This is a genomic window from Flavobacterium silvisoli (assembly GCF_004329815.1).
In the GTDB taxonomy this organism is placed as follows: Bacteria; Bacteroidota; Bacteroidia; order Flavobacteriales; family Flavobacteriaceae; genus Flavobacterium; species Flavobacterium silvisoli.
Window position 1 is genome coordinate 57,672 of record NZ_SJPE01000005.1, and the last position, 57,671, is coordinate 115,342.

Consider the following 57,671-nt stretch of genomic DNA (forward strand, 5'->3'; position numbering starts at 1 on the left):
GCAGTAGCCCAACAGTATTTTAATCTGAAAACTTATATGTTTCAAAATTCGTTCAGTAACTTATCGCTTGGGATTTGTACCGGTGCCCTGGTTTCATTATTTATTCGAACAAAAAAATAAAGTTGCACGGTTATTGTGTAATCTCAAAAAAACATTTTATCATGAAAAAAATAATCAAACTAAGCTGTTTTATTGCACTAACTGTTCTTTTAAATTCTTGTGTGAGTACCAAATCTACTCTGAAAAATGTAGACGATAACGCTCCGATTCCAACGTTGACCAAAGACAATACTTTTTTACTGACCGAATACAGCAAGGATAAAAAATACGGGTATGATCCTGATTATCCTATCAATGTTTTTTATAAAAACACCAAAGACGAAAATCTAAATGCCGAACGCTTCTTAAATGCTTTAGCCGGACCCAAAGGCGAAAAAATAACGTTTACCAAATTAGAAAGTTGTTGTCCTTTTCCCACTAAGAGAAGCGAAATGGGTGCCGGCTTTTTAGATGTATACGAATTGACCTGGCCGGGGCAATCAACTCCGGTAAAGCTTTACCTAAACATTTATGAAAGAGGATATTTATTAGTGCCCCTAGGCCTTTCCGTTAAAAGATAACTTAACACAATAGCTCTCAGAAAGTAAGCAAATTATTCATAACTTAGCGGTTTTTAAATCCTAAATATTATGAATATTAATGCTATTCCACAAATCAAAAATACGGATAGTGGAAATTTCTTTGTTCTTGCCGGTCCTTGTGCCATAGAAGGCGAAGAAATGGCAATGCGAATTGCTGAAAAATTGGTCAGTGTAACTGACAAACTACAAATTCCTTATGTTTTCAAAGGTTCATTCAAAAAAGCAAACCGTTCCAGAATAGACAGTTTTTCCGGAATAGGCGATGAAAAGGCCCTTAAAATTCTCCGAAAAGTTTCCGAAACATTTCACGTTCCCACTGTAACCGACATTCATGCTCATGAAGATGCAGCCATGGCCGCCGAATATGTTGATATGCTGCAAATACCGGCTTTTTTGGTTCGCCAAACGGATTTGGTGGTAGCGGCAGCTAACACAGGCAAAGTAGTCAATCTTAAAAAAGGACAATTCATGAGTCCGGAAAGCATGAAACACGCGGTACAAAAAGTATTGGACTGCAACAACCAAAACGTTATGGTAACCGACAGAGGCACTATGTTTGGATATCAGGATATGATTGTAGATTTTCGCGGAATTCCTACCATGCAAAACTACGCTACCACCGTACTTGATGTAACGCATTCATTACAACAACCCAATCAAACCGCAGGAGTAACCGGCGGAAGACCCGATATGATTGAAACTATCGCCAAAGCGGGAATTGCTGTAGGTGTTGACGGTATTTTTATAGAAACGCATTTTGATCCGGCTCATGCCAAAAGTGATGGCGCCAATATGCTACACCTTGATTATTTTGAAGGACTTATGACCCGTTTAGTTGCTATACGAAAAACCATTAATCAATTTTAATATTCTTGTTTTGAAAACATATAAATTTCTTTTACTCTCTACTTTTTGGGGCCTTACCCAATTAGCTTCGGCACAAGAACAAATGACTACCTCGGATAAGTATACGGCACATAACAAAGGTAAATTTTATGTGTTTTGGGGTGGAAATCGGGAAAGTTTTACCAAATCTGATATTCATTTTACAGGTGATGATTATGATTTCACTTTATACGATGTAGTGGCACATGACAAACCCAAAGGTTGGCAAATGGATTATGTAAATCCTGCCAGAATGACCATCCCGCAGACCAACCTTAGAATAGGATATTTTATAAATGACCACTACAACATTTCAATTGGCTTAGACCACATGAAATATGTGATGTATCAGGATAGAGCTGTAGATTACAGCGGTTACTATCCAAATCAGGGAAGTTACGGAGAGCAATTGCCAAATAACCAACTATTGCTTACTGAAGCATTTCTTAAATTTGAACATACCGACGGATTGAACTACATCAATACAGAGTTTTGCCGGGTAGATGATATTTCAAAATTATTCACAATTACCAATACGGATAAATTCCAGGTGAACATCACTGAAGGAATCGGAACAGGTATTTTGCTTCCTAAAACCAACTCTACACTTTTAGGCAAAGAAAGACATGATGATTTCCACATTTCGGGTTATGGTGTTTCGGCAAAATTAGGTTTGAACTTAACCTTCTTCAAACACTTTTTTATGCAAGCAGAATTAAAAGGAGGCTACATTAACATGCCGGATATCAGAACCACCAACGATCCGGCGGACAGAGCTTCTCAACACTTTTTATTCCTCCAAAGAATCATTGCTTTCGGAGGAGTTTTCAAGGTATAATTTTCACTGAGCTATTGACCAAAACCAATTATTATGAAAAGAATTACATTATTGCTATTACTTTTATTCTTGTCTGCCAGCAGCTATTCTCAAATGGCTGTAGAAGGATTTGAATCGACTACAGGACCTGATGCTTTACCATCAACGAACTGGACATTGGGAACAGGAAACTGGGCTGTTTTTGACAATGGAGTCGGAACAGGACAACGATGGGGGATTAACAATACTGTAATTACCCCTCCTATAGTTTACCAAGGAAGTAATGCGGCTTATGTAAATCGTGAAAATATTGGTTTAGGGAATACTTCTGAAGATTTTTTGGCAACTCCGCTAGTTACCATACCAACCAATGGTCAGTTGCACTTTTATACCCGCTCATTTACTAGTGGTAATCAAGGAACTATTTATCAAATCAGGGTAGCACCTGCTTCAGCCACTCAAACAAATCCGGCTGGCTATACCACAATTCAACAGTGGACAGAAGCGCAACTTACAGCTGTGTTTAACATTTATGAAGAAAAAGTAGTAAACCTTTCAGCTTACGCCAACCAACAGGTTTATGTTTCTTTTGTAATGGTATATACCCAACCTACAACTGCTTTAAGTGGCGATCGCTGGTTGGTAGATGATGTGAGTATAGTACAACAATGTTTAGATCCAACAAATTTAACCGCAACAAATATCACGCTGACCTCCGCTAATTTAAATTGGGCAAATCCCAGTGGAGCCTCTTCATGGGAAATTGAAGTATTACCGGCAACGGATACCCCTTCAGGAGTTGGGGTAATTTACAACGGCTCTTTACCTTATTTTGCTACAACTACTGCATCAGGAGCTCCGCTGACACCGTCAACCTCGTACATTTATTACGTAAGAGCTTTGTGTTCTGCCACTCACAGTGTTTGGATAGGACCATTTCCGTTTAAAACAGCTTCTCCCGGAACCAGTTGTAATACGCCAATACAAATAACGTCTTTACCATATAGCACAACTGACAACACCTCAAATTACACCGATAATCCTGCTATAGAAGGAAGTCCTGGTGCCAGCGGTTGCGGATCGACTAATAATTATTTGGCAGGGAATGACGTCGTGTACGCATATACCGCTACCAGCACAGGAACCATCAATGTTACCATGACTCCTAACTCCACTTATTCAGGAATTTTTGCTTACAATAGCTGTTCCAACATAGGTGTCAGCTGTTTGGGCGGAGTGGCAAATGCCGGATCAACCCCCAGAGTTTTTGATTTGCCCGTAACTGCCGGAACAACGTATTATTTTGTAATCTCTACTTGGGCAAATCCTACTCCTAATACCGTAGCCTACACTTTAGTCATACAAACCGTAAATTGTGCTCCTCCAACTAATTTGAGTGCCACAAATATAGGGCAAAATTCAGCTGATTTATCTTGGTCAAATCCAAGCGGAGCCACGTCTTGGGAAGTAGCAGTCCAGCCTGCGGGAGATCCAATTCCTTCGGGTTCAGGTGTGACGGCATCAACCAATGTAAATTTTCAAGCCGGAGGTTTAACCGCTGCGACTGCCTATCAATATTATGTCAGAGCCGATTGTGGTAACGGGACCTTTAGTGCTTGGTCAGGCCCTTTTCCCTTCAATACCAAAATATGTGATGTAGCTCAACAGTGTAATTACACTTTTATTATGAGAGATTCATTTGGTGACAGTTGGACTGGGGGCACCATGCAAATAAAACAAAACGGGATAGTAGTAGCCACGTTAACCGGCCCCACTACAGCACAAGGAACTACTCCGGTGAGTGTAACCGTTGCTATGTGTACTAATTTATCTTTTGATTTGGTTTGGAGTACGGGTGGCACATTTCCGACTGACATGGGAATTACCGTTGTCAACTCATTTGGCCAAACCTTATTTGTCAAACAACCAAATACGGGAACTACCGGCTTGGGAGGCATACTATACAGCGGTGTGGTTGATTGTTTAACTCCGGCCTGTTTGCCGGCAACAACTTTAACCGTTACAAATATATCAGATACATCAGCTTCTTTGGGATGGACCTCCAACGGACCAGAAACTTCATGGCAGGTAATTGTATTGCCGACAGGTTCAACACCTCCTGCTCCTTCGGAAACAAACTGGGTTCCAGCACCCTCAAATCCGTTCACTTACAACAATCTGACACCGGGAACTACTTATGATTTTTATGTAAGACCCGTGTGTTCTGCCACCAATACGGGAGCTTGGAGTGCTGTTAAAACCTTTACAACGGCATTGTGTCCGCTATCCAATCAGTGTAATTATTCATTTATAATGACCGATTCTTTTGGAGATGGCTGGACAGGAGGTACTATGCAAGTAAAACAAAACGGAATTGTTGTCGCGACCTTAACCGGACCAACAGCTGCCCAAGGCACAACCCCAGTTACAGTAACGGTTCCGTTATGCCACGGAATACCATTTGAATTGTATTGGAGTACCGGAGGAACCTTCCCTGGTGATATGGGAATTTCCATAAAAGAAGCACTTGCTCCACAAACAACAATATATACAAAACCTTCGGGTACGGGAGTTCCTTTGACAACATTATTTACAGGCACTGCCGAATGTTTTCCTGCTACATGTCCTAAACCAATCAACATTGTTTTCAGCGGAATATCACAAACGGGAGCCACCGTTACCTGGACAGAAGCCGGCACTGCAACTCAATGGGAAGTAATCATTTTACCGGGAGGCTCACCGGCTCCGACAGCTACATCTACCGGTGTTTTTACTACCTCAAATCCATTTGTTTTCCCAACACTTTCACTTACTCCGGCAACAACTTATGACGTGTACATCAGAGCTATTTGCTCGGCAACAGATATCAGTTTTTGGTCAAATAAAAAATCTTTCACGACTTTGATAGCCAATGATGAATGTAGTAATGCTACTGTCGTACCTGTAAATTCTACTATCAATTGTGTCGTAACAGCATCAGGTAGTTTGTTGGGAGCCACAGCATCTATTCAGGGAAATACTTGTGCCAATACTGCGGATGATGATGATGTTTGGTTTCAGTTTACTGCTACCAGCACACAACACTCAATTTCTTTATTGAATCTGGTTGGGAGCACTACCGACTTATATCACGTACTATACTCAGGAACCTGCGGCAGTTTAACACAGCTTACCTGTAATGACCCGAACTCAAGTATTGCTAATAACTTAGTAATTGGTCAAACCTATTTCATCAGAGTATATTCCAACTCAACTGTTGGGGGTCAAACTACCACTTTTAATGTTTGTGTAGCTACTATACCTCCTCCTATTAAGACGAGTACAACACAATACACTGCAAAGCAATTGATTGAAGATGTATTTTTGAACTCAAGTTGTGCCAGTGTAACCAACATAACCTCCTCGACAGGAACCAATTTCAGTTCAACAAATGGAATTGGCTATTTTAACAAAAACGGTTCTAACTTTCCTTTTAACGATGGTATTGTTTTAACCACCGGAAATGCGCTGAATGCACCGGGACCTAACAGTACAACTTTGAGTGATGGAGCCAATGGATGGCCTGGTGATGCTCAACTGGAAGCCATTGTTCTGGCAGCTACAGGTAACCCTATGAATTCTAAGAATGCAACTAAACTCGAATTTGATTTTGTTCCATTGGTGAACACTATTAATTTCAACTTTATTTTCGCTTCGGAAGAATACGGAACTTTTCAATGTTCATACTCTGATGCCTTTGCCTTTTTACTTACGGATATTGCCACTGGTATTACCACAAACATTGCTGTAATCCCATCCACAACCACACCTATATCAGTAGTCACCATTCGGGACCAATTGTATAACGGCAGTTGCGGATCAGTAAATCCCCAATATTTTGGAGAATACTATGGAGCAGGTGGATTAAATCCATTAGCCTCTCCTACGAATTTCAATGGTCGTACAGTACCTCTGACTGCCACCGCTAATGTTACTGCAGGAAATCAATATCATATTAAGCTCGTGATTGCTGACAGACTGGATACTTCTTTTGATTCAGCCGTTTTTCTTGAAGGAGGCAGCTTGGATATTGGTAATGTAGATTTGGGAACTGACTTTCTTCAATCGACCAATAATGCGTTGTGCGCGGGTGATATTTACACCATTCAAAGCGGATTAGACCCGAACCAATACACTTTTACCTGGACCAATAATGGCTTCCCCATTCCAAATGAAACAGGTCCTGATTTGGTTATCACCGGTTCAGGAATTTATGGAGTTTCCGCGCAGTTTAACAATACGACTTGTGCAGCTACAGACACTATAACTGTTGAATACTACGATCCCATTGTACCGGGAACACCAAATGATTTAACTGCTTGTGATGCTTCAGGTTTTAGTCAGTTTAATTTAAACCAAAATGATGCTTCGGCGCTTGGAAGTTTAAATCCTGCGCAATATACTTTGACGTATTATGATAGTGAAAACAATGCCGATGCAGCAGCAAATCCACTTCCGGCATCATACACAAATGTTGTAGCCAACATGCAGACGGTATACGTTCGTATCGAAAATAATGGATCACATTGTTTTGAGGTACGACCATTTAAACTGATTGTAAATCCACCTGTAAATCCAATATTTTCTTTTAACACTTCAATCTGCGAGAATGGCATAGCACCTATATTACCAACCATTTCAGATAATGGATTTACCGGATCTTGGGTTCCTGCTACAGTAAGTAATATACAAACCGGAGATTATGTTTTTACCTCAACCGTTGGTGTTTGTGTAGCTCCAGTTACGGTAACAGTGACTGTCAACCCAAATGTATTGCCAACATTTACTGCCCCGGCCTCTATTTGTTCAGGTGATACTTTAAATGCGTTGCCAACAACTTCAAACAATAATTATACTGGAACTTGGGCACCCGCTTTAGACAATACAACTACGACAACTTATACTTTTACACCAACTCTAAATGCTACACAATGTGCTACACCAACAACATTAACCATTACAGTTAACCCTAAAACATTGCCAACATTTAATGCCATAGCTCCTTTATGTATTGGTGAACCGGCACCGGCACTGCCTACAGCTTCAATTGAAGGATTTACCGGAACTTGGTCACCGGCCGTTATCGACAATACTATTTCAAAAACTTACGTCTTTACTCCTGACGCTAATCAATGTGCTAAAACCACCAGTATAGACGTAACTGTTCAAAACGGTTTTGATTTTGACATTACCGCCTCTTGTGTAGCAAATAAATATACCCTAGAAGTGGTTCCGTTGAATAATTCATTCGATATAACCACGGCTAATGTTACTTGGTACAACAGCAATCAACAAACAGTAGAAAATTCAACTACATTCAATGTTACCGACTATCTGGCTTCTACCCCAGCAACAGAAAGCTTACCGATTGATTTTTCAGTTGGAGTAACCACTGTTGACGGTTGCTATAAAACAAAATTAAAATCTCTGGAAACTATATTTTGTGACATTCAAAAAGGAATTTCAATAAATAATATCCCTGATGGTAAAAATGACTATCTTGATTTAACGGGATACAATGTAAAAAAACTGACCATATTTGATAGGTACGGAATGAAAGTGTACGCTAAAGGTAACTATACAAACCAATGGATTGGACAGTCCGACAAAGGAGATGAATTACCCGACGGAACTTACTATTACGTAATTGACTTCAATAACAACCAGTCCTCAAAAACAGGCTGGATTTACATCAACAGAGAACAATAAATTCATTCCAAATTTTATAGAAAGCGTCCCAATTTAAGGGACGCTTTTTTTATTTTGAATTTCTTCAATAAAAAAACATCAAATCATTTGGTTGTTGTAACATATTTTATTTACTTTGTTTTTCAAAGTACTTTAAATATGGAAACGAAAGATTATTTAAAAGACATACAAGACATCAAACAAATGATGGCTCAATCTTCACGATTCTTATCGTTGAGTGGTTTATCGGGAGTATTAGCCGGCGTGTATTGTTTAGTCGGAGCCGGGTTAGCTTACAAAACAATTTACTCTAACGGATATTCTTTTGAAACATACGAACAAACTGTAATACAACCCGAAAAAATCTACAACCTTGTTGGTATTGCTTCGCTTGTAGTACTTTTGTCTTTAAGCACTTGCATTCTATTGAGTTACAAAAAAGCAATTAAAAGCCAGGAAAGTTTTTGGAATTCTACTTCAAAACGATTGGTGATTAACTTTGCCATTCCGTTATTCACCGGTGGTTTTTTCATCTTGTTTCTTTTAGAAAAAGAGTTGTTGATGCTGGTAGCGCCATTAATGCTGATTTTTTACGGATTAGCTTGCGTCAACGCTAGTAAATACACTTTAGGAGATATTCGATATTTAGGAATAAGCATGATTGTTTTGGGATTATTATCCACTTGGTTTTTACAATACGGATTATTATTTTGGTCGATGGGATTTGGCGTTTGTCACATCTTGTACGGAGGTATCATGCATTTCAAATACGAGCGAAATTAACCGGTGAAAAACATCATTCAAAATATCAACAAAGCTTTTGACCATCGCATACGCCTTGGTATCATGTCGATTTTGATGGTGAATGAAAGCGCTGACTTCAACATGCTCAAAGAACTACTTGGCGTGACTGACGGCAACTTAGCCAGTCATACTAAAGCTCTTGAAAACGAAAAGTATATCATGATCGAAAAGCAATTCATCGGTAAAAAGCCCAATACAAAATACATCGCCACAGCTTCGGGTAAAAAAGCATTTCAGGAGCATATTGAAGCACTCGAAAAATTACTATCAAAAAACTAGCGCTATTTTTTTATTTATAAACTTTGAAATTCAAAGTACTTTTAATTTAACATTTACAACTTATGGAAAATCAAGAAAATCAAATTGCGGAAACCAAAATCTTTTTTCAATCAAATACTGCCAAAATGATGATGATAGGATTCCTGACATTAGTTTTATTAATTCCACTTTTCTTTGTTCAGGATTTAATTCGGGAACGTTCGAAACGAAAAACAGAGATGGTGGATGAAGTTGCCAATTTATGGGGTAAAGACATTTTGTTTTATGGCCCTACGCTCAGAATTCCTTTTACTTCTTATGAAAATTACAGCTTTACAGATGTTAAAACCAAAACCACTACTTTTCAAAAAAAAGCTACGACTAATTATGCCTATTTTTTTCCAACTGAACTAAAAAATACTACCGGTGTAAAAAAGAACGAATCGCTCAAACGGGGACTTTTTAATCATGTGGTTTTTACGGCTGATATGAATTTTAAAGGAAACTTTTTTAATCCAGATTTTTCAAAATTAGGCATAGCCGAAGAAAACGTACAGTGGGATAAGGCATCTATTGTAGTAAAAACCACTAACCTGAAAAGCATCAAAAGCGAACTCAGTATTCAGTTAAATAATGAGAAACTGATGTTTGAGCCACAAAACAACGATAACAGTGGTTATAGCACCTTGAGCAGTTCAACTTTTGATTATAAAAAAATATTGGCCAATAATAAAGTCAATTTCAATTTCAGTATCACATACAACGGAAGCAACAGCATCAAATTCATACCTATAGGAAAAACAACCAAAATCAGCATTGACTCAGATTGGGAATCACCAAGTTTTGAAGGTTCATTTGCCGCCAGCGACACCACCAAAAACATCAGTAATAAAGGTTTTCATGCCGATTGGAAAATCCTAGACATCAACCGTACATTCACCCAACAATATGCCGGTGCGTTACCCGATTTAAATGATTATCAGTTTGGCGTAAAATTCATCAAAACCGTTGATGAGTACCAGCAGAATGAACGGGCGTCCAAATACGGATTTTTGGTGATTGGACTTACTTTCCTGATTTTCTTTTTAATTCAGTCTATCAGTAAAATTTCCATCCATATCTTTCAATATTCCATGATAGGTTTAGCATTGATTATGTTTTATACCTTGTTGATTTCAATCACAGAACACAGCAGTTTCAGTTTTGCCTATACAGTAGCCGGAACCTCAGTAGTAGCACTGATATCGCTTTATTCTGTTTCTATATTGAAAAATCGAAAATTCCCTATGTTCATTGGTCTTTCCCTATCGGTGTTATACACTTTCATTTATGTCATCATTCAATTAGAAGATTATGCGCTTTTGGTGGGCAGCATTGGCTTATTTGGGATACTGGCAGCCGTAATGTACTTTTCAAGAAAAATTGATTGGAATAAATAACTAAAATTGTGATTATGAAAACCAAAATTTTGATACTACTCATTGCATTCACCTTTCTGTCCTGCAAGACAAACAACAGTGAAACTGATGGTAAAGCTAAAATGACTTTTGAAAAAGCTAAATGGATTGAAATAAAAGGAGGTGACTATCCTTACCGAGACGAGATGCTTTCTGATTTAATGGAGAGCGGTATTTTAAAAACTTTACATAAACAAGAAGTTTTAGAGTTGTTGGGAGAACCAAACCGTACAGATGAAAACTTCCTGTTCTATACCGTTTCTCAGCAGCGCCTTGCCTTTTGGCCTTTACACACCAAAACACTAGTCATTAAATTTTCAGGAGAAAACACTGTAGAGTGGGTAAAAATTCATGAATAATCAGCAACAGTCTTAATGTCATTATTTGTAAACCAAAATTCAATCGTCCGAAAAATTTGGGGCAAAAGCGATACAGTACTGTTCATTTTTGCGGGTGCAGCAGCTGAATTTGCCCTAAACAAAGCGGTTGACTGGCTCTATTTTACCGGCAAGTTGCCTTCAGATCCTCTGGGCAGGCTTTTTTCAACAGTAAGTTATGCCGGAAAAATAATCTTCTCTTCTGAGGAGGAGGCTAATAAAGTCATCGACAGCATGAAGCAAATTCATAGCTCCGTTGAGCAAAACAGAGGAGCAACCATCCCTGATTGGGCTTATCGCGACGTATTGTACATGTTAATTCACTATTCAATTGCCTCATACGAAATTCTTGAAGCCCCATTGACAAATGAAGAAAAAGAAGAAGTGTACAACGTGTTTTATCGTGTCGGAAATCGAATGGGCTTAAAAGAACTACCCCATACATATGTCAACTGGTTGCCTGTGCGAACATCTCATTTGGAAGAAAATCTGGAAACGAGTAAATATACCTTTCATCTTTTTGAACAATACAAAAAACACCTTGGCTTAATTCGGTTTAAAATGCTGATTGAAGTTCAAAAAACCATAACTCCAAAAAGAGCTAAAGAACTTTTACACTTTAGTAATTTTTCATTACTCAAACCAATCATAGTCATTTACAAAATCAGTATTATTCTAAAATTAGATAAGCTTCTCAAAAGCATGTTGCTTCCGCAGAAATACAAAACTCAAATAAATGCATTAGATCGGTTTATCCCTTAACAAAAAATCCTGCTCTGATAGCAGGATTTTTTTATAGCGTAAAGTTCCAATATTTGGTTTTATCATACCAAAGTTGTCCGTCGGAAACCAGCAAAGGGCAATCAAAATTATTAGTGTATAAACTACCTGTTCCTAATCCTTGGGGCATCAAATTATTTTGCATAAAAGTAAATTGAGCAATCGCATTCAGTCCCACATTGCTTTCCAAAGCAGAAGTAATCCACCAACCGATATGGTATTTTTCAGCAAGAGCAATCCATTCTAAAGTACCACGAAAACCTCCAATAAAACTCGGCTTCAAAATAAGGTATTGGGGTAACACTTTTTGGATTAACTGTTCCTTTTCCTCCAGAGTAAAGACACCTATCAACTCTTCGTCTAAAGCTATAGGAATTGAAGCACTTTTACACAACACTGACATCATGTCAGTATTGTTTTTTTTAATCGGTTGCTCAATACTATGTATTTTAAAACCAGTCAATTGATTTATTTTATATAAAGCTTCATTTAAACCAAAAGCTCCATTAGCATCTACTCGTATCTCGATAGTTTTCTCATCAAAATTTTGCCGAATAAAGCGCAACAAATCCAGTTCTTTATCAAAATCTATAGCCCCGATTTTAAGTTTTATACAGTCAAATCCCTGCTCGATTTTGTCTTCTATTTGCCTCTTCATAAAAGCTTCATCTCCCATCCAAACCAAACCGTTTATCGGAATTGCTTTTTCGCCCGAAGTAAATTTTGAGGGAAATAATTCAAAAGTTGTTTGACTCTTCAGCGACAAAAAAGCCATCTCTACTCCGAACTGAATGGATGGAAATTCGAGTAATTCATCCCAAAGTTTCTGCTCACCCAAATGGATATTTTCGCAGGTCCACTTCAACTTTTCTTCGTAATCCGGCCGGTCATCTGCTGAAAGTCCGCGAAGAATTCCGCACTCGCCTATGCCTTTTTTGCCATCTTGCTCGAGGATAATAAACCAGGTTTCTTTGTCGGTCAAAATCCCACGTGATGTACCCGAAGGCTGTTTAAAATGAAGGACGTATTTTTGGTAAGTTGCTTTCACTTTTATTCAATAATATTCAAAACCCGCTTAAATCTGGAGTTATTCAAACCGTTTTTCTCAAATTCCTGAAAGTCTGCCTTGGTTTGTTGCACCCAACTCACATTGGCCGATATGTTTTGATTTTTGTATTGTTTATAAATTTCTTTAGCCTTAGAGAACTCATTTTTAAAAAGATACGTGTGTGCCAAATTTAATTTAACAGCAAGATTAGCCGCATCTTTTTGCTGTGCAATACTAAAAACCTCCATTGCTTTGTCAAACTGCCGGGTAAGCAAATAAAACCTTCCTAAAAGATTATAATCAGCTGCCACGCCCGAATTATTTTTATCCAAAGTATTTTGAAGTAAATTAATTGCTTCCTGTTTTTTTCCTTTGGTAAAGAGCTGTAAGGCTTCATTTTTGGCAGAAACCACAAGAGCTTTTGTTTCGCCTGTTTTAATCAAAGCCTTTTCAGAAAAACTCTCAACAACCTTAGCCCTCTCTTGCTGAATCAGGCTTTTAAAGTCTTTATAAGAATACGCTTCTGTAATCATATCCAGAAAAACTCCGCAAAACAAATCCTTTTTAGCTACAGAAGACGTAACATCCAAACTTTTACATAAAGAAACCACTTCTTTTTTAGTATCGGTATTCCAACCCGAGCTGAGTTTATAATCAATCCACGGAACTACTTCCAGAACAACCTTCTCGTTCATCACCCAATTGGTACTTTCAAAAACAAACCACAGATTTTTGGTTCTAGCTGCTAAGCATTTAGAATTTGCAGACAAAAGCTTCGCCTCTTTATTTACGGGGTTATCCTGAACAATGCAGGCGTTTTTAAGCACTCCCGACTTCTCATACTCCAAAGCGTCTTTTTCGTTGGTAAAAACGGCGTATTTGCATTTGTCACTGCCGGTAATCGTTGAAAGTAAAAAAATAGCTCCGGCCGAACCCTGACTAATTCCCGTAGGATCAGGAATTGCCTTGAGAACAGAGACCAAACTCGACGATAATTTCTGATTGTCGTCCAACAGCGATATGCGGTAAACAATCTCAGTCGTTCCTTCAGGAAAATCAGCGGTCTTGATGGATTTTCTTTTCCCCGAACTTATCCCCAATGTTTCATTGGTTGACCTGACATTGTCCCAATATCCCTCTTTGCTTTGAGCCGAAACCACAGAGACAAACAATAATAAAGCAGCTAATTTGGTAAATTTCATAATAGTATTTTGAGCGCCCCCAACGATGAAAGCGCTATTAAACATAGATAAATACAGGTGATTAAAGCGAGAGACTCTCTCCGATATCTAGAAGCATCAAATCTTTACCCGCATCAAAGAATTTCTTTTTAGCCTCGTCATGATCAATTACGATAAAGCCGAATGTATCATAATGACAGCCCAGGATCTTATCACATTGAACAAAATCGGCTGCCATGATAGCATCTTCCACATCCATGGTAAAATTATTACCTATCGGAAAAACAGCTAAATCGAGCTTGGTTCGCATCGGAATAAGCTTCATATCAAGAGTTAATGCTGTATCGCCTGAGATATAAATGTTTTTGTGCTCTCCTTCGATTACAAAACCGCCTGGGTTTCCACCATAGGTTCCATCCGCAAAAGAACTCGAATGAGAAGCAGCCACATATTTCAACTTACCAAAATCAAACGACCAGCTTCCACCATGATTCATCGGATGCGACTGAAAGCCTTTATTTCCGTAGTACGTTGCAATTTCCCAATTGGAAACAATAACTGCGTTCGTGTTTTTGGCTATAGCTTCAACGTCAAGCGTATGATCTTGATGGGCATGGGTAATTAGTATGTAATCAGCTTTTATGGTATTGATATCGATGTGTGACGCTTTGGGATTACCCGAAATAAAAGGATCCACAAGCAAGTATTTTCCACCCACTTCGATACCAATACAAGAATGTCCGTAAAATGTAATTTTCATTTGATATTTTTTTAAAGTTAATAATCAATTGAATACCGCTACCTTCCTCCCAGAAAAAGATTTACGATAATATCTGAAAAGAAGTAAAAGATACTCAAAGCCAACAAGACTGATAGTAAAAAAGTACTGATTGCCAGCTTTTTTAATTCGGGATCCAATCGTTTCGGATCAGTGGTAGCAGCCACTCTTTTCAAATGTAAAATCAAAGGAATGTAAGCCACTAAAAACAGATACAAATCGAAATTAAAACGGTCCGGATTTGCAGGATCATTCGTAAAATCAAAAATCACAGCAAATACCAAGACTAAAAGCATAGCAGAAATCACCAAAAAGAAATGGTATTTTCGAGCCCATGCTCCTCCTTTCTTAACAACAATGGTATTTTTTCCTGATTTTCTATCACTCTCTTCATCGCGCATATTATTGAGATTCAACACCCCAACACTCAAAAAACCAATTGCAGTTGCGGGCAACAGCAGCAACCAGTCAATTTCTTTGGAAAACATAAAAAACACTCCGAAAGTACTCACTAAGCCGAAGAAAATAAACACAAACAAATCGCCATAACCGCGGTAACCGTAAGCACCTTTACCCACCGTGTAACGAATGGCGGAAGCAATAGCTAAAATTCCTAAAACAAAGAAAACAAATGAATACAGCAAATAACTGTCTTTGAAGGCAAAATAAATCAGTAACCCTGCAAAAACCAGAGTAATCAGCGATGTAATCATCATAGCTTTTTTCATGGCTTTGGGCGTAATCAATCCACTCTGTATGGTGCGTTTAGGTCCAACCCTGTCTTCATTGTCGGTTCCTTTTACTCCATCGCCGTAATCATTGGCAAAATTGGATAAAATCTGCAACCCCAAAGTTGTCAACAAAGCAAAAACTATAATCTTCCAATTAAACCATCCTTGCGACATCGCATAAAAACTTCCCACGATAATTCCGGATACCGATAACGGTAATGTTCTCACTCTCGCAGCTTCAATCCAGTGTTTCATTTTATTTTAATTTTAGAGTTGATTGATTTACATCCAATTGCTGTCTGAGGTTTCAATTAAATACAACCACCGATTAACATAATCGTTTATTGTGGTGTAATTCCCCAAATAAAAACTGAGGTTACCCGCAGCAGTATGCAAAGTTAGTGAACCTATATTTAAATTTTTATGCCAAAACAATTGTGAAGTGGAAACAGCCTGAATCTTGTGAATTTCAATAATTTTATTTTCGATATCCCAGGCACCACTCTGTTTGACGATGTATTTTTCATTGATAAAAAGCCGATAATTCCTGAACCCAAACCAAAGCAAGACAGCCGTCAGAACGCAATAAAAAACAGCAATTCCGTAAAAATCATACACTCGGCTATCTTGGTATTTCCCAATTAAAAAATAGCCTAAAACCGGTAAAAAAACAGAGAGAAAAGCAGAAAAAACCAGCTTTCTGAAATTAGGAGTAACCATCAATCCCTGAGTTGGCAATTCGTTAAAAAGCAACATCAGGATCTGATTTTTTTCATTCTCATCACAACCCGGAATTTCCATAGCCGTTTTTCTTTGGTCTTTCTCCCCATTCATCGCCTGGCGAATATTCAACTGAAAGATGTTTAATTTCTTTTGAAAATAATTTCTGGAAACACTGACAATCTGAACGCGCTCTGGTCTGACAATAGAATTTTTGATGTTTATTAAACCAAAATTCAATACTAATGTGCCGTTCTGCTTAGTAATTTTAAATCCGAAATAACGAATGACGGTTCGCACCAAATTAAACAACAACACTCCCAACATAAGAAAAGCGACGAACATCATCACTGCATTAAAAGCCAAACCTTTGGCTATAAAGGTTCCCAAAGGACCATTTTCGAGTTCGTCATCACCCAGCACATGGCTGATATTTTCGTAAAGCGTAAAAAAGAAAGCAAAGATTAACCCCAAACTCTTCATGTAGTTTGAAGTTATCCCAATTTTAAATAAACTCCAAAAACTGATTTTTATAAAAGGCTCTTCGGTTGCTGACTGATACTGCTCTGCAAGAGCGCCCTCGGTTTTCGGAACCACTTTTCCGTGAATTAGTTTTTCTTTTAAAGCCAAGGCTAACTCATGGGATATTGCCTTTATCTCTACCTCTTTACTCTCACTGCCCGCCGTTTCAATATCCAGAGAATATACCCGGATAAACTGCTGAATAAAATCCTGATTAACGTTTACCTGCTGTATTTTGTTGAGTTGAATAACGGTTTTAGTCTTGTTAATTACTCCAGTATGTATGATAAACTCATTCTTTTCCTCATCGATATAAAACGTAAAATTGACATACTTGAGGTATGAAATCAAACCCGTAATTCCTATCAGCAAGACAAAGCCAGTCAAAAGATACAAGGAATTGGTGTTGTCCGATTTCAAAACTGCCACTATAAACACCACCCAAAACACCTTGAAAAGATCTTTTAATGTGGCTAGAAACATCATTAAAATCCCAATAGGAGCTTGTTTTTGTGGCGATGTGAAATCGGTAGTCATTAGAGTTGTTTTTGAATTTTACCCATCAACAATTGCTTGATATCCTCGGCCTTATCTTTCTCTATTCCAGGAATTTGAATATCACTTCCTTTTCCTCCTGCCGTGAAAATTTCTACTTTGGCTAAACCAAAAAAACGAGCAACAAACCCTTCATGCAAAGCCACGTGCTGCACTCTGTTGTAAGGTATAATCACAGTGTTCGTGGCTATAATGCCTGTGCGGTAAATTACATCGTGATTTCTGAAAACATACCCTCGCTTACAGAACGATAAACGAGCAAAGATGATTACCAAAACCAGCAATACAATCAAAGCAATTATTAAAAAGAATGTATTTTCCCTGATTTCAGCATCAAAAATAATCCCCAAAGCAGCTCCTGTGGTCAGTAAAACAAAAAACATGGCTATGTTTATCACCATCACCTTCCAATAAGATGGGTGAAGACTACTGAAAGATAAGGTTTCGTATCTTGGTAATTGCGAAAGATCAATCGGTTCGTTGGTAAAATTCCCCATAATTATAACGGATTACGGTAACCATTTTTTATCAAAATTAGGCTTGCGTTTTTCTAAGAAAGCATCTCTTCCTTCTTTGGCTTCCTCAGTCATATAAGCCAATCGCGTGGCTTCTCCAGCAAAAACCTGCTGCCCCACCATGCCGTCATCGGTAAGATTCATGGCGAATTTCAACATCTTAATTGAGGTAGGCGACTTCGCCAGGATTTCCTGCGCCCATTCATAAGCCGTATTTTCTAACTCGTCATGCGGAATTACAGCATTAACCATTCCCATTTCAAAAGCTTCCTGCGCATTGTAATTGCGTCCTAAAAAGAAAATTTCACGAGCTTTCTTTTGCCCTACCATTTTGGCCAAATAAGCCGAACCGTAACCGCCGTCAAAACTCGTCACATCGGCATCGGTTTGTTTGAAAATTGCGTGTTCTTTACTGGCTAAAGTCAGATCACACACCACATGTAAGCTGTGACCTCCGCCAACAGCCCACCCGGGTACCACAGCGATTACGGCTTTGGGCATAAAACGTATCAACCGCTGCACATCTAAAATATTTAATCGATGATACCCGTCATCCCCCACGTATCCTTGATGTCCTCGTGCTTTTTGATCACCGCCGCTACAAAAGGAATACACTCCGTCTTTAGGCGAAGGCCCTTCGGCAGAGAGTAATACTACTCCGATTGAGGTGTCTTCCTGAGCATCGTGAAAGGCCTGAAGCAACTCGGAAGTGGTTTTTGGGCGAAAAGCATTGCGAACTTCCGGCCTGTTGAAAGCAATTCGGGCTACGCCATTGCATTTTTTATAAGTGATATCTTCGAATTCTCTGACTGTTTTCCAATCGATTGTGTTCATAGTAAATGTATGCTTTATAGTTTCTTATAATTTCGTTAAAAAAATAGTGCCGTAGTAGAATTGCATTATTTTAGCGTAAAAATAAATCATTTTTAATCGAAAACTTCAAAACTCAGCGCAATACTTATGAATAAAACAATCTTCAGCCTTGCTTTTTTACTTTTAGGATTAACCGGCTTTAGCCAAAATTATGAATTTCAAACAATTAAAGATATCGAGGCCAATCCCGTAATCTCTCAAGACCAAACCGGAACCTGTTGGAGCTTTTCTACAACCTCGTTTCTTGAAGCTGAAATCATTCGAACATCCGGTAAACACATCGACCTCTCTGAAATGTACAATGTGCGAAATACTTATCCCAAAAAAGCATGGGTTTATGTGATGAGACAGGGCAAAGCCCAATTTGGCGAAGGTGGTTTGGCGCATGATGTCATCAATTCAGCACGCGATTTTGGCGTTGTACCACAAATCGTTTACAGTGGTAAGTTAACTTCAGACGGAATTTACAATCACGCCGAAATGGTTGCTACCCTTGAGAGCATGCTTAAAAATTATGTAGCCAATCCCGAAAAAGAATTATCTCCTCAGTGGAAAGAAAGCGTAAACGCGGTTTTAAATACCTATATGGGGGAAAATCCAACCGAGTTTACCTATGAAGGGAAAAAGTACACTCCGAAGACTTTTTTCGAGTCAACCAAAATCAACGCTAAAGATTACGTAACGATTTCTTCTTTTACTCACGAACCGTTTTACAAGCCTTTTTTATTAGATATTCCGGATAATTTCTCTAACGGACTTTTCTACAATTTACCTTTAGATGAATTTATTCAAAATATTGACAATGCACTAGATAACGGATTTACTTTATCATTAGATTGTGATGTTAGTGAAGACACTTTCGGTAGAAAATCAGGAGTTGCAGTGATTCCTGAAGATGATGCCGATAAGAAAACCATACTGACTCAAATTAAGCCTGAAAAAAAGATTACTCCTGAATACCGTCAGGCCAAATTTGAAAGTTATGCCACAACCGACGATCATTTGATGCACATCGTTGGGAAGGTTAAAGATCAGAAAGGAAATGTTTACTACAAGGTAAAAAATTCATGGGGAACCAACGCGGGCAAAGATGGTTACGTTTACATGAGCGTTCCTTACATACGCCTGAAAGCAATTTCAGTATTGTTACACAAAGATGGTTTAACCAAAAAGACCAAAACGGTCTTAGGATTGTAAGCTCAACAAACCTATACATTTCAATAAACCTGCAGGATGCATTTCTTGCAGGTTTTTTGTTTTAATTATTATATTTAGCCACCTAAAAACCAACCTCATGAGGACTTTTACCCGTCAGGAAAAATTTAAAATCCTGTTCAGTTTTCCGGTAATTATAGCTGCGCTGGGCTATTTTGTTGATATTTATGATTTATTGCTCTTTGGCATAGTGCGCATACCGAGTTTGAACGACATGAATATGGATGCTGACAAAGTAGGTACAATGATCATTAACTACCAAATGATGGGGTTGGTCCTGGGAGGAATTATTTGGGGAATTTATGGCGATAAAAAAGGTCGGCTCTCAGTTTTGTTCGGATCGATACTTGTTTATTCGTTAGCCAATATTGCCTGTGGATTTTTGCCGCAAATACCCTTTGGCGACAAAGCAATAATTTATGCCTGGCTCCGATTCATTGCCGGAGTGGGTTTGGCCGGAGAATTGGGTGCCGGGATTACCCTAGTCTCTGAAACATTACCAAAAGAGTTACGAGCCATAGGCACATCTATAGTCGCCGGATTTGGTGTTTTAGGGGCTGTAGTTGCTCAATTCACCGTAGAATTGGCCGGAAGCTGGACTACCGCATACATCATTGGCGGAGCGCTGGGTTTAGCACTTTTGGTGCTTCGCATCAGTGTAGCAGAGAGCAACATTTTCAAATCGGTTAAAGAAAACGCTACGGTTAAACGCGGGAATTTCTTTTCTTTTTTCACCAATAAAACACTTTTTTTGAAATATATGCGATGCATTCTCATTGGTGTTCCGATTTGGTATTGCATTGGGATTTTGGTATTCATGGCTAACCAATTTGCACCTGAAATGGGTATCACTTCCATCAATCCGGGTAAAGCCATCATGTGGACCTATATTGCAACCTCGGTAAGCGATTTTTCAAGCGGTTGGTTTTCGCATGTTTTAGCATCGAGAAAAAAAGCCATTTTGTATATGCTGCTTTTTACTTTTCTGGGAGTAGCCCTGCTCCTCTTCAGCGGGAAAAAAAGTGAAAACATGTATTATTTTTATTGTGCCTGGATTGGATTCGGAGCCGGTTTTTGGGCCATGTTTGTAACTGTAGCTGCCGAACAGTTTGGCACTAATCTGAGAAGTACCGCCACCACCAGTGTTCCGAATATGGTTCGGGGCTCTGTTCCTGTTATGCTCATTGGTTTTGATTATTTGAAACAAACTCATAGCGTAATCAACTCAGCCGCTATTATTGGAATGATTGCATTCAGCTTGGGCATTTACGCCACATTAACGATTAAGGAAACACACAATAGGGAAATGGATTTTGTAGAATGAGTTCCCGTTACTTGAACACAGTCATATTTTAGATTGGACTTTGCAAATTAAGTGTACTTTTGTGAGCTTTTTTAACATTTATTATCTTATGCATCCCGATATTTTATCTTGGATTGGCTATTTAGCTTCTGTTATCATTGTAATCTCTATGATGATGTCTTCTATCATCAAATTCCGATGGGTTAATTTGACAGGGGCATTCTTGTTTTCTGCTTACGGTTTCTTGATTGATGCCATTCCGGTTGGAGTGCTCAACGGGATTATCGTTTTGGTAGATGCTTATTATTTATGGCTCATTTATTCAAAAAAAGAAACTTTTGAAATTCTGGAAGTTAGTGCTGACAGTGAATACCTAAAACGCTTTTTGCGTTACCACAATGCCCGTATTCAAAGTTATTGTCCGGGTTTTAGCTATGTCCCGGATGAAAGTAAGGTTTGCTTTTTCATATTGAGAAATATGGCTGTAGCGGGATTTTTTCTGGCGCACCGTACCCATCAATCTACGCTTAATGTTGATTTAGATTATGTCTTACCCGAATACAAAGACTTCAAAAACGGAAAGTTTATTTATTTTCAGTTAAAAGACCGGTTTGTTGCAGCAGGATTTACTCACGTGGTTGCTGAGGGAAATAATCAACGGTATTTCAATTATCTCAAAAAACTTGGATTTACCGAAACGGCGACCGGGGTTTATGAAAAAGATTTGACGCTTTAAATCAAAGTATAAAAAGAGTTTTCATCCTATCTTCAGATGACATATTCGAATCTCAATCAGATTATTGATAGGGATTTTTTGTCGCGCATTTACTAAAAAGCTAACTTTACTGCTAGCAAAAAGTTCACTATGTGACATCTGTCATATACTATTCAAAATGAAAGCCATAACTTTGATTTCAAACTCATAACAATTAGTCTTATGAAAAAAAACATGGGATCCTTAGACAAAAAGATTCGGGTGGCTCTTGCTGCTGTTCTGATTCTTTTATATTTCACGGATATGATTACAGGTACTTTTGGAATATTGGCCTTGATAGTTGCCACATTATTTGTGCTCACCAGCTTGGTAAGTTTTTGCCCGTTATACACCTTTTTGGGAATCAAAACTTTAAATAAACACTGATATGAAAGCTCAATTTAATCAAATCATCAACACCGAAAAACCGGTACTCGTTGATTTTTATGCTACATGGTGTGGTCCTTGTAAAATGCTCAGCCCTATTTTAAAACAAGTAAAAGACAGCTTAGGAGAACGCGTTTCCATTATCACCATTGATGTGGATAAAAATACCGAAATTGCCCAATCGTATCAGGTAAGAGGAGTTCCTACCATGATGTTATTTCAAAACGGAAAACAACTTTGGCGTCAGTCGGGAGTGCTTTCAAAAGAAGATATTATTCGAGTCATTATGGAGAAAACCAATTAAGCAGACTGTTACTTGTTTCGTTTATTTAAAAGTCACTATTATTTTTTCCTATCGTATTACTCATCGTATCCTTCAAAACAATGAAATTCTGACACGGGAATTTGGTTTATTAAAAACATTAACTAACTTAGTACTAATGCAAAAACCGCTTTTCTGTAGCGCTATAAATCCAAAACCTTGAATCTGTATTTAAAAAACGTTTTTATTCTTGTAGGCAATATCACTGCATTCTCATCCCGATTTTTTAAAGAAGTTTTTAAAACCGGCTTTGAATTTAGGGAGTTTGCTCGTCAGTGTTATTCTATTGGTTACAAATCGTTGCCGTTAGTGACCATAACCGGTTTCATCATGGGACTGGTGCTTACCATACAATCAAGACCGGCTATGGCCAAATTTGGTGCCGAGTCATGGATACCCGGTATGGTTTCGTTGTCCTTAATCCGTGAGATAGCACCCGTAATCACAGCGCTAATTTGTGCAGGCAGAATATCCTCGGGTATAGGAGCAGAATTGGGTTCGATGAAAGTAACGGAACAAATTGATGCCATGGAAGTTTCGGCCATCAATCCTTATAAATATTTGGTAGTGACCCGAACAGTAGCTACAACTTTAATGATTCCTATTTTGGTAATTTACGCTGATTTAATTGGGATTTTAGGCGGCTACATTGGGGTAAACATGCACGGAGAAGTTAATATTGTCCGTTATTTTTCACAGGTTTTTGAATCGTTGGAGTATGTCGATCTTTTACCGGCCACCATTAAAACTTTCTTTTTTGGTTTTTTTATCGGCATCATCGGTTGTTATGAAGGATTCAATGCTTCCAGCGGAACGGAAAGCGTAGGGAAAGCAGCTAACTCAGCTGTGGTTTCGGCTTCTCTGACCATTTTTATTATTGATATGATTGCGGTACAGCTAACCGATTTATTTTTCTGAAGGGTATGGAAACTATGGCGAAAAACACATTAAAAACCGGCGAACATCCAAACCATCAGCCTTTGATAATGTTTAAAGAGGTTTATAAATCATTTGGCGCAAATAATGTACTGAACGGCATTTCTTTTTCGGTCAATAAAGGCGAGAATTTAATCATATTGGGAAGATCAGGTTCGGGTAAATCAGTTGCTGTGAAATGTCTGGTTGGTTTAACCAAAGCCGACAAAGGCGAAATTACCGTAATGGGCAAAGACGTCACTAAACTGAACGAACAGGAACTCAATCAAATCCGAATGAAAATCGGTTTTCTGTTTCAAAACGGAGCTTTATACGATTCGATGACCGTCAGACAAAATTTGGCATTTACTCTGGAGCACAACAATCGAAATTTGAGCAAAGCAGAAGTCGACACCGCTATCCTGGAAGCCCTTACTAATGTGGGATTGGCGGATGCTATCGACAAAATGCCTAGCGAGCTCTCGGGTGGAATGCGTAAACGAATCGGTTTAGCCCGAGCATTGATTATTAAACCTGAAATCATCATTTATGACGAACCAACCGCTGGTTTAGATGCCATTACAGCTCGTGAAATCATTGAATTGATACGCTCCATTAAAGTAAAATACAACGCAACCTCAATCATCATCACCCACGACCTAACCTGTGCTAAATATACCGGTGACAGAATTATTGTTTTAAAAGACGGCATCATCAAAGCTGAAGGAAGTTACGATGATATAGAAAACAATACTGATGAATGGATAAAATCATTTTTTCAAAAATAAGCAGATAAATTATGGGTAAAGAATCAACAAATAATTGGAAACTAGGAGCCTTTGTTATTATCGGCATAGTGCTGTTTGTAGTAACTGTTTATTTCATTGGCATCAACCGAAATCTGTTTGGCTCCAACTTTGTGCTGCGTTCTGAGTTTAAAAATGTGAGCGGATTAAAACAAGGGAGTAATGTTCGCCTATCGGGAATCAACATTGGTACGGTCAGCAAAATTGATTTTATATCTGATTCATTGGTTTTGGTAAAACTCTTAATCAAAAAAGACGTGCAGCAATACATAAAAACCGATGCCATTGCCAGTATCGGTTCCGATGGTTTAGTGGGCGACAAAGTGCTTATCATTACCCCGGGCAACAGCTCCAACACGATGGTAAAAGACAATGATATCATTGCTTCTTACAAGGCTGTTGAAATAGAAGATATTTTGACCAGTGTTAAAAAAAGTGCCGACAACACCAAAATAATAACCGATGAGTTAATCGAGTTCAGTACCAAAATGAACGACAAAAACGGACTGTTGGCTAAAATAATGACCAACAAAGATTTTGCTGTCAAAATTGACAACACCATCAGCAATCTTCAAATCAGTGCTAAAGAAATCGCTCAATTCACCCCTACTCTAAATAATAAAAACGGAGCATTCAACAAACTATTCACCAATAAAGAATGGGCCAACAGCATCCAAAACAGTATCGATAATCTCGAAAACAGTTCGAAAGATATCGGGGCTTTCACGACTAAATTAAACGATAAAAACAACCTGCTCTCCCAAATGATCTCTAACGATTCAATTGCACAAGCCTTTGAAAAAACACTAAGAAATCTTGAAAAAAGCTCTACTGATTTAGTAACTCTTACATCCAAAATCAATAACGACGAAAATGTTTTATCCAAACTCATCAACAACCCAAAATTGGGAAGATCAATCGATTCTACCTTAATAAATCTGGAGAAAAGGGTGCAAGATTTAAAAGAGTTGGAAGAAGCCGCTAAAAATAATTTTTTGTTGAAAGGGTATTTTTCAAAAAAGAAGAGAAGTGAGGAAAAACAAAAAAACAAATAGCGTTCAGTTTCAATACAGTCAGAAAAATTATCAAAAAAAACAACTCTTTAAAAGCCTAAAAAATCAAAACTATCTTAACGCCATTCTAACATTTACCTTTGTATCTTTGTATCGCAAAAAAAATGAAGTATGGAATCTGTCATAGATAACAATCTACCTATAGGAAAACCAAAATGGCTGAAGGTAAAACTACCTATCGGTCAAAAATATACTGAACTTCGCGGACTGGTTGACAAGTACAAACTCAACACCATCTGTACCTCGGGCAGTTGCCCTAATATGGGGGAATGCTGGGGTGAAGGAACCGCTACTTTCATGATTTTAGGAAATATTTGTACCCGTTCGTGTGGCTTTTGCGGCGTAAAAACCGGACGCCCTGAAACCGTTGATTGGGACGAACCCGAAAAAGTGGCCCGTTCCATCAAATTGATGAAAATTAAGCATGCCGTGATCACCAGCGTAGACCGCGATGATTTAAAAGATATGGGATCTATCATTTGGTTTGAAACCGTTCAGGCTATCCGTCGCATGAATCCGGGAACCACACTGGAAACGTTGATTCCTGACTTTCAAGGCGTAGAAAGAATCATTGACCGCATCGTAGAAGCCAACCCTGAAGTAGTATCGCATAACGTAGAAACTGTTCGCCGCTTAACACGCGAAGTGCGCATCCAGGCAAAATACGACCGCAGTTTGGCTGTTTTAAAATACCTGAAAGCCCGAGGCATTCGCCGAACCAAATCGGGCATCATGTTGGGATTAGGCGAAACCGAAGCCGAAGTAATTCAAACCATGCAAGACCTTCGCGACAACGATGTAGATATAGTAACTATTGGCCAATATTTACAACCCAGCAAAAAGCATCTGCCGGTAAAAGAATTCATCACTCCGGAGCAATTTGAAAAATACGAAAAAATAGGGAAAGAAATGGGCTTCAGACATGTAGAAAGCGGTGCCTTAGTTCGATCTTCATACCATGCCGAAAAACACATTCATTAATTCTTTTCCACTATTAAGTCGATTAAAATGAAAAAAACGCGGATTGCTATCAATGGTTTTGGGAGAATCGGGCGTAATCTATTCCGATTGCTTTTGAACCACCCTACTATTGAAGTGGTAGCCATCAATGATATTGCCGATAATCGAACCATGGCCCATCTGATTAAATACGATAGTATTCACGGGGTTTTACCCAATGACGTTACTTTTGATGAGACCTCCATAATTGTAGACGGCAAACCGTATTTGTTTTTTCATGAAAAAGAAATAATCAAACTAAACTGGAAAACTCTTGACATTGATATTGTGGTGGAAAGTACCGGAAAATTCAAATCGTTTGAAGAGATCAACCAACACATCTTGGTAGGCGCAAAAAGAGTAATACTCTCTGCTCCTTCTGAAGTTCCTGAAATTAAAACTGTGGTTTTGGGCGTGAACGAAACCATTTTAGATGGCACCGAAACCATTATTTCAAACGCCAGCTGTACTACTAACAATGCAGCACCAATGATTAAAGTCATTAACGAACTGTGCGGTATTGAACAAGCCTACATTACCACCGTACATTCGTTTACTACAGATCAAAGTTTACACGATCAACCTCATAAAGATTTGCGACGCGCCCGCGGTGCCAGTCAATCAATAGTGCCCACTACAACCGGGGCGGCTAAAGCGCTTACCAAAATTTTTCCCGAAATGAATGGTAAAATCGGAGGCAGTGGTATTAGAGTTCCGGTTCCCGATGGTTCTTTAACTGATATTACCTGTTATGTCAAAAAACAAGTTTCCATCGAAGAAATTAACGCAGCCTTCAAAAAAGCTGCAGAAAATCAGTTGAAAGGAATACTTTCCTATACCGAAGACCCTATAGTTTCCGTTGATATAGTAGGGAATCCCACCTCTTGCTTGTTTGATGCTCAGCTAACCTCCGTTATTGACAAAATGGTAAAAGTGGTGGGGTGGTACGATAATGAAATCGGGTATTCAAGCCGAATCATCGACTTGATTATTTTGTTACAAAAATAATTCCTATTTTTAGTTCTCTAATGCTTTGTAATCACCCATTTATGAAATGGTTTTGGCTCATATTACTATTTCAGACGCTTGGTTTTGCTCAACCGAAAACTACCGATAAAATCGATAGTACTGCTTATTATATTCAGTTGGCCAACTTTAATAAAAAGACCAACAACTACAAATTTTCATTAGCCTTTATTCAAAAAGCTTTCAATTACGCTAAAAGCCACGACGATATTAAAGGCAAAGCCGAATCTTTATTTTTACTGGGTACCATTTATTTTGAACTGAAAAAAACAAACGATGCTGTTGAAACTTTTACCAAAAGCGCCGGTTATTACAGTCAGTTGCCTCCCACGGCTGATTATGCGTTGTGCTACTACAATATTGGGCTTTGTTTCATGAATTTAGAAGAATTTGATAAAGCCGAAAACAATTTTGAAAAAGCGCAATCCATATATGACTCGCTGAAAATTGATGCCTCAGGTTTTTTGAATTTACAAAAAGCAATCCTATACAAAAACAAAGGTAAAACCAAACTAGCTGTTCGTTTATTAACTGAAATCGCCACTAAAGATGATTCCAAAGAAGTGTTCAAAACCAAGGCAGAAGCTTTGTATCAATTGGGTTGTATTGAGCAAAATCTGAACCACAACAATTTGGCCGCCAACTACCTCAACAGAGCCTTAGAACTCAATATCCAAGACAAAAATCTAGATCAAAAAGCAAAAATTTTGTTGGAACTGAGCACGGTTTACGACAAACTTTTAGACATAAAAAAATCATATACCTACTTAAAAGAACATGTCAAACTAAAAGATAGTTTGATGCAACTCAACAATAAAAAGCTGGATTCAAACGACTATGCCGATTTCAAAGAAAGTGAGCGTTTGAAGGCCTTGGAAATCATGACTCGTGAAAATGAAGCCCAGCAAAAAACCAACAAGTTTGCTAAACTCATCAGTGTATTAGCCATCGCTTTAATCTCTATTTTATCATTATTGAGTTTATCGTTGTATAAAAACAACATCATTCGCAACCAATCAAACATTCTCCTTAAAGAGAAGAATTTAGAATTACAAATTGCTAAAGAAAAAGCCGAAAAAGCCTCCAAAGCCAGAGCCGAATTCCTATCCACAGTGAGTCACGAACTCCGTACTCCGCTCAATGCCATAAACGGAATTACCCATTTGTTGCTGGAAGACAAACCCAAAAAGAAACAACTACACTATCTGAATTCCTTGAAATTTTCGGGCAATTATCTGTTGACTTTCATAAATGAAATTCTTGAAATCAATCGCATTGAGTCTAACAATATCGAAATTGAATACATCAATTTTAATATCAAACAATTGCTGACGGACATTCAACATTCCATGCACGAAATCGCTTCCAAAAACAACAATGAATTTATTTTAGACATCGATGAAAAGGTACCCGATATGCTATTGGGCGACCCGACTAAACTATCACAAATCTTCATCAATCTAATCAATAATGCTTTGAAATTTACCAAAGACGGAAGAGTGATTGTTACGGCTAAATGCTTAGAAAACGGAAATGATTTTTCGAGAATCAATTTTGTCGTGAGCGATACAGGCATAGGAATTCCTGAAGAAAAACAGGAAACTATTTTCGACAGTTTTTCGCAGGGTTCTATTGAAATCAACCGCAAATACGGTGGTACCGGACTGGGATTGACCATCGTCAAAAAACTGGTTGATTTATTGGGTGGAAAGATTACCCTGACAAGCGAAGTGGGTGTTGGTACTACTTTCGAGTTTGAATTGAACCTGTTGCGTGGTGAACAACAAATCATGATTGAAAAGCCAAAATTCTATTCCGAAGAAGTGCTACAGGACAAATACATCCTGGTGGTAGAAGACAACAAAATCAACCAAATGGTCACCAAAAAAATGCTCGAAAACAAGGGCATGAAATGCAAAATCATCGATAATGGAGAAGAATCCATTGAATTGCTTAAAACCGAGAATAATTTTGATTTGGTATTGATGGATGTACATTTACCGGGCATGAACGGAACCATTGCCACTCAACACATACGCGAATTTGACAAGAAAAAACCAATCATAGCCCTGACCGCCATTTCACTCAATGAAAATAGAGAAATGCTTCTATCTTTTGGGATGACGGATGTTGTCACCAAACCTTTTAATCCGGAAAACTTTTATAGGGTGATTGCCCAAAATTTGACTTAGTACTGCAAGATTAACTCTTTGATCAGATGTCTCACGTGAGGTTCAGCTTCCTGAGCGGCTTTCAATACTTCTTCGTGGGTAATCGACTCTAAGTGCTCTTCGCTACCGATGTCTGTGATAACAGAAATACCAAAGGTTTCCAATTCCATGTGGCGGGCAACAATTACTTCGGGAACGGTTGACATTCCCACACAATCGGCACCAATGGTTTTAACCATTTTGTACTCGTGCAGGGTTTCAAAAGTAGGGCCCTGCAACCCCATATATACACCATCCAACACTTCAATATCAGATGAAGCAGCTATTTCTTTGATTTTTGCAATCATTTTGGTGCTGTAAGGCTCGCTCATGTTAACGAATCGAGGACCAAAACGTTCGTCATTTTTTCCTCTCAACGGATGCTCGGGCATCATATTTACGTGGTCATTGATGACTACAATAGAACCCACTTTATAATTCGGATTCACTCCACCGGAAGCATTGGAAACAATCAATTTATTCACTCCGATATACTTCATGACACGAACCGGAAACGTAACTTCCTGCATAGAATATCCTTCATAATAATGAAATCTTCCCTGCATGGCCACCACTTTTTTATCGCCTATGGTTCCAAAAACCAAAGCTCCTTTATGACCTTCTACCGTTGAAACCGGAAAGTTGGGAATCTCGTTATACGGCAATGTGTATTCAACTTTTATGTCGTTGGTAAAACTGCCTAAGCCCGAGCCTAAAATAACACCGTACTCGGGTGTGAAGTTGGTTGTTTTCTTAATATAGTTAACGGTTTCCTGAACAAGTTCCCACATAATCTAAAATAATTTGGTCAAAAGTCTCCCGATTCGAAATCAATTTACTTTTGATAGGTAAATAATATAGTTGCGCTTTCAAAATGACAGCCTGCAAACGTACAAAATCCTTTTCGGTTGTAACAATAATTTTGTCGCCTGCTCTGTTTTTTATGTTTAAAATATCGCTTTCGCTAAAATAATGGTGATCCGAAAAAACCATAACATCATCATTTTGAGATTTTAAATAATCAAAAAAAGGTTGGGGTTTGGCAATTCCGGCCACTATAACTTTTGCGGCAGATTTTAATTCGCACACCTCTAAACTCCCGTTTTGATTGTAGACCTTCTCGTCATATTCGATACAACTGAAAAATAACGGCACATCAAAACCTATTCTTCTTCGGATGTTTTCCTGTGCAAGTTGCGTAATTTCGGGCGGACATTTTGTGACAATTATCATATCTGCTCTTTTGGCGCCACTTCTGCCTTCGCGAAGGTTTCCGGTTGGAAGTATAAAATCATCACAAAACAAATCGTCGTATGAAGTCAGTAAAATATAAAATCCGGCTTTCACTCTGCGGTGCTGGTAAGCGTCGTCTAACAAAATAACTTCAGGTTTTTCTTTTTGATTCAACAACTGAGTAATCCCATTGCAACGGTCAGCATCAACAGCCACCTGAATTTGAGGAAATTTTTGAAAATACTGAAACGGTTCATCACCTAGTGTCTCAGCAGTTGCGTTTTTATCCGCCAAAACAAAACCAACTGATTTTCTTTTGTATCCTCTGCTTAGGGTAGCTACCTTGTATTTGGGTGAAAGCAACCGAATCAAATATTCAATCTGAGGCGTTTTTCCGGTGCCTCCAACACTCAAATTCCCAACAACGATTACCGGAATGTCAAAAGTATAGGATTTAAAAATCCCCTTATCGTACAGATAATTTCTCAGTGAAATAATAAAGCCATACAAAATGGCAAAAGGGAAAAGTAATTTTCGCAACAAAATCATAGCACGAAAGTAACGATTTTTTATCTTTGAATGAAAATTATTCGATTTCAACCGCATTGATGAGAACCTCTTTTATAAAAATCCTTTTTACCCTACTGCTGACTTCTCCCGCTGTCTTCTCGCAAGAATCAGACAATGCTGTTCTTTTGAAAATCATTTTTACCAAATATTATAAAAACGAAAAAGTTATTGCCAAAGAAAGACTGCAACTGCTGAGTTTTTACTGCAAAAAAGCCCCCAATAACGAAGAAGTACTCGAAGTTATTGCTAAAAATGATGTGCTGAAAAAAAACGCCGACGAAATCAAGAAACAAATCGACATCACCATTGATGAAAACTGGTCAAAAGAATACAACATACTGTTCGATAATCAGAATCAATATTTAAAGAGTAAAGTCAATGCCTGTCTGTCATTCGAAGAATACAAAATAGTATCCGACCGTTTCGGACTGAATAATCAACGTCTGATGATAGTAAGCAAACCCATTTATTTTGACAAAAGTAACTTTGCTCTGGTCAAAGTTGCTTTTTACCGAAACATCGAACACAACAGTGGCAGTTATTTATTGTTTGAAAAAGTAAACGGCGTGTGGACAATTAAAGAATATTTAAACGAATGGGCTACTTAGTCACTAGGCAAGTGCTCAGTGTTCAGTAAACAGTCACAGTAATAGAGAAAGAACAGAAAACTTACAACAAACAACGGATAACAGAGACAACCAATGAAAATAAAAGAAATACTCCACATACTCGAAGAAATGGCACCGTTGGCTTATGCCGAAGATTTTGACAATGTAGGATTGTTAGTGGGCGATGCCAATGCCGAAGCCACCGGAATACTCGTATGCCACGACGCTTTGGAAAGTGTAATCGAAGAAGCCATCGCTAAAAACTGTAATCTGGTAGTATGCTTCCATCCTATTCTTTTTTCGGGTTTGAAAAAAATAACCGGTAAAAATTATGTGGAGCGAGCCGTACTCAAAGCCATCAAAAACGACATCGCTATTTATGCGGTACACACGGCTTTAGACAATCACAAACACGGGGTTAACAAAATTTTTTGCGATGCTTTAGGCCTGGTCAATACCAAAATTTTGATCCCGAAAAAAAATTACATTCAAAAACTGGTAACCTACACCATTCCTGAAAATGTGGAAGAACTGCGCAATGCTTTATTTGATGCCGGAGCCGGAAAAATAGGCAACTACGAAGACTGCAGCTTCAACTCTAAAGGTATCGGAACTTACATGGGCAACGAAGACAGCAATCCCGAAGTAGGAGAACGTTTCGAATTTGTAGAAAACGAAGAAATCAAAATCGAAGTAACGTTTGAAAAGCACCTGCAACCCAAAATTCTGAAAGCACTCTTCAGCCATCACGTTTACGAAGAAGTGGCTTATGAAATTTACGATTTACAAAATACCCATCAAAACATAGGATTAGGTATGATTGGCGAACTCGAAAGCTCTATGTCTGAATCCGATTTTTTAACTTTCGTCAAAAACAAAATGCAATGCGGAGGCATCCGTCACAGTGCTTTATTGGGTAAATCTGTGAAGAAAGTAGCCGTGTTAGGCGGTTCGGGCAGCTTCGCTATCAGCAACGCCAAACAAGCCGGAGCCGACATCTTTTTAACCGCTGATTTGAAGTATCACAACTTTTACGAAGCTGAAAATCAATTGGTTTTAGCCGACATCGGACACTTTGAAAGTGAAAGATTTACAAAAAATTACATTGTTGATTTTCTTAAGAAAAAAATCCTTAATTTTGCCATCATTTTTTCGGAAGAAAATACAAATCCCGTTAAGTACTTATAAAATATGGCGACAGTAAAAGAACTAAGTGTTGAAGACAAATTGAGAGCTATCTATGACTTACAAATCATAGATACCAGAATTGATGAAATCAGAAACGTTAGAGGAGAATTACCTTTAGAAGTAGAAGATTTAGAAGATGAAGTTACCGGTTTAAGCACTCGTTTAGATAAATTAAAAAGCGACTTAGTTGCGATTGAAGAGCAAATCAAGACCAAGAAAAATGCCATTGAAGAGCACCAAGCCGCAATAAAAAAATACACCGAACAACAAAAAAACGTTCGCAACAACAGAGAATTCAACTCATTATCTAAAGAAATAGAATTTCAGGAATTGGAAATCCAGTTGGCTGAAAAACAAATCAAAGAATTAAAAGCTTCTATCGAACACAAAAAAGAAGTTATTGCAAATTCTAAAGAAAAACTAGATCAAAAAACAGCTCACTTAAAACACAAAAAAGCTGAATTAAATGACATCATGGCAGAAACCCAAAAAGAAGAAAACTTCTTGATGGAAAAATCAGCCGAATATGAAGCTCAAATCGAACCCCGTTTGTTGGCCGCTTACAAAAGAATCCGTTCAAGCGTTCGCAACGGTTTAGCCGTAGTATCTATCGAGCGCGGGGCTTCTGCCGGTTCGTTCTTCACCATTCCGCCGCAAACCCAAGTGGAAATTGCTGCCCGCAAAAAAATCATCACCGATGAGCATTCAGGAAGAATCTTAGTCGATGCTGCTTTGGCTGAAGAAGAAAGAGAAAAAATGAAACAATTATTTGCTCACTTATAATATCATGAATCCCGACTTGTTCGGGATTTTTTTATGAAAAAAATACAACTCTTTTTCATCACCAAATCAATAGGCTTTTACCTCAACTGTCTCAGTTATGTCAATGCAGAAAAGGCAAAAACAATAGCCTATCGTTTTTTCAGTCAGCCAAGAAAAGGAAGACTCCACAAAAACAAACTTCCCAAAACATTGCACAACAGCACCCGGGAAACCTTTACCTTCAATAACGAAAACATACAAACCTACAAATGGGAGGGCAATAATGAAATCATATTATTGGTTCACGGCTGGGAAAGCAATGCTTCTCGTTGGAAAAAAATGCTGCCTCACCTAAAAAAACTGCCCAACACCATCATTGCTATCGATGCCCCGGCTCACGGCTTAACAGACGGAAAGGAATTCAACGCACCAAAATATGCTGAATTTATCCATGTTTTGGCCCAACAATACAACCCAAAAATCCTGATTGGTCATTCCATCGGCGGCGCTGCCATCACATATTATCTTCATAAATACAACAACGATCACGTCGAGAAAATCGTTTTGTTGGGTGCCCCCTCCAGTTTCAAGAAAATAAGCGACAACTTCATACAGCTTCTGAGCCTGAATACCAAAATCCAAACCCTGCTCGAAAACTACTATCTTGAAAAATTCAACATCCACATCAATGATTTTTCAGGCCATCTTTTTGCCCAGCATTTCCACCAAAAAGCCATCATCGCTCACGACCTGCAAGACAACATAATCCTGGTAGATGAAGGCAGAATGTATGCTCAAAGCTGGAAAAATGCCACTTATATCGAAACCAACGGATTCGGTCACAGCATGCACAACGACGAGTTGTATCAAAAAATAGCAGAATTCATAGCAGAAGCGTAATCGCTTTTGCCCTTTTGCATTCCTTTTTCCCGCTGTCCGCGCTACACGGTAGCCACTCCCATCGGGGCTAGACGGGTTTCGTCTTTTGTATCTGTATGCAATATTCTTTTAAAATTACTCACACATGACAAGTTTGAATTGTCATTTTTGCAACAGCACAAAACTTCTAAAAACCTGAAAATCAAATTCAAAAAAAACAGCGAAACACCAGCCGCATAGCCTTTTTTACTTTTATGCAAAAAAAGTAGCAGCAACAAACAAATATTTTCTATTTTTAACAAAATCATTAACATTTCACATCACTAACCTTCCTTAACTATGAAGATTCTGAAAATACAAGCATTACGCGGACCGAATATTTGGAGTGTACAACGCAAAAAATTAATCCAAATGCGTTTGGATCTGGAGGAAATGGAACAATCGCCTACCAACAAAATAGAAGGTTTCCGCGAACGCATAGAAGCCATGTTCCCCACCATGATTGAACACCGCTGCTCAGAAGGCACAAGAGGAGGCTTTTTTTCAAGAGTAGAACGGGGCACCTGGATGGGACATGTCATTGAACATATTGCCCTTGAAATTCAAACATTAGCCGGTATGGAAACCGGTTTCGGAAGAACCCGTGAAACCAAAACACCCGGGGTTTACAATGTAGTATTCAGCTACACCGAAGAAAGCGTTGGAATGTTTGCCGCCGAAAGCGCCGTAGCTATAGCCGAAGCCCTGATTGCCGGCACACCATACAATGTAGAAGCCGACATTCAAAAAATGAGAGAAATCAGAGAGCGGGTGCGTCTGGGGCCTTCAACTGGAAGTATTGTAGACGAAGCCGTAGCACGCGATATTCCTTGGATTCGTTTAGGAACTAATTCCTTAGTACAGTTGGGCTACGGCATCAACCAAATGCGTTTTCAGGCTACCATTACCTGTAAAACAAGCAATATAGCGGTTGACATTGCCTGTAATAAAGAAGAAACCAAACGCATGCTCGACATGGCTTCTATTCCCGTAGCCAGTGGCAGCATTTGTGTAGATGAAGAAGATTTAGAAAATACCATAAAAAAAATCGGCTACCCTATCGTCATCAAACCCCTCGACGGAAATCACGGAAAAGGAGCTTCTATCAACGTAGTAACTTGGGAAGATGCCGTTTCTGGCTTGGCTTATGCTCAAAAATACAGCCGCAGGGTTATCGTAGAAAAATTCATTACGGGTTTTGACTTCAGAGTTTTAATCATTGATAACAAACTGGTAGCGGCCGCCAAAAGAGTTCCGGCTCACATAGTAGGTAACGGTACAGACAGCATCCAAAAATTAATAGAAGAAACCAATAAAGATCCACGCCGCGGTTACGGGCATGAAAATGTACTGACCGAAATTGACGTCGACAGAGATACTTTAGATTTGTTAGAAAAATTGAACTATACTTTAGAAACCGTTCCTAAAAACGGAGAAATCGTATACCTTAAATCAACCGCAAACCTCAGCACCGGAGGAACTTCTGTAGATGTGACCGATATGATGCATCCGGAAAATATATTTCTGTGCGAACGCATTTCGCGCGTAATTGGTTTAGACATTTGTGGTATCGATATCATGGCTGAGAACCTTACGCAACCGCTCAAAGAAAACGGAGGCTGTATTCTTGAAGTGAATGCCGCACCGGGGTTCCGCATGCACTTGGCGCCAAGTGAAGGATTACCGAGGAACGTGGCCGCTCCCGTAATAGATATGCTTTATCCGCCGGGAAAACCCAGTCGCATACCCATCATAGCCGTTACCGGAACCAACGGAAAAACCACCACTACCCGATTGATTGCCCATATCGTCAAAAATAATGGATATAAAGTAGGATTCACCACTTCTGACGGGATTTACATTCAAAACCACATGATGGAAAAAGGTGATACTACCGGGCCATTATCGGCTGAATATATTTTAAAAGATCCAACGGTCGAATTTGCTGTTTTAGAAACGGCACGTGGAGGAATTCTGAGAGCCGGTTTAGGCTTTAGCCGATGTGACATTGCTATCATTACCAACATACAGGAAGACCATTTAGGCTTGGCCGACATTCATACATTAGATGATTTGGCACGCGTTAAGAGCGTCGTTGTCCGATCGGTCAAAAAAGAAGGTTGGGCCATTCTGAATGCCGAAGACGAACAGTGTCTGAAAATTGCCAGCGAATTGAGTTGTAACATTGCTTACTTCAGTATGGATGAAAACAATCCTACCGTACAAAAGTTTGCCAAAGAAGGAAAAATTGTTGCTGTTTATGAAAACGGATACATCACCATTAAAAAAGGCGAATGGAAAATCAGGGTTGAGAGAGCCACACATGTTCCGTTAACCTTGGGTGGTAAAGCAAAATTCATGATTGCCAATGTATTGGCAGCCACTCTAGCCGCTTATTTACAAGGATTCAAAACCGAGGACATCAGTTTGTCGTTACAAACCTTTATTCCGAGTGCTGCTCAAACTCCGGGTCGTATGAATATCTTTGATTTCAAAAGATTCAAAGTCATGATTGACTTCGCGCACAATCCATCCGGATATCGCGGTGTAGAAGAATTTTTATCGTCAGTGGAAGCTACAAAAAAAATTGGTATCATTGCCGGTGTTGGGGACCGTCGTGATGAAGATATTAAAGAATGTGCCACCATTGCTGCCCGAATGTTTGATCACATCATCATCAGACAAGAGAAACATTTAAGAGGACGCACCGAGGAGGAAATCATAGGGTTAATCATGGAAGGCATAGAATCTTCTGGGAAATCGGTTACTCATGAAATCATTACTAAAGAAACCGAAGCCATTAAACACGCCATCAACAGTGCGCAAGAGGGCACTTTCATTACTGCTTTAAGCGATGTGGTGACCAATGCCATTGAAATTGTTCAAGAATATCTGGATAAGGAAAACGAAGATGGTACTATGTAAATTCAGAACGTTACATTATTTCTCTTTACCAAAGAAAATATAAATTGATGAAATTTAAAACTAAAATCTATAACTTAATCAAAGCGCAACTAAACAAGTTGCCCTATATAAAACCGCTCTATCAACAGTCACAACAGTGTCTTTTTCCCAACGGTCATTTTTACTCCCCGGTTTTTAACATTGTCGAAATTAAAAGTAGGGAAGAACAAATATGGAAAAACCTAAACGTTGAAGGAATTGCAGGAATTGACCTGAGAACAGAGCATCAAAAACAGTTGGCAAAAGTGTTTGAAGGGTATTATGAGGAAATGCCTTTTAAAAGTATCAAAGAGAACCACCAACGGTATCAATTCGAAAATTCGTCCTATTCGTATACAGACGGCATCATCTTGTATTCCATGATACGTCACTACAAACCGAAACAAATCATTGAAATCGGTTCCGGACACACTTCTGCCCTGATGCTTGATACGAATGAATTGTTTTTTAATAACGATATAAAACTGACTTTTATCGACCCGTATCCGGAAAGACTGTACTCGTTGATAACCGAAACAGACAAAAAAAACGTTACAATTTTCCCCAATGATGCACAAACCATCTCACTGGATGTATTTGAAAAATTAAATGCCGGTGACATCCTTTTTGTTGACAGCACCCATGTAACCAAGACAGGAAGTGATGTCAATTACATATTGTTTGAAATTTTACCTTCACTTAAAAGTGGCGTGATTATTCATTTTCATGACATCTTTTATCCTTTTGAATATCCGAAAGACTGGATTTACAGAGGGTATAACTGGAATGAAGATTATATTTTAAGAGCATTTTTGATGTACAACAATCAGTATGAAATTAAATTTTTTAATCACTACATGCATTTGCTTCATAAAGAAGTATACGAAAAAATGCCTCTAACTTATCAAAATATTGGCGGTAGTTTGTGGATTGAGAAAAAATAACATTAACGCACTTTAAATTTCTCTCGATATTCGAGCGGCTTCATGCCTACCACTTTTTGAAAAACTTTTCGAAACGATTTCGGATCTGTATAGCCCGACTTGTCGATGATTTCAGAAACTGAAAGTTGGGTTTGTTCCAAATGCTTTTTGGCGGTTTCAATACGAATGTTTTGCAGGTACTCAATCGGTGGAATACCCGTGGCTAATTTAAATCGACGTACCAAATTGCGGCGACTGGCAGGAACATCATGCAAAACTTCATCTAAGCTTTCAATTTTGTCGAAATGCTTCTCGATCTTTTCCTGCACCGAGGATACCAGCGCATCATTATGCGTATAATTAGGACGAAAAGTACCGAAATAACTTTGCTGGTACCGATCCATATCAATCGCAAACAATTTAGCTACCTGAATGGCTATTTGATGCCCGCAGTATTTCTGCACAAGCAAAATAATCAAATGAAACAAAGAAGTTGACCCACCGCTGGTAAACGTTCGGCTGTCGGCCGTTACTGTTTCATTTGGTTTCAAATGTACTTCGGGGAAGATACGGGCAAAAGCCGGACAGGCGTCTATATGAGTAGTGGCAATCTTTCCGTTTAACAAGCCGGAGGCTCCAAATAAAAATGCCCCCGAACAAAAACTGGCTATTTCAGCTCCGCCCTGATATTGACGCTGTAACCACGGAATGTAGGTGCTGTTTTTTGCTACGGTAGCTTGCATGTCCGAAGTCGTAAATGCAGGAATCAATATCAAATCCAGTATTCCTTCAACCCCATCTACAGATTGAATGCTGTAGCCGTGAAAAGTAGCATCACCGCTTTCAAGTTGGTCGATTACTTGATACAAGTGAATAGAAAAAGGAGCGTCATGCTTTTGTTGTACAACTAATTTATTCGCGGTTTCCAATACTTCCAGGAGTGCCGCCACACTCAAAAGTTTGTAATCCAACGGCAACAATAATCCGATGCGTTTCATAATGATGGTTTGTTCAAAAATACTTAATTTGTCCTAAATGCCCCTAAGTTTAACTTCTTTAGTTATCCTCAATACAAATTTCTGAATTACATTTGTTTTACTAATCTATTAACAACAAATAACTTATGAAAAAAGACAAAATCATTTTTTGGATTGCCACCGGTATTCTTTTTCTTTTTGAAGGCGTCATGCCCGCGCTCACTTCACAAACCGAAATGGCCAAAGAAGGAATTCGACACTTAGGATATCCTGAATATTTTGGAACGGCTTTAGTGGTATTTAAAATTTTGGGATCGTTGATTTTGGTTATCCCCAAAATGCCCAAAAATGTAAAAGAATGGGCTTATGCCGGTTTCGGATTCGACTTTATTTTTGCCAGCATCAGCTATACTTGTGTAGAGGGATTTAATTTTTCTGCAGCATTTCCGTTAATTTTCTTGGTTATATTGGTTGTATCATATGTGTATTATCACAAACTGAATACCCTAGTTGTCGAAAACTAAACCGTTAGTCATACTTAACTATCTAAATTAAAGCAAAAAAGAATTTGAATAGTATGATAGAAATATTTAAAACAAATGTTCAGGAAAAAAAGCAGGCCACTACTTTGGTAGCACTTTTATCTGATCGGTTTTCCGATTTTTCTATTGGATTTGATTTAGAGGACTGCGACAAAATACTCCGCGTTGAAGGCCGAAACATCAATCCGTCCGTCATCATAGAAACCATGCAATCACAAGGATATTCTTGTGAAATTTTGATATAAATGAAAATATCTTGCATAAAAAACTCTACATAACCGAAAACAGTAATAAACAAAAAAAATGATAACCGTAAAAACTACCGTAAACGTACCCTTAACAAAAGTATGGGAATACTGGACTCAACCCCGGCACATTACACAATGGAACCATGCCTCTGATGATTGGCACACGCCAAAGGCCAGTAATGACCTAAAAGTTGGCGGTACCTTTTGTGCCACTATGGCCTCTAAAGACGGCTCTATGAGTTTTGATTTTGAATGCACTTACACCACCATAGAAGAATGTGCAGTAATAGAATACATCATGGCGGATGGCAGAAAAGTAAACATTACATTTGAAACCACCCCAATGGGTGTAACCGTTACCGAAAGTTTCGATCCCGAAACCCAAAATCCCGAAGACCTGCAACGCCAGGGTTGGCAGAGCATTTTAGACCATTTTAAAAAATATACCGAAACCAATTAATCAATTAAACAATCAACAAATGGCACAAGTAAATCCTTATTTAATTTTCAACGGAAATTGCGAAGCAGCATTCCTTTTTTATCAATCTGTTTTTGGTGGAGAGTTCCCCTACATGGGCAAATTCAAAGACATGCCTCAAACGGACGGGTGTGGCGAAATTACCGAAGCCGATGCCAACCGCATCATGCACGTTTCACTCCCCATCAGTAAAGAAACCATCTTGATGGGAAGCGACAGCAACCAACAAAGTGGCGATGTGACCCTGGGGAACAATTTCCACATATCCATCAATGCGGAGAGCCGCGAAGAAGCCGATCGTTTGTTTAACGGTTTGTCGGCCGGCGGACAAGTATACATGCCCATGGACAAAACCTTTTGGGGTGCGTACTTCGGAATGTTTGTCGATAAATTCGGCGTGCATTGGATGGTGAATTTTGATGAAACTCCACAAAAATAATTCCTTAAAAAAACAGAAAACCCTGAGAACATCTCAGGGTTTTTATTTATAACGGTTAAAAACCAAAAAAATTAAATTCCGGCTACTGCTTTAATTTCATTCACGATGCGTATGGCCAAAGTGTCCGCGGCTTCCTGAGTCGGGGCTTCGGTGTAAATGCGAATAATCGGTTCGGTATTCGATTTGCGCAAGTGGACCCATTCTGTCGGAAAATCAATTTTCACCCCGTCAATCGTAGAAATGTTTTCGGTTTTATACTTTTCTGTCATCGCCTTTAAAATACCGTCCACATCAATTTGCGGCGTGAGCTCAATCTTGTTTTTGCTCATGTAATATTGCGGATACGACGCGCGCAATTCGGCTACGTTCATATTTAAATTGGCCAAATGCGTCAGGAACAATGCCACGCCCACCAAACTGTCACGACCGTAATGCAACTCCGGATAAATGATCCCGCCATTGCCTTCGCCCCCAATGATGGCGTTGGTTGACTTCATTAACTCGACGACATTGACTTCTCCCACCGCACTTGCCTGATAGTTGCCGTGGTGTTTATGGGTAATGTCGCGCAACGCTCTGGAAGACGACATGTTCGAAACCGTATTGCCCGGGGTTTTGCTCAGCACATAATCGGCCACCGCTACCAAAGTGTACTCTTCACCAAACATTTCACCGTCGTTCGAAATGAAGGCCAAACGGTCTACATCGGGGTCGACTACAATTCCGAAATCCGCCTTTTCTTCGACGACCAATTTACAAATGTCCCCCAAGTGTTCCTTTAGTGGTTCGGGGTTGTGCGGAAAATGACCATTCGGCTCGCAATATAATTTCACGCACTCCACACCCATTTGTTCCAATAACTTTGGAATGATAATCCCGCCCGAAGAATTCACTCCGTCCACGACCACTTTGAATTTTCTTTTGGCAACCGCTTCGGCATCCACCAACGGCAATTCAAGTACTTCGTCAATGTGAATGTCCATGTAAGCATCGTTAATGGTAATTTCTCCCAGACTGTCCACATCCGAAAAATCAAAGGCTTCGGCTTCGGCTATTTCCAATATTTTGGCTCCGTCGGCTCCGCTCAAAAATTCTCCTTTGGCATTCAATAATTTCAAGGCATTCCACTGTTTGGGGTTGTGGGAAGCGGTTAATATGATGCCGCCATCGGCTTGTTCTAAAGGCACAGCTACTTCTACCGTTGGGGTAGTTGACAATCCCAAATCGATTACATCAATCCCGAGTCCGATCAAAGTATTGACGACCAAATTGTGAATCATGGGACCCGAGATACGGGCATCGCGGCCAATAACCACTTTGAGTTTCTCTTTCTGAAGCGTATTTTTAAGGAAAGTACCGTAAGCGGAAGCAAATTTCACAGCATCTACCGGCGTTAAGTTATCGCCCACTTTGCCGCCTATGGTTCCGCGAATTCCTGATATTGATTTGATTAAGGTCATTGTAAGTATTGGTGTTTTGAATTATGAGTTACAAATATAAAAGTTACACCGTGGTAAAGTAGTAAAGTCACAAAGTTTTTTTGAGGTTTGGGATTTAATTTTGAAACTTTAGTATCTTTGAAAAGAAGCAACACAAAACATGAATTTCTTAGCCCACATTTACCTTTCCGGCGAAAACGATTTGGTTAAAATCGGAAACTTCATAGCGGACAGCATTCGCGGACACAGTTATGAAAAATATGGTGACGATGTGAAGAAAGGCATCCTCCTCCACCGCTCAATAGACAGCTTCACAGACTCCCATCCCGTTTACCGCCAAAGCAAACATCGTTTGCATGAAAAATACGGGCATTATTCAGGGGTAATTATGGATATTTTCTACGACCATTTTTTGGCCAAAAACTGGGCGGCCTATTCTGACATCGCTTTGGCGGATTATTCCGAAAACTTTTATTTTTTGCTGCGCGATCATTACGATATCCTGACCGACAAAGTCAAGGGAATGTTACCGTATATGATTGCCCGTAACTGGCTCGTGAGTTATGCCTCTATTGAAGGCCTGCAGATGATCATGTTCCAAATGGATCACCGCACCAAAAACCGGGTAGCCATGCACGAGTCGATTGTAGAATTGCAGCAGTTTTATATCGAATTTGAAACCGAATTCACGCAGTTTTTTGAAGAATTGCGAAAACATTGCCAACAAAAGTTAGCGGAACTTTAAAATTGACCATTGTTATTGTATTTTAGCGATTCAAAAGTCACCCCCTGATGCCATCAAATAAAGCTTCCTTTTTTAAAATCATATTCCGAAGTATTTTCAGAAGAGCCGAGCATTTGGTTTTTCTTTTGAAAGACAAGTTGAGCGAAAGAAACTTTATTTATTTTGCTTGTGTCGTGGTGGCCATTACGTGCTCGTTCGCAGTAATTTTGCTGAAGAGTTTTGCACACAATATTTTCCTTTTGGCCAATGACATCAACGTTTTTTTAAAGCTTCCCTACATCAACAGTCTCCTACCTATTGCCGGGATTTTGTTGACCGTTTTTGTGGTCCGTAATTTTTTGGGCAATCATTTAGAAAAAGGAAGTTCCAAAGTACTTTATGCCGTAGCTAAAAAAGGCGGTATCCTTCCGAAAAAACAAATGTATGCCCAAATCGTAACCAGTTCCCTTACCGTTGGACTTGGCGGTTCTGCCGGTTTAGAAAGCCCCATTGTAGTTACGGGTGCCGCTTTTGGCTCTAACTTTGCGCAGAAATACCATTTATCCCAAAAAGACCGAATATTGCTTTTGGCTTGTGGGGTAGCGGCCGGTATTGGTGCTGCATTCAACGCACCCATAGCCGGAGTATTGTTTGCCATCGAAGTGGTTCTGACCGATATAACCATTTCGGCATTCATCCCAATTATCATCTCCGCGGCCACCGGCGCCTTGATTTCAACGGTGATTTTGAGTAGAGATACGTTGCTGAATTTCGAACAAACCCTGAAATTTGATTACCACAACACGCCTTATTATATCCTTTTGGGAATTTTAGCCGGTTTAACGTCTATCTACCACGCGCGGAATTTTCAGAAAGTTGAAAAGTTTTTCGGAAGTTTCAAAAACAAAGGCTACCGAAAAGCACTTTTCGGGGCATCCATTTTGGCCATTTTAATCTTCTTCTTCCCTACACTCTTTGGGGAAGGATACGAAAGTATCAAAACGTTGGCTTCCAAAAATCCGGGCGTTTTATTAGACAACACCATGCTTGAGCAATTCAAGAGCAACGAATGGATACTCTTGTTATTTGTGGGCGTAACACTGCTGTTAAAAGCCTTTGCCACCGGATTAACAATAGGTAGTGGCGGAAACGGAGGAAATTTTGCTCCCTCGCTTTTTGTGGGTTCTTATTTGGGCTTTTTTGTGGCCAAAACGGTCAATCTGTTAAACTTTACGCATCACTTGCCTATTGCCAATTTTACTATCGTAGGGATGGCCGGAATTCTGAGCGGTTTGTTTCATGCTCCCCTAACAGCTATCTTCCTTATTGGCGAAATCACCGGAGGCTACGATTTGATGGTCCCGCTGATGATCGTCTCTTCGGTCAGTTTTGCGGTTTCCAAACAATTTGAGAAACACTCCATGGATGTGAAATCACTGGCAGACAAAGGCGATGTATTTACCAGTGATAAAGACAAAAACATCCTGCAAAGCATTGATTTTTACAATTTGGTACAACAAAATTACCGAACCCTTTCCTTACAGGATACCACCACTGAAGTAGTTTCTATTTTTGCCACTACCGAACAAAAAATAATCCCGGTACTCGATGAACACAAAGCGCTGTTGGGCATTATTGATTTTGATGAAGTGAAAGCCTTTATCTTCAATCCGAATACGGTGAAATTCATGACCCTGAGCGAATTCATCAGCCAGCCCAAAGAATTCATCCTGTTTGAAGACAAACCCGAAAAAATTATGAAGCTGTTTGAAAGTTCAAAAGCATCTATTTTGCCGGTCGTTCACAAAGGAAAATACTTTGGTTTTCTCTCGAAAATTGATGTATTGGAGAGCTATCGCCACAAACTCAGAGAAATGGTGATTGATTAATCTTTTTTCACCAGAACTTGCCCTCTGGCTGTTTAAAATTTCTTTCCAAAACACTACCTTTGCGTTTTGCTAAATTGCTATGCTAGAAACAGAAAACACCATTGAAGTGCTCGGTGCCCGAGTTCATAATCTGAAGAATATCGACATCACCATTCCGCGCGAAAAACTGGTGGTCATTACCGGTCTTTCGGGTTCGGGAAAATCGTCTTTGGCTTTTGATACCATTTACGCCGAAGGACAACGCCGGTACATCGAAACTTTCTCAGCTTACGCCCGACAATTCCTAGGCGGCTTGGAACGCCCCGATGTGGATAAGATAGACGGTCTTTCGCCGGTAATCGCCATTGAACAGAAAACCACCAGCAAAAGTCCGCGTTCTACCGTTGGCACCATCACCGAAATTTACGATTTTCTGCGTTTGCTATTTGCCCGTGGCGGAGAAGCTTACAGCTACGTCACCGGTGAAAAGATGGTTTCGTATTCGGATGAGCAAATCAAGGATTTGATTACTCAGAATTTCAACGGCAAACGCATCAATATTTTAGCTCCGATTATTCGCGCCCGAAAAGGGCATTATGCCGAATTGTTCCAGCAAATTACCAAACAGGGATTTCTGAAAGTTCGTGTAAACGGCGAAGTACAGGATTTGGTTCCGGGCATGAAACTCGACCGTTACAAAACCCATGACATCGAAATTGTGGTAGACAGAATGGTCGTTGAGCCCAATGAAGACAACGAAAAACGCTTGGCAGAAAGCATCAAAACGGCCATGTATCACGGCGAAAACGTGTTGATGATTTTGGATCAGGACAGCAATGAAGTGCGTTATTTCAGCCGAAATCTGATGTGCCCCACTTCGGGCATATCCTATCAAAACCCAGAACCGAATTTGTTTTCGTTCAATTCGCCCAAAGGGGCTTGTGAGGAATGCAAAGGTTTGGGCACGGTTCATCAAATCAATCTGAAAAAAATTATTCCCAATCCGAAGCTCTCCATCAAAGCCGGTGGTTTTGCGCCATTGGGCGAATACAAAAGCTCTTGGATTTTCAAGCAATTGGAAATCATAGGCGAAAAGTTTGGCTTTACAATAACAGACGCCATCGAAAAAATTCCGGCGGAAGCTATGGAGATCATCCTCAACGGAGGGAAAGAGAAATTTTCGGTAGCCTCCAAAACACTAGGCATCACCAAAGAGTATAAAATTGAATTTGAAGGGATTTCGCATTTCATCAAAAACCAATACGACGAAAGCGGCTCCACCTCCATCAAGCGCTGGGCCAAAGAATTTATGGATGAAATAGAATGTCCGGAGTGTCAGGGTTCGCGTTTGAAAAAAGAAGCTTTGTATTTCCGTATTCATGAGAAAAACATCTTTGATTTATCCACCATGGATATTTCGGATTTATCGGCTTGGTTTGACAAATTAGACGAACATCTTTCGGATAAGCAAAAAATCATAGCCTCCGAAATTATCAAGGAGATTAAAGACCGTTTGCGATTTTTGGTGAATGTGGGCTTGAATTATTTGTCGATGAACCGCAGTTCCAAATCGCTTTCAGGCGGAGAAGCACAACGCATTCGGTTGGCTACACAGATTGGTTCACAATTGGTGGGCGTCTTGTATATTTTGGATGAACCGAGTATTGGTTTGCATCAAAGAGACAATGAAAAACTAATTCATTCGCTGGAACAATTGCGCGACATCGGGAATTCGGTTTTGGTGGTGGAGCACGACAAAGACATGATAGAACGCGCCGATTATGTGATTGACATTGGCCCCAAAGCCGGTAAATATGGCGGCGAAATCATCAGCAAGGGTACCCCGAAGGAACTCCTAAAAGAAGGAACCATTACTGCGCAATACCTGAACGGTAAAATGCAGATTGAAGTACCCAAAAAACGGCGCACAGGCAACGGTAAATTTTTAAAGTTAACCGGAGCTACCGGAAATAATTTAAAGAATGTTTCCATCGAATTGCCTTTAGGCCAACTGATTTGCGTAACCGGAGTGTCGGGCAGCGGTAAATCGACTTTGATTAACGAAACCCTGTATCCGATACTCAACGAATACTACTTTAACGGCGTCAAAAAACCGCAGCCGTACAAAAAAATTGAAGGCTTGGAGCACATTGATAAGGTCATCGACATCGACCAAAGTCCGATTGGCAGAACCCCACGTTCGAATCCGGCGACGTATACCGATGTATTTTCGGAAATCAGAAGTTTGTATACGCAAACCCCGGAAGCCATGATTCGCGGTTACAAAGCCGGACGTTTCAGTTTCAATGTTTCGGGCGGAAGGTGCGAAACCTGTGAGGGTTCGGGCGTGAGAACTATTGAAATGAGTTTCCTCCCCGATGTGTATGTAGAATGTGAAACCTGTCAGGGCAAGCGTTTCAATCGCGAAACATTGGAGATTCGCTACAAAGGCAAATCGATTTCGGATGTGTTGAACATGACCGTGGATGAGGCGGTGCCTTTCTTTGAAAACATTCCGAAAATTTACCGCAAAGTTAAAACGATACAGGATGTCGGTTTGGGTTATATTACCTTGGGACAACAAAGCACCACGCTTTCGGGCGGGGAAGCACAACGCATCAAATTGGCTACCGAATTGTCTAAAAAAGACACCGGCAATACACTCTATATCATGGACGAACCTACGACCGGGCTTCATTTTGAAGACATACGTGTGTTGATGGATGTGATTAACAAACTGGTGGATAAAGGCAATACCATCTTGATTATAGAACACAACATGGACGTGATTAAACTGGCGGATTACATCATTGACATTGGTCCCGAAGGCGGAAAAGGCGGCGGACAGGTCGTGGCGCAAGGTACACCGGAAGAAATTGTGAAGAATAAAAAAAGCTACACGGCCGAATTTTTGAAAAAAGAATTGTCATAATCTGCAGTCAAATATGGTGGGAAAAAGAATTGATTTTTTAGACGGTCTGCGCGGCGTTGCAATCATATTGGTTGTATTGTTTCACGCATATTCCAGATGGACTTCCGTCGTTCCTTATGGTGACAAATTCGCTTCATTTCCTGTTTTTAAAAATGGCTATTTGGGCGTGCAACTGTTTTTTCTCATTTCGGGTTTTGTGATTTTAATGTCGCTGGAAAAAAATACAAGTATGCTCACTTTTTTATACAAACGTTGGCTGCGGTTATTTCCGGGAATGCTGATTGCCACCATTTTGGTGTTTTCCACTGCTTTTTTGTTGTATGAAAGACCTATGGGAAAACCGGATTTACCCACAGTGATTCCGGGTTTATTTTTTATAGACCCATTATGGATTAAGGCAATAACAGGGTACACCATTCAACCCTTGGAAGGTGCCTTTTGGTCTTTGTTTGTAGAGGTAAAATTCTATTTAATTTTCGGTTTACTCTATTTTTATTTGGATGAATTTAAAGCTATAGTCATTCTGACGCTTCTATATCTTTCTTCTGTTTATCTCAATACCCATCAGGATAGTTATCTATGGCCGGTTTCTGATTTTCTTTCACTTGAATATTACGGATGGTTTGCCGGCGGATGTGCCGCATATTTGTTTTTTAAAACACGTGAACACAAATACTTTTTGTTTGCTGTAATTATAACCGCATTAGAATTATACATGATGAAAGCCGGAAATCGCACACTGGCTTTTGGGATTTGCTTAGCTGCATTATTCTATGTTCCCATTTATTTTGAGCGATTCAGAGTCTTGTTCACCCATCCTATTTTGCTTTTTTTCGGTTTTATCAGTTATCCGTTGTATTTAATTCATGAAAATGCGATGATTGCCCTGATTGTGAAATTGGATAAGAACTACACAGATATCCCTTTTATTTTACTGCCTGTTATTCCAATACTTATTCTATGCGGCATCACATATTTTATAGCGGCTAAAGCAGAGCCCTATGTACGAAAAATAATTGCCCGTTAAACCCTTACTTAAAGTAACAAACATTCCGCTATATTGGTTAGGCTTTTATAAAAAAAAGAGTATTTTTGCGCGTTTGTTTAAACAATAAATTACATAAAAGAATATAATGATGAGAGACGAATTTTTAAATGAAGATGATAAAATCCAGGAAAAACTAAAACAAAAAACCTGGAACGAAATACGAACCAACGACTCTTGGGCGATTTTTAAAATCATGTCAGAGTTTGTGAACGGTTACGAAAGCATGGCGCGCATTGGGCCTTGTGTTTCCATATTTGGTTCGGCACGTACCAAACCAGACAACAAATACTATTTGTTGGCGGAAAAAATAGCTTATAAAATCAGTAAAGCCGGTTACGGTGTCATCACCGGTGGTGGTCCCGGTATCATGGAAGCCGGTAATAAAGGAGCACACAACGGTGGCGGAACTTCGGTAGGACTGAACATTGAATTGCCGTTTGAGCAACATTACAACCCGTATATCGACAAAGACAAAAACCTGAACTTTGACTATTTCTTTGTGCGCAAAGTAATGTTTGTCAAATATTCACAAGGATTTGTGGTAATGCCCGGCGGATTCGGAACATTAGATGAATTGTTCGAAGCGGTCACTTTGATTCAGACCAAAAAAATAGGTAAATTTCCAATCATATTGGTGGGAAGAGAATTTTGGTCAGGCCTGATTGACTGGATTAAAACCGTAATGATTGAACGAGAGCATAATGCCAATCCGGAAGACATGAATCTGATAAAAATTGTGGATACCGAGGATGAAGTAGTAGAAGTATTGGATAACTTTTATAAAAAATACAACCTCAGCCCTAACTTTTAATATCAAAAGCCTGAACTTAGCTTCGGGCTTTTTCTATATTTTGCCCACTGATTTATGTTTTTCAACTCATTTCATTTTGCTGTTTTCCTGCCTATAGTTTTTATACTGTACTGGTTTGTAGGGCATAAATCGAAAATCAATCAGAACTACATACTTATTCTCGCCAGCTATTATTTTTACTCCTGCTGGGATTGGCGGTTTTTATTCCTATTGGTTTTTTCAACTTTGCTGGACTATGTTTCAGCAATGAAAATTGAAAAGAGCACCACTCCTTCCGAACGAAAAAGATGGTTGTGGCTCTGCATTTCTATCAATATTGGATTTCTCGGTATTTTTAAATATTATAACTTTTTTGCCGAGTCTTTTGCCGAAGTCCTGCAATCATTCGGCGTCAAAGCCAGTCCTATTTTACTGGATTTAATTCTACCGGTCGGAATTTCTTTTTATACTTTTCACGGTCTGTCCTACATCATCGACATTTATTACGGAAGAATCAAATCGGAAAAAAACTTTGTTGATTATTCCCTGTTTGTCAGCTACTTTCCGTTGCTGGTAGCCGGGCCTATTGAGCGTGCGACGCACTTGTTGCCGCAAGTAAAAAAAAGACGTAAGTTCAGTTTCAACAAAGCCAAAGAGGGTGTCTATCAAATTGTATGGGGCTTGGTCAAAAAAGTGGTCATTGCCGATTCGTGTGCCATTTATGCTAATGCAGTTTTTGACAATTATCATTCCATGAATTCGCTGTCATTGGTATTGGGAGCCGTTTATTTTGCCTTTCAAATTTATGGTGATTTCTCCGGCTATTCCGATATTGCTTTAGGAACCTCGAAACTCTTCGGCATCGATTTGCTTAAGAACTTTAATTATCCTTATTTTTCAAGAGACATAGCCGAGTTTTGGCGCAAGTGGCATATTTCTTTGACTACCTGGTTCAGAGATTATTTATATATTCCGTTAGGAGGCAGCAAAGGATCCAAGTGGCTGAAAGTGAGAAATACTTTCATCATCTTCTTGGTGAGCGGTTTTTGGCACGGTGCCAGTTGGACGTTTATAGCTTGGGGCTTTATCAATGCCTTGTATTTCCTGCCGTTGTTATTATTGAATCGAAACCGAAAAAACCTTGAGGAATTCCGTTTGGGGTTGAATTTTGATTCGTTACGCATTGTATTTAACATACTGATTACCTTTGGCCTTACATGTCTGGCTTGGATATTTTTCAGAGCCAAAACCATAACCGAAGCTTACCAGTACATCAAAAGATTATTTGAAAACGGTATTTTTTCTGAACAGTATTTTGCCATCGAAAGGTACAATTATGAATTAATACCCTTAGTACTTGTTTTTGTAGTGGCCGAATGGAACAGCCGAACAAAAACAGAACCCATTTCGGGACAATACAGCTGGTTGAAATTGAGTTTGTGTTTGGCGGCTATCCTGGCACTGGGTGTATTTTCGGATTATAAAGAATTCATTTATTTTCAATTCTGATGAAACAGTTTCTTTTTTTCATACTCAAAACTTTAGCCCTGCTCCTGCTCACTATGGGGCTGCTGGATGTGTTGTATACCACTGTTTACCTACAATCGGATTCGAGAACCAAAATTGATTACCTCTATAATTCCAATAACAAAGATTACGATGTGGTTTTCTTGGGCTCATCAAGAGTAAATAATCATTTTGTGCCAAAGATTTTCAACGACCAAGGCTATAAAACGTTCAACTTTGGCATTACGCGCTCCCGCCTGGAAGAATCAGCCCTGATGCTGAAATTGATGATGGAACGGCATTACAAAATCAAAACACTCATACTTCAGGTAGATTTAAACATCAACACCAATGATCATTCGGAAGCGATTCGCTCTTTGTTTATGCCCTACTTGCATCAGTCGCAGATCATTCGCGATCATTACCGATCGATACCTGAATACTACGAATTATTGTATATCCCGTTCTATCGCTATTTGCATTACGATGCCCGTGTAGGATTTAGGGAAATGTACGCTTCACTTGTTCATAAAAGAACGAATAATTTGGATAATGACGGTTTTCATCCTTTGGAGTCGCACGGTGGTAAAATAATTCCTGCCGATTTGTCGAAATATTATCCGAAAAAAAATGTAGCTTACGAAGAAATTAAAGCCATTTGTAAAGCCAACAACATCAGACTGATTGCTATGACAACGCCTATGTGTATGAGTACCATCAACCGCGATTATTTCAACCACATCAATTCGGTGTATCCTGAAATATACCGTTTTGAAAATGCAGTTACCGATGATAAGTATTTCTCTACTTGCGGTCACATGAACAAAGCCGGAGCAGTTGCCTTTACGAAAGTGGTCTTTGATGCTTTCTTTAAACCCAAAGCCAAACCTTGAAAAAATTAAGTTACATACTTTTCTTTTTTAGCTGCATAGCTGCTGCTCAACATCATTCTAAAATGATTGTAGAGGTTGACAGCGACAATAAAATGCTGACCGTCATTCAGGAACTAACCTATTACAACCAAACCAACGACACTTTGAACCACATTGTTCTGAATGACTGGATACATGGTTACAGTTCGAAGAATACGCCGTTGGCAGCCCGCTTTTCAGACGAATTTGAACGCAGTTTTCATTTGGCTAAAGAAAAAGAACGAGGTCGTACAGATAACATTACCATCATTGACCAAAACAAAGCTTTCCTGACATGGGAGCGCGACGGCAACCATCCGGATGTGATTCAAATCAGGTTGAGAGATAAACTCTTGCCCAATCAAAAAACTACCCTTTCGCTTACTTATTTGGTTAAAGTACCCAGCGATAAATTCACCAAATTCGGGTATGGTGAGAACGGAAAAATGTATTTGAAAAATTGTTTTCTGCTTCCCGCTCGGTACGAAAATCACACTTTTGTTAAGTACAACAATCTAAACCTTGACGATTGCGCCAACAGTCTTTCCGATTATGATTTGGAAGTCAGAATTCCTTCAACCTTGACGCTGAATTCAGATTTGAATGAAATCAGCAAAGAAACGCTGAATCAACAAAATCATTACCGTCTTTCGGGCAAAAATCGCTTAGACTTTAATTTATTTATTGATGACAAAGCTGCTTTCTCCTTGTACAAAAACGGTAGTCTGGAAGTGGTTTCCGATTTACGAAATACCCGATTGAACGACATACAAAAGGCAATTGTCATCGATAAAATTGTGAATTTTGTCAGTGATAATCTGGGACAGTTTCCCAACCAAAAAATAACCGTGGCAGAAGCCGATTACGAGCGTAATCCTTTTTACGGATTGAACCAGTTACCGGTTTTTATCAGTCCGTTTTCGGATGAGTTTTTATACGAAATCAAATTCCTGAAAACTTATCTTAACAACTATCTGCACAGCACACTACAACTCGACCCCAGACAGGACAACTGGATTTACGACGGCATTCAGGTGTACATCATGATGAAATACATAGAAGAATTTCATCCGGATAGCAAGATGATGGGTAGTGTAGCCAGATTGCGTTTGGTTCGCGGTTATAATTTGGTAAGTCTGGGATTCAACGGACAGTACAGTTATTTTTATATGCTGATGGCCCGTAAAAATCTAGACCAACCTTTGGGTAATGCTAAAAATACGCTGATCAAATTCAACGAAAAAATTGCCTCTAAATACCGAGCCGGTTTGAGTTTGAAATACCTTGACAGTTATCTTGGAGACGACATTGTGCAAAGTAGCATTCGTGAGTTTTTGGTATTGAATCAGTCTCAACAAACCACTCGCAAAGATTTTGAAGCTATCCTGACTAAGAATTCACCTAAAAAAATAAATTGGTTTTTTGACAAAATCATTGAGTCTCGAGACATCATCGATTTCAAATTTGAAGACGTTACCCGCACCAAAGACAGCGTTAGTTTTAAGCTCAAAAACAAAACAGAAACCAATGTTCCTATTCCGGTATACGGGATTAAAGACAAACAGGTAGTTTTTAAAAAATGGATTGACACTTTCAAAAATGACAGCATTTTCACCGTACCCAGAAACGAAGCCGAAAAAATTGTCATCAATTACAAAAACGAAGTTCCTGAGTTTAACTTGAGAAACAACTGGCAGTCGCTGCGCGGATTTCGTTTGAATAACAGACCGATAAAGTTCAATTTCATGAAAGATTTGGAAGATCCTTATTACAATCAAATCCTTTATGTGCCTACTCTAGAGTACAATTTGTACGACGGATTTTTACCCGGATTCCGTTTTCACAACAAAACCATTTTGGATAAGCCTTTCATTTTTGATGTAAACCCAACGATTTCTACCAAAACCAGAAACCTCTCCGGTAAGGCTTTGTTTTTTGTCAACCAGTACAATCGCGACAGTAATCTCTACAACATAAAATACATGCTGGGCGGTCATTATTTGCATTATGCACCCGATGCCTATTACAGCAAAATAGCACCTACAGTATTCCTGAATTTCCGTCCCGATGATTACCGCGACAACCAAAAATCATCAATCATCATCAAAGAAATTATGGTCGACAAACAAAAATCGGCTTACACAACCTCTGAAGATACCCGAACCTATCAGGTTTTTAATGTCAAATACATCAATACCAAAACCGAAGTAACCCATCATTTTCATTTTCTGGGGGATTTTCAATATTCAAAAACTTTCGGAAAACTGGCTTCGGAAGTACAGTACCGAAAACTGTTTGACGACAACCGACAACTTAATCTGCGTTTCTTTGCCGGGACTTTTTTGCACAACAAAACCGAAGACGATTACTTCAGTTTTGGCTTAGACCGCCCTACAGATTATTTGTTTGAAAGTGAATACTTGGGGCGTTCTGAAAAAACCGGTTTATTCAGCCAGCAATCCATCATTATGGATGGATTTTTCAAGTCAAAGCTCGAAACCCGTTTTGCCAACCGATGGATGACTACGCTCAATGCCAGTTACGGTATTTGGAACTGGATTGAAGCTTATGGTGATTTGGGAGCTATTAAAAATAAGGAAACCTGCGGTAAATTTGTGTACGACAGCGGAATTCGACTCAACCTGGTTACCGATTATTTCGAATTATATCTTCCGGTATATTCGAATAACGGTTGGGAAGTAGGCGATAAAAATTATGGCGAAAAAATTCGTTTTATCGTTACTTTCAGACCCGAAACCCTCATCAATCTTTTTACCCGAAAATGGTTTTAAAACATATTGAAATTCAATAAAAATTACATTTTTTTTTGAAAAATAAAAATATCAATAAATATTCCATAACGAACCTGCTTTTTTTCGACTTAAAATTACAGATACTTAAATATTATTTTTGCTCCGAAATAACAAAAGTTACTTCTTTTTATTTAAATTTGTTACTTCAATACAGCATTCCATATGACCGAAGCACAAATCAAGACCGAAATTACCTTTGAGGATTTCAAAGCCGAAGTATTAAACGATTACAGAATTGCCAGAATTAGCCGCGAATGTAGTTTACTGGGACGAAAAGAAGTCTTAACCGGAAAAGCTAAATTCGGAATTTTTGGCGACGGTAAAGAAGTGCCACAATTGGCTATGGCCAAAGCCTTTCAAAACGGAGATTTCCGTTCGGGGTATTACCGTGATCAAACTTTTATGATGGCCATTGGTCAGTTAACCATTCAGCAGTTCTTTGCCGGTTTGTATGGCCACACCGACTTATCGCATGACCCTATGAGTGCCGGTCGTCAGATGGGTGGTCATTTTGCCACACACTCTTTAGACGAAAACGGAAACTGGAACAACTTAACCCAGCAAAAAAATTCGAGTGCCGACATCTCTCCTACCGCCGGACAAATGCCGCGTTTATTGGGATTGGCTCAAGCTTCAAAAATATACAGAAATGTTCGCGGTTTAGAAGAATTCAATACCTTTTCTAACCAAGGAAACGAAGTAGCCTGGGGAACCATCGGGAATGCTTCTACTTCAGAAGGGTTATTTTTTGAAACCATTAATGCTGCAGGGGTTTTACAAGTACCAATGGTAATGAGTGTCTGGGATGACGAATACGGAATTTCCGTTCATGCGCGTTACCAAACGACCAAAGAAAATATTTCCGAAATCCTGAAAGGATTCCAAAGAGATGAAGATAACAACGGCTACGAAATCATGACCGTGAAAGGTTGGGATTATCCGGCATTGGTTGAAACCTATCAAAAGGCCTCAGCCATTGCACGCGAACAGCACGTTCCGGTATTGATACATGTAAACGAATTGACACAGCCACAAGGTCACTCTACTTCGGGCTCACACGAACGTTATAAAAACGCGGAACGTTTAGCTTGGGAGGCTGAATTTGACTGTTTGGCCCAAATGCGTCATTGGTTAATTGAAAACAATTTGGCGACAGCCGAAGAATTAGATACTATTGACAACGAAGCCAAAAAAGAAGTTTTAGAAGGCAAAAAAGCCGCATGGACAGCTTTCACAACTCCTATAAAGGAGGAACAAAATGAGTTAGTGGCCCTGCTGAATTCGATTGCAGCTTCAAGTGCTAATAAAGTTTTTATCGAAAAATATGCTGCTGATTTAGCCGCCATCAAAGAACCTATTCGCAAAGAAATCATCACAACAGCCCGCAAGGTATTGCGTTTATTGGTAAATGAAAGCGGAAAATCACAATTGGCAACTTGGATTAACTCATATACCGATACCATTCAGCCGAAATTCAGTTCGCATTTATTTTCACAATCAGCCAAAAATGTACTACAGGCTACCGAAGTGGAACCCGTTTACGATGCTTCATCTGAAGAGGTAGATGCCCGCTTAGTATTGCGCGATAACTTTGATGCTATTTTTAATAAATACCCTGAAGCCTTAATTTTTGGGGAAGATTCCGGAAACATTGGCGACGTAAACCAAGGATTAGAAGGCATGCAGGAAAAATACGGAGAACTCCGCGTATCCGATGCCGGTATTCGGGAAGCAACCATACTCGGACAAGGAATTGGGATGGCCATGCGTGGTTTGCGCCCGATAGCTGAAATCCAATATTTAGACTATTTATTGTACGCCATTCAAATCATGAGTGATGACTTGGCGACCTTACAATACAGAACTCACGGGCGACAAAAAGCGCCTTTAATCATCAGAACACGCGGACACCGTTTAGAAGGCATCTGGCACTCAGGTTCGCCTATGGGAATGATAATTAACGCCATTCGCGGTATTCACGTTTTGGTTCCGAGAAATATGACTAAAGCCGCCGGTTTTTACAACACTTTGTTGGAAACTGACGAACCTGCTCTTGTAGTGGAATGCTTGAACGGTTACCGTTTGAAAGAAAAAATGCCGACCAATTTAGGGGAATTCAAAACTCCGATTGG

The 57,671-nt window shown here is 39.3% G+C and carries 51 protein-coding genes (2 of these 51 cut by a window edge); 40 read left to right on the forward strand and 11 right to left on the reverse strand.

The window, feature by feature from the left end:
- The 10 genes from EZL74_RS05805 to EZL74_RS05850 form a co-directional block, all read left to right on the forward strand.
- Positions 1 to 120, forward strand: the final stretch of a protein-coding gene (locus EZL74_RS05805) for a DUF4199 domain-containing protein (RefSeq protein WP_161971706.1). 360 nt of this gene lie to the left of the window's left edge; 120 of the gene's 480 nt are visible here — the last part of the coding sequence; its start codon lies off the left edge, out of view; it ends in the stop codon at positions 118 to 120.
- Between the two features lie 41 nt (positions 121 to 161).
- Entirely contained in the window at positions 162 to 620 is a 459-nt protein-coding gene (locus tag EZL74_RS05810; RefSeq protein ID WP_131475659.1) for a 2-dehydro-3-deoxyphosphooctonate aldolase, read from the forward strand.
- 69 nt (positions 621 to 689) lie between these two features.
- On the forward strand, positions 690 to 1,508 hold the full coding sequence (kdsA, locus tag EZL74_RS05815) for a 3-deoxy-8-phosphooctulonate synthase (RefSeq protein WP_131475660.1): 819 nt from the start codon (positions 690 to 692) through the stop codon (positions 1,506 to 1,508).
- An 82-nt stretch (positions 1,509 to 1,590) separates the two neighbouring features.
- A complete protein-coding gene (locus EZL74_RS05820) occupies positions 1,591 to 2,364 on the forward strand; it encodes a hypothetical protein (RefSeq protein ID WP_240034567.1) in 774 nt (257 codons plus the stop codon).
- Between the two features lie 33 nt (positions 2,365 to 2,397).
- Positions 2,398 to 8,091 carry a choice-of-anchor L domain-containing protein gene (locus EZL74_RS05825; protein ID WP_131475662.1) on the forward strand — a complete coding sequence of 1,898 codons (5,694 nt, stop codon included), beginning with the start codon at positions 2,398 to 2,400 and terminating at the stop codon, positions 8,089 to 8,091.
- A 138-nt stretch (positions 8,092 to 8,229) separates the two neighbouring features.
- Positions 8,230 to 8,853 (forward strand): hypothetical protein, encoded by a 624-nt coding sequence (locus EZL74_RS05830; protein WP_131475663.1) that lies wholly within the window; start codon positions 8,230 to 8,232, stop codon positions 8,851 to 8,853.
- A gap of 3 nt (positions 8,854 to 8,856) precedes the next feature.
- Complete coding sequence (locus tag EZL74_RS05835) at positions 8,857 to 9,153, forward strand: winged helix-turn-helix domain-containing protein (protein WP_131475664.1); 297 nt, start codon at positions 8,857 to 8,859, stop codon at positions 9,151 to 9,153.
- Positions 9,154 to 9,215: 62 nt separating this feature from the next.
- On the forward strand, positions 9,216 to 10,571 hold the full coding sequence (gene creD, locus EZL74_RS05840) for a cell envelope integrity protein CreD (RefSeq protein WP_131475665.1): 1,356 nt from the start codon (positions 9,216 to 9,218) through the stop codon (positions 10,569 to 10,571).
- A 14-nt stretch (positions 10,572 to 10,585) separates the two neighbouring features.
- A complete protein-coding gene (locus tag EZL74_RS05845) occupies positions 10,586 to 10,948 on the forward strand; it encodes a hypothetical protein (RefSeq protein WP_131475666.1) in 363 nt (120 codons plus the stop codon).
- A gap of 15 nt (positions 10,949 to 10,963) precedes the next feature.
- The gene (locus EZL74_RS05850) at positions 10,964 to 11,728 is read left to right on the forward strand and encodes an oxygenase MpaB family protein (RefSeq protein WP_131475667.1); all 765 of its coding nucleotides are present in this window, start codon (positions 10,964 to 10,966) and stop codon (positions 11,726 to 11,728) included.
- Positions 11,729 to 11,759: 31 nt separating this feature from the next.
- On the opposite strand, the gene EZL74_RS05855 is transcribed toward EZL74_RS05850, so the two are convergent.
- The 7 genes from EZL74_RS05855 to EZL74_RS05885 form a co-directional block, all read right to left on the reverse strand.
- Positions 11,760 to 12,794 (reverse strand): o-succinylbenzoate synthase, encoded by a 1,035-nt coding sequence (locus EZL74_RS05855; RefSeq protein ID WP_131475668.1) that lies wholly within the window; start codon positions 12,792 to 12,794, stop codon positions 11,760 to 11,762.
- Between the two features lie 2 nt (positions 12,795 to 12,796).
- On the reverse strand, positions 12,797 to 13,996 hold the full coding sequence (locus tag EZL74_RS05860; RefSeq protein ID WP_131475669.1) for a tetratricopeptide repeat protein: 1,200 nt from the start codon (positions 13,994 to 13,996) through the stop codon (positions 12,797 to 12,799).
- Between the two features lie 61 nt (positions 13,997 to 14,057).
- On the reverse strand, positions 14,058 to 14,735 hold the full coding sequence (locus EZL74_RS05865; RefSeq protein ID WP_131475670.1) for a metal-dependent hydrolase: 678 nt from the start codon (positions 14,733 to 14,735) through the stop codon (positions 14,058 to 14,060).
- Positions 14,736 to 14,773: 38 nt separating this feature from the next.
- Entirely contained in the window at positions 14,774 to 15,739 is a 966-nt protein-coding gene (gene menA / locus EZL74_RS05870; RefSeq protein ID WP_131475671.1) for a 1,4-dihydroxy-2-naphthoate octaprenyltransferase, read from the reverse strand.
- Positions 15,740 to 15,766: 27 nt separating this feature from the next.
- Positions 15,767 to 17,263 (reverse strand): PH domain-containing protein, encoded by a 1,497-nt coding sequence (locus EZL74_RS05875; protein WP_131475672.1) that lies wholly within the window; start codon positions 17,261 to 17,263, stop codon positions 15,767 to 15,769.
- The gene (locus EZL74_RS05880) at positions 17,263 to 17,778 is read right to left on the reverse strand and encodes a PH domain-containing protein (protein ID WP_131475673.1); all 516 of its coding nucleotides are present in this window, start codon (positions 17,776 to 17,778) and stop codon (positions 17,263 to 17,265) included. Before EZL74_RS05880 ends, EZL74_RS05875 begins: the two co-directional genes overlap by 1 nt.
- A gap of 12 nt (positions 17,779 to 17,790) precedes the next feature.
- Positions 17,791 to 18,630: a 1,4-dihydroxy-2-naphthoyl-CoA synthase gene (locus EZL74_RS05885; protein ID WP_131475674.1), complete on the reverse strand. Its 840-nt coding sequence runs from the start codon at positions 18,628 to 18,630 to the stop codon at positions 17,791 to 17,793.
- Positions 18,631 to 18,756: 126 nt separating this feature from the next.
- Here EZL74_RS05885 and EZL74_RS05890 point away from each other — a divergent pair, with 126 nt between their 5' ends.
- From EZL74_RS05890 to EZL74_RS05940, 11 genes are all read left to right on the forward strand, one after another.
- A complete protein-coding gene (locus tag EZL74_RS05890) occupies positions 18,757 to 19,866 on the forward strand; it encodes a C1 family peptidase (RefSeq protein WP_131475675.1) in 1,110 nt (369 codons plus the stop codon).
- Between the two features lie 97 nt (positions 19,867 to 19,963).
- Positions 19,964 to 21,208, forward strand: a complete 1,245-nt coding sequence (locus tag EZL74_RS05895) for an MFS transporter (protein WP_131475676.1) — start codon at positions 19,964 to 19,966, stop codon at positions 21,206 to 21,208.
- Between the two features lie 88 nt (positions 21,209 to 21,296).
- Positions 21,297 to 21,923: a hypothetical protein gene (locus tag EZL74_RS05900; protein ID WP_131475677.1), complete on the forward strand. Its 627-nt coding sequence runs from the start codon at positions 21,297 to 21,299 to the stop codon at positions 21,921 to 21,923.
- Between the two features lie 201 nt (positions 21,924 to 22,124).
- Entirely contained in the window at positions 22,125 to 22,328 is a 204-nt protein-coding gene (locus tag EZL74_RS05905) for a YgaP family membrane protein (protein ID WP_131475678.1), read from the forward strand.
- A gap of 1 nt (position 22,329) precedes the next feature.
- Positions 22,330 to 22,632, forward strand: a complete 303-nt coding sequence (gene trxA / locus EZL74_RS05910; protein ID WP_131475679.1) for a thioredoxin — start codon at positions 22,330 to 22,332, stop codon at positions 22,630 to 22,632.
- A gap of 177 nt (positions 22,633 to 22,809) precedes the next feature.
- On the forward strand, positions 22,810 to 23,568 hold the full coding sequence (locus tag EZL74_RS05915) for an MlaE family ABC transporter permease (protein ID WP_131475680.1): 759 nt from the start codon (positions 22,810 to 22,812) through the stop codon (positions 23,566 to 23,568).
- Between the two features lie 14 nt (positions 23,569 to 23,582).
- Positions 23,583 to 24,353, forward strand: a complete 771-nt coding sequence (locus EZL74_RS05920; protein WP_240034564.1) for an ABC transporter ATP-binding protein — start codon at positions 23,583 to 23,585, stop codon at positions 24,351 to 24,353.
- Between the two features lie 11 nt (positions 24,354 to 24,364).
- Positions 24,365 to 25,426: an MlaD family protein gene (locus EZL74_RS05925; protein WP_131475682.1), complete on the forward strand. Its 1,062-nt coding sequence runs from the start codon at positions 24,365 to 24,367 to the stop codon at positions 25,424 to 25,426.
- A gap of 129 nt (positions 25,427 to 25,555) precedes the next feature.
- Positions 25,556 to 26,425, forward strand: a complete 870-nt coding sequence (gene lipA, locus EZL74_RS05930) for a lipoyl synthase (protein ID WP_131475683.1) — start codon at positions 25,556 to 25,558, stop codon at positions 26,423 to 26,425.
- A 27-nt stretch (positions 26,426 to 26,452) separates the two neighbouring features.
- Positions 26,453 to 27,451, forward strand: a complete 999-nt coding sequence (gap, locus tag EZL74_RS05935) for a type I glyceraldehyde-3-phosphate dehydrogenase (RefSeq protein WP_131475684.1) — start codon at positions 26,453 to 26,455, stop codon at positions 27,449 to 27,451.
- Positions 27,452 to 27,492: 41 nt separating this feature from the next.
- On the forward strand, positions 27,493 to 29,661 hold the full coding sequence (locus EZL74_RS05940; protein ID WP_131475685.1) for a tetratricopeptide repeat-containing hybrid sensor histidine kinase/response regulator: 2,169 nt from the start codon (positions 27,493 to 27,495) through the stop codon (positions 29,659 to 29,661).
- Here EZL74_RS05940 and EZL74_RS05945 read toward each other — a convergent pair.
- Both EZL74_RS05945 and lpxK read right to left on the reverse strand, forming a co-directional pair.
- Complete coding sequence (locus tag EZL74_RS05945) at positions 29,658 to 30,470, reverse strand: purine-nucleoside phosphorylase (RefSeq protein ID WP_131475686.1); 813 nt, start codon at positions 30,468 to 30,470, stop codon at positions 29,658 to 29,660. The genes EZL74_RS05940 and EZL74_RS05945 overlap by 4 nt on opposite strands.
- On the reverse strand, positions 30,442 to 31,461 hold the full coding sequence (gene lpxK, locus EZL74_RS05950) for a tetraacyldisaccharide 4'-kinase (protein WP_131475687.1): 1,020 nt from the start codon (positions 31,459 to 31,461) through the stop codon (positions 30,442 to 30,444). The genes EZL74_RS05945 and lpxK overlap by 29 nt, the downstream gene beginning before the upstream one ends.
- Positions 31,462 to 31,520: 59 nt before the next feature.
- Between lpxK and EZL74_RS05955 the strand changes: the two genes are divergently transcribed.
- The 6 genes from EZL74_RS05955 to EZL74_RS05980 all read left to right on the forward strand — a co-directional run bounded on the left by EZL74_RS05955 (position 31,521) and on the right by EZL74_RS05980 (position 38,845).
- Positions 31,521 to 32,090: a hypothetical protein gene (locus tag EZL74_RS05955; protein WP_131475688.1), complete on the forward strand. Its 570-nt coding sequence runs from the start codon at positions 31,521 to 31,523 to the stop codon at positions 32,088 to 32,090.
- Between the two features lie 93 nt (positions 32,091 to 32,183).
- Positions 32,184 to 33,278: a Nif3-like dinuclear metal center hexameric protein gene (locus EZL74_RS05960; protein ID WP_131475689.1), complete on the forward strand. Its 1,095-nt coding sequence runs from the start codon at positions 32,184 to 32,186 to the stop codon at positions 33,276 to 33,278.
- A gap of 3 nt (positions 33,279 to 33,281) precedes the next feature.
- A complete protein-coding gene (locus tag EZL74_RS05965) occupies positions 33,282 to 34,061 on the forward strand; it encodes a zinc ribbon domain-containing protein (protein ID WP_131475690.1) in 780 nt (259 codons plus the stop codon).
- Between the two features lie 33 nt (positions 34,062 to 34,094).
- Positions 34,095 to 34,940 carry an alpha/beta fold hydrolase gene (locus EZL74_RS05970; protein WP_131475691.1) on the forward strand — a complete coding sequence of 282 codons (846 nt, stop codon included), beginning with the start codon at positions 34,095 to 34,097 and terminating at the stop codon, positions 34,938 to 34,940.
- Between the two features lie 318 nt (positions 34,941 to 35,258).
- Positions 35,259 to 37,883: a cyanophycin synthetase gene (cphA, locus tag EZL74_RS05975; protein ID WP_131475692.1), complete on the forward strand. Its 2,625-nt coding sequence runs from the start codon at positions 35,259 to 35,261 to the stop codon at positions 37,881 to 37,883.
- A 47-nt stretch (positions 37,884 to 37,930) separates the two neighbouring features.
- On the forward strand, positions 37,931 to 38,845 hold the full coding sequence (locus tag EZL74_RS05980) for a class I SAM-dependent methyltransferase (RefSeq protein WP_131475693.1): 915 nt from the start codon (positions 37,931 to 37,933) through the stop codon (positions 38,843 to 38,845).
- Positions 38,846 to 38,847: 2 nt separating this feature from the next.
- Here the strand turns inward: EZL74_RS05980 and EZL74_RS05985 are convergent, their stop codons facing one another.
- Positions 38,848 to 39,822 (reverse strand): GlxA family transcriptional regulator, encoded by a 975-nt coding sequence (locus EZL74_RS05985; protein WP_240034565.1) that lies wholly within the window; start codon positions 39,820 to 39,822, stop codon positions 38,848 to 38,850.
- A gap of 125 nt (positions 39,823 to 39,947) precedes the next feature.
- On the opposite strand from EZL74_RS05985, the gene EZL74_RS05990 reads away from it, so the two are divergent.
- Genes EZL74_RS05990 through EZL74_RS06005 form a run of 4 tightly spaced genes read left to right on the forward strand, consistent with a single transcriptional unit; the run spans position 39,948 to position 41,508 of the window.
- Positions 39,948 to 40,325: a DoxX family protein gene (locus EZL74_RS05990; RefSeq protein WP_131475695.1), complete on the forward strand. Its 378-nt coding sequence runs from the start codon at positions 39,948 to 39,950 to the stop codon at positions 40,323 to 40,325.
- 53 nt (positions 40,326 to 40,378) lie between these two features.
- Positions 40,379 to 40,588, forward strand: coding sequence for a hypothetical protein (locus EZL74_RS05995; protein WP_131475696.1), 210 nt, complete (start codon positions 40,379 to 40,381; stop codon positions 40,586 to 40,588).
- Between the two features lie 58 nt (positions 40,589 to 40,646).
- Complete coding sequence (locus EZL74_RS06000; protein WP_131475697.1) at positions 40,647 to 41,051, forward strand: SRPBCC family protein; 405 nt, start codon at positions 40,647 to 40,649, stop codon at positions 41,049 to 41,051.
- Between the two features lie 19 nt (positions 41,052 to 41,070).
- The gene (locus EZL74_RS06005) at positions 41,071 to 41,508 is read left to right on the forward strand and encodes a VOC family protein (protein ID WP_131475698.1); all 438 of its coding nucleotides are present in this window, start codon (positions 41,071 to 41,073) and stop codon (positions 41,506 to 41,508) included.
- Between the two features lie 71 nt (positions 41,509 to 41,579).
- Here the strand turns inward: EZL74_RS06005 and glmM are convergent, their stop codons facing one another.
- The gene (gene glmM / locus EZL74_RS06010) at positions 41,580 to 42,968 is read right to left on the reverse strand and encodes a phosphoglucosamine mutase (RefSeq protein WP_131475699.1); all 1,389 of its coding nucleotides are present in this window, start codon (positions 42,966 to 42,968) and stop codon (positions 41,580 to 41,582) included.
- 139 nt (positions 42,969 to 43,107) lie between these two features.
- Here glmM and EZL74_RS06015 point away from each other — a divergent pair, with 139 nt between their 5' ends.
- From EZL74_RS06015 to EZL74_RS06055, 9 genes are all read left to right on the forward strand, one after another.
- A complete protein-coding gene (locus tag EZL74_RS06015; RefSeq protein WP_131475700.1) occupies positions 43,108 to 43,692 on the forward strand; it encodes an acyl carrier protein phosphodiesterase in 585 nt (194 codons plus the stop codon).
- A 47-nt stretch (positions 43,693 to 43,739) separates the two neighbouring features.
- Positions 43,740 to 45,560: a chloride channel protein gene (locus EZL74_RS06020; RefSeq protein WP_131475701.1), complete on the forward strand. Its 1,821-nt coding sequence runs from the start codon at positions 43,740 to 43,742 to the stop codon at positions 45,558 to 45,560.
- Between the two features lie 79 nt (positions 45,561 to 45,639).
- Positions 45,640 to 48,471, forward strand: a complete 2,832-nt coding sequence (gene uvrA / locus EZL74_RS06025) for an excinuclease ABC subunit UvrA (protein WP_131475702.1) — start codon at positions 45,640 to 45,642, stop codon at positions 48,469 to 48,471.
- Positions 48,472 to 48,484: 13 nt separating this feature from the next.
- Positions 48,485 to 49,498, forward strand: a complete 1,014-nt coding sequence (locus EZL74_RS06030; RefSeq protein WP_131475703.1) for an acyltransferase family protein — start codon at positions 48,485 to 48,487, stop codon at positions 49,496 to 49,498.
- Between the two features lie 109 nt (positions 49,499 to 49,607).
- Complete coding sequence (locus EZL74_RS06035) at positions 49,608 to 50,330, forward strand: LOG family protein (RefSeq protein WP_394345857.1); 723 nt, start codon at positions 49,608 to 49,610, stop codon at positions 50,328 to 50,330.
- 54 nt (positions 50,331 to 50,384) lie between these two features.
- Positions 50,385 to 51,818, forward strand: coding sequence for an MBOAT family O-acyltransferase (locus tag EZL74_RS06040; RefSeq protein ID WP_131475705.1), 1,434 nt, complete (start codon positions 50,385 to 50,387; stop codon positions 51,816 to 51,818).
- On the forward strand, positions 51,818 to 52,708 hold the full coding sequence (locus tag EZL74_RS06045) for a hypothetical protein (RefSeq protein WP_131475706.1): 891 nt from the start codon (positions 51,818 to 51,820) through the stop codon (positions 52,706 to 52,708). The genes EZL74_RS06040 and EZL74_RS06045 overlap by 1 nt, the downstream gene beginning before the upstream one ends.
- Entirely contained in the window at positions 52,705 to 55,518 is a 2,814-nt protein-coding gene (locus tag EZL74_RS06050) for a gluzincin family metallopeptidase (RefSeq protein WP_317125798.1), read from the forward strand. Before EZL74_RS06045 ends, EZL74_RS06050 begins: the two co-directional genes overlap by 4 nt.
- Before the next feature lie 183 nt (positions 55,519 to 55,701).
- Positions 55,702 to 57,671: the 5' portion of an alpha-ketoacid dehydrogenase subunit alpha/beta gene (locus tag EZL74_RS06055; RefSeq protein WP_131475707.1), read on the forward strand. It continues 436 nt past the right edge of the window; the window shows 1,970 of its 2,406 coding nt (coding positions 1–1,970); it begins with the start codon at positions 55,702 to 55,704; its stop codon lies off the right edge, out of view.

What these genes read in the sequence shown, in the direction of transcription:
- EZL74_RS05820 (WP_240034567.1), top strand. Translation starts at nt 1,591, where the DNA reads ATGACTACCTCGGATAAGTATACGGCACATAACAAAGGTAAATTTTAT.
- menA (WP_131475671.1), bottom strand. Translation starts at nt 15,739, where the DNA reads ATGAAACACTGGATTGAAGCTGCGAGAGTGAGAACATTACCGTTATCG.
- gap (WP_131475684.1), top strand. Translation starts at nt 26,453, where the DNA reads ATGAAAAAAACGCGGATTGCTATCAATGGTTTTGGGAGAATCGGGCGT.
- trxA (WP_131475679.1), top strand. Translation starts at nt 22,330, where the DNA reads ATGAAAGCTCAATTTAATCAAATCATCAACACCGAAAAACCGGTACTC.
- EZL74_RS05845 (WP_131475666.1), top strand. Translation starts at nt 10,586, where the DNA reads ATGAAAACCAAAATTTTGATACTACTCATTGCATTCACCTTTCTGTCC.
- EZL74_RS06045 (WP_131475706.1), top strand. Translation starts at nt 51,818, where the DNA reads ATGAAACAGTTTCTTTTTTTCATACTCAAAACTTTAGCCCTGCTCCTG.
- EZL74_RS05980 (WP_131475693.1), top strand. Translation starts at nt 37,931, where the DNA reads ATGAAATTTAAAACTAAAATCTATAACTTAATCAAAGCGCAACTAAAC.
- lipA (WP_131475683.1), top strand. Translation starts at nt 25,556, where the DNA reads ATGGAATCTGTCATAGATAACAATCTACCTATAGGAAAACCAAAATGG.
- EZL74_RS05885 (WP_131475674.1), bottom strand. Translation starts at nt 18,630, where the DNA reads ATGAACACAATCGATTGGAAAACAGTCAGAGAATTCGAAGATATCACT.
- EZL74_RS05985 (WP_240034565.1), bottom strand. Translation starts at nt 39,822, where the DNA reads ATGAAACGCATCGGATTATTGTTGCCGTTGGATTACAAACTTTTGAGT.
- EZL74_RS05940 (WP_131475685.1), top strand. Translation starts at nt 27,493, where the DNA reads ATGAAATGGTTTTGGCTCATATTACTATTTCAGACGCTTGGTTTTGCT.
- uvrA (WP_131475702.1), top strand. Translation starts at nt 45,640, where the DNA reads ATGCTAGAAACAGAAAACACCATTGAAGTGCTCGGTGCCCGAGTTCAT.
- EZL74_RS05920 (WP_240034564.1), top strand. Translation starts at nt 23,583, where the DNA reads ATGGCGAAAAACACATTAAAAACCGGCGAACATCCAAACCATCAGCCT.
- EZL74_RS05895 (WP_131475676.1), top strand. Translation starts at nt 19,964, where the DNA reads ATGAGGACTTTTACCCGTCAGGAAAAATTTAAAATCCTGTTCAGTTTT.
- EZL74_RS05890 (WP_131475675.1), top strand. Translation starts at nt 18,757, where the DNA reads ATGAATAAAACAATCTTCAGCCTTGCTTTTTTACTTTTAGGATTAACC.
- EZL74_RS05990 (WP_131475695.1), top strand. Translation starts at nt 39,948, where the DNA reads ATGAAAAAAGACAAAATCATTTTTTGGATTGCCACCGGTATTCTTTTT.
- EZL74_RS05965 (WP_131475690.1), top strand. Translation starts at nt 33,282, where the DNA reads ATGGCGACAGTAAAAGAACTAAGTGTTGAAGACAAATTGAGAGCTATC.
- EZL74_RS05860 (WP_131475669.1), bottom strand. Translation starts at nt 13,996, where the DNA reads ATGAAATTTACCAAATTAGCTGCTTTATTATTGTTTGTCTCTGTGGTT.
- glmM (WP_131475699.1), bottom strand. Translation starts at nt 42,968, where the DNA reads ATGACCTTAATCAAATCAATATCAGGAATTCGCGGAACCATAGGCGGC.
- EZL74_RS05970 (WP_131475691.1), top strand. Translation starts at nt 34,095, where the DNA reads ATGAAAAAAATACAACTCTTTTTCATCACCAAATCAATAGGCTTTTAC.
- EZL74_RS05995 (WP_131475696.1), top strand. Translation starts at nt 40,379, where the DNA reads ATGATAGAAATATTTAAAACAAATGTTCAGGAAAAAAAGCAGGCCACT.
- EZL74_RS05875 (WP_131475672.1), bottom strand. Translation starts at nt 17,263, where the DNA reads ATGACTACCGATTTCACATCGCCACAAAAACAAGCTCCTATTGGGATT.
- EZL74_RS06030 (WP_131475703.1), top strand. Translation starts at nt 48,485, where the DNA reads ATGGTGGGAAAAAGAATTGATTTTTTAGACGGTCTGCGCGGCGTTGCA.
- EZL74_RS05825 (WP_131475662.1), top strand. Translation starts at nt 2,398, where the DNA reads ATGAAAAGAATTACATTATTGCTATTACTTTTATTCTTGTCTGCCAGC.
- EZL74_RS06035 (WP_394345857.1), top strand. Translation starts at nt 49,608, where the DNA reads ATGAGAGACGAATTTTTAAATGAAGATGATAAAATCCAGGAAAAACTA.
- EZL74_RS05900 (WP_131475677.1), top strand. Translation starts at nt 21,297, where the DNA reads ATGCATCCCGATATTTTATCTTGGATTGGCTATTTAGCTTCTGTTATC.
- EZL74_RS05905 (WP_131475678.1), top strand. Translation starts at nt 22,125, where the DNA reads ATGAAAAAAAACATGGGATCCTTAGACAAAAAGATTCGGGTGGCTCTT.
- EZL74_RS05960 (WP_131475689.1), top strand. Translation starts at nt 32,184, where the DNA reads ATGAAAATAAAAGAAATACTCCACATACTCGAAGAAATGGCACCGTTG.
- EZL74_RS05880 (WP_131475673.1), bottom strand. Translation starts at nt 17,778, where the DNA reads ATGGGGAATTTTACCAACGAACCGATTGATCTTTCGCAATTACCAAGA.
- EZL74_RS05830 (WP_131475663.1), top strand. Translation starts at nt 8,230, where the DNA reads ATGGAAACGAAAGATTATTTAAAAGACATACAAGACATCAAACAAATG.
- EZL74_RS05945 (WP_131475686.1), bottom strand. Translation starts at nt 30,470, where the DNA reads ATGTGGGAACTTGTTCAGGAAACCGTTAACTATATTAAGAAAACAACC.
- EZL74_RS06000 (WP_131475697.1), top strand. Translation starts at nt 40,647, where the DNA reads ATGATAACCGTAAAAACTACCGTAAACGTACCCTTAACAAAAGTATGG.
- EZL74_RS05865 (WP_131475670.1), bottom strand. Translation starts at nt 14,735, where the DNA reads ATGAAAATTACATTTTACGGACATTCTTGTATTGGTATCGAAGTGGGT.
- EZL74_RS05925 (WP_131475682.1), top strand. Translation starts at nt 24,365, where the DNA reads ATGGGTAAAGAATCAACAAATAATTGGAAACTAGGAGCCTTTGTTATT.
- EZL74_RS06020 (WP_131475701.1), top strand. Translation starts at nt 43,740, where the DNA reads ATGCCATCAAATAAAGCTTCCTTTTTTAAAATCATATTCCGAAGTATT.
- EZL74_RS05810 (WP_131475659.1), top strand. Translation starts at nt 162, where the DNA reads ATGAAAAAAATAATCAAACTAAGCTGTTTTATTGCACTAACTGTTCTT.
- EZL74_RS06005 (WP_131475698.1), top strand. Translation starts at nt 41,071, where the DNA reads ATGGCACAAGTAAATCCTTATTTAATTTTCAACGGAAATTGCGAAGCA.
- EZL74_RS05850 (WP_131475667.1), top strand. Translation starts at nt 10,964, where the DNA reads ATGTCATTATTTGTAAACCAAAATTCAATCGTCCGAAAAATTTGGGGC.
- EZL74_RS06040 (WP_131475705.1), top strand. Translation starts at nt 50,385, where the DNA reads ATGTTTTTCAACTCATTTCATTTTGCTGTTTTCCTGCCTATAGTTTTT.
- creD (WP_131475665.1), top strand. Translation starts at nt 9,216, where the DNA reads ATGGAAAATCAAGAAAATCAAATTGCGGAAACCAAAATCTTTTTTCAA.
- kdsA (WP_131475660.1), top strand. Translation starts at nt 690, where the DNA reads ATGAATATTAATGCTATTCCACAAATCAAAAATACGGATAGTGGAAAT.
- EZL74_RS05955 (WP_131475688.1), top strand. Translation starts at nt 31,521, where the DNA reads ATGAGAACCTCTTTTATAAAAATCCTTTTTACCCTACTGCTGACTTCT.
- lpxK (WP_131475687.1), bottom strand. Translation starts at nt 31,461, where the DNA reads ATGATTTTGTTGCGAAAATTACTTTTCCCTTTTGCCATTTTGTATGGC.
- cphA (WP_131475692.1), top strand. Translation starts at nt 35,259, where the DNA reads ATGAAGATTCTGAAAATACAAGCATTACGCGGACCGAATATTTGGAGT.
- EZL74_RS06015 (WP_131475700.1), top strand. Translation starts at nt 43,108, where the DNA reads ATGAATTTCTTAGCCCACATTTACCTTTCCGGCGAAAACGATTTGGTT.